The organism is Alkalihalobacillus pseudalcaliphilus (assembly GCF_028610675.1).
Classification (GTDB): domain Bacteria; phylum Bacillota; class Bacilli; order Bacillales; family Bacillaceae_D; genus Alkalihalobacillus; species Alkalihalobacillus pseudalcaliphilus.
This window is the reverse complement of sequence record NZ_JAQQWS010000001.1, coordinates 420424-478094: the sequence shown is the minus strand read 5'-3', so window position 1 is coordinate 478094 and position 57671 is coordinate 420424. Positions and strand designations below refer to the sequence as shown.

The window sequence follows — 57671 nt, the reverse complement described above, 5'->3', positions numbered from 1 at the left end:
AATTTGAATTTAATAGATTATTTGTGTTTTTGAGTAAGAATGAATGTTCTAATGGAGTATTCCTTTTATTATTAAATCGGTGTTTGGTTATGTATTAGAAGAAGATTCTATAATGATGACAGGAAGGGAAATTGCTTAAATCTATATGCCTGCCAACATTTTCAGTGAAGTATAGAGTATTATTTTGAAGAGTTTACATTAAGTCAAATATCGGTAATTACGGGAATTAATATTAATACTTTAAAATCTAGATTAAAAAATGTGAAAAGTATGTTTCATACTAAATCTAAAGGAGTTGATAAAAATGGAAAATAAAGTTCTGAAAAAATTGAAGAAGTCAATGATGAAAGCTGTTTTTATGAACAAAACATTTTCTGAAGGAAATAAAAAAGTAGTATTTACTTTAATTAGTATCCCAATATTGTTTATTATTCTTTTGTCAAATTTACCTTCTGATTATCAAATTTTTAATGGAAATAGTACATCTAAAGCTATTTTGGACAATTCTACCTTAGAAAAAATAAGTTACACTGATAAACAGCAAAATGATATGGTCCTATACTATAAATCTGATAATATGGATAGAATCAACATGAGATTCTTTAATCAAAAAATAATAATTGAAAACATCGACTCCGGCATGATTTCCAGAGGAGATATACTTTACTATAAAGAAAATGATGAATATCAAAGTTTAGGTCGTGTAGTAGGGTTACCCAACGAAACAGTCAAAATGGATAATGGTCAATTATTTATTAATAATAGACCTCTCGACACATTCTATGGAAAAGTTCATATCCTTGGTATGAATATTGAAGAATTCTTATCTTATGCTGATGAAAATGGTTATGAGTATAACTCAAGTAGTATTAAAGAGATATATGAAACAAATTTTGAAGATAAAGTAGTCTCAAATAATGAAGTATATGTAATAAGCGATAATTGGCATAGAGGTAACTCCGGCATAATAGATACTATAACTATCTTAGGAAGAGTAAAAGGAATATTAAAATAATCAAAATATAAAATTGGCTAATTAGCTAAATAGTAAGAGCTTTTTTGTAGAAAAATCCCAAAATAATAAATTGTAATATCAAAATATCGATAGTATAAATTACGTACTGAGGTTCACTTTAAGTTTTAAAAAATAATTAATGGTTTGAAAGTACAATACTATTACTTAATATTATGTGAATAATAGCACAGACTATAATATATAAGAAATTTTGGAGGACTATTTGTTATGGATGTAAATGACAAATATACAATTGTAGAATTAAAACTAAAAGTTTTGAATATCCTGGATTACCTAATTCATGACGAACTTTACACGAAGGTACATGCTGCAAAAGGATTAAAGAAACTAGTTGATTATCTAGATGATATGGATCAAGGTTTGTCAAGTAAACTTTTTGATGAATAAAAGCCTCAATATTATTATTTTCATGTAATAGCAAGAACTTAATAAAAATACACCGAATTATCATATTCAGGTGGTATTTTTTTATGGACACACAAAATACTACCAAATATTACAATAAATGTAATTATTTTTAATTGTGAATATTATTTAGGACGATACTTATTTTTCCTTAATTTTAGATCATAAATATCTGGTTTTATCAAACCGAAATATCATCAAGATTAAACGGGATGGATCCCTAAAACTTTTATAGAGAAGCAGAAAACTAAAATCCATGTTTATAATTACAGTTAAACGGCCTGGTCAATATTGGAGCAGTTTGAGTTGATGAAGTATCTTAATTTAGTTGCAATTCATCTCTCAAAGACAAGATGAAAAGCAACCAGCAACAGAACTTTTAAGTTAGAAGATTCTTATATGAGGAGGTGAAAGTATTATTAAATGTAATGGAATATCTTTAAACGAAAAGAGACAAAAGAGAAGGGAGTACTTAGTAAAATGGGGATGAAAACAACGAGAAAAAATTTTACTGAATGGGAAATAAAGAATTTTAATCAATCATTTTCTTTTGATGATGTTTGGGAGTTAGGAAAAGAAAAATATAGAATTGATACACAAGATTTAATAGGCATATATGTGTTTCAAAACATTGAATCTAATCGTTGTTTTGTAGGTCGCTCTAGTCATATTTTTGGTAGGTTAAAAAACCATGCTTTATCCATGAAATCTGGAAAACATAGTTACTCTGAAATAAACGAAGACTTTAAAAATTATGGAAAAAATAGTTTTGTATTAAAAATATTAACCTATTGTAATAACTCACAATTAATAAGTTTTGAAAAGAGTTGGCTCAAAACTTATAGCGATAAAGAGAAATTGTATAATCAAGATAAGTTAGATAATTGGGATACTGCAAAAGGAAGATGGATCAGAAAAAGATGGTAAAATTCATTCTTTAATTACCATATGTTCTCGTCTCTATTCTAAATTTGTTTGTCTAACGTTAGAAAGGATAAATAGGCCTTGATTGATAATTCTAGACATTATTGGCAAAAAAGCTGAATGCTCATTCAGCAAAAGGAGAAGCAAAAGATTTATTTTAACAAAGAGTTTGAAGTAGAAAAAGGATTAAATTTTCTATCAATCTATATATAAGTTCTACTATTATAAAACATTCCATTCTTTTGAAGAGGGATGTCTAATTTGGTATTTCAATTAATTGGAACTCTAAATATTCATTTTGCCTGTTGGAACAAATAATAATCTAGTGAGATATTTATTTAAGCTGCAATCTTGAATACTTTAACTTTAGTGAAAATGTTTATGGGGACCGTATTATATATTACATAAACAAATTTCTCTAATTGAGAAAAATCAAACGTTAGGTAGCAGCATGCTAAAGTGTTCCTTATTAGTGAACGCTTTTTTATAATTAATTAAGAAATCATTGATGTACATTTGGTTAATCGTATTATTTTTATTTTTTTCATATACAATAGGTTTTAGTTAAAAATTAAAGTAAGGTCTATCATAATGCATGTTTATATTAAAGAACAAGAATCATTGGCATTTTCAGACAAGATCTAAGTGTTTATTTTATAATAGTAATGACACAATATTCCTTTTTAGAATGTTAATACTTATTTAAAAAATAGAGTGCTTTTAAAAAAATGAAGCAAAATAATCTTTCTTCAGTTTAAGAAGATTTCTGGGAAAATGATGATGGAACCATACATAATAGATTTTTTTTTAAAATAAAAGTAACAGAAGATAAAGATGAGTGGGATTACAAACCAACTAGTGGAGGGGATGAAGATGGTCTGATATTCCGTTTCTTTTGGATATCATTAAAATATGAAATTGAATTAATAAGAGGTCATGCAGATTACTTCGATTACTTATTTAATTTATGAATTCTATATAATGCTAACTGAAATCACTACTTAATTTATTCAATATAAGGGCGCTTTAATGGAGCAATGAAAGCCTAATTTCTTCACTTTAAATTGAGAAATTAGGCTTTTTAATATTGAAAATTTCCTTAACGTTGTAAATCCGCATTTTCCTGACGCTACCCCTTTTTGTAGTTATCTAGAATTAGGTATGATATTATTACGTAAAATATGATTTTGACGTAATAATCTTTATTTATTAGGGGGAGCTTTACAATGAGTCAATCCAACAAGAATAACTTTATAAAAATGGATAAAATGTTAGCTGAATTACCTTGGTATGTTGAAGAATATATTGACCATAAGTCCAGGAGGCTTTCTTCAACATCATTATTAAACTACGTACATGACCTTAAAATCTTCTTTACCTGGCTCAATGATGAGCTGCTTCAAGAGCATCCTAAAATAATTGCTTTAGAAAATCTAGAAAAGCTTACAATTAGGCAAGTTGAATCGTATTTAAAATTCTTAGTTCATCAATTAGGTAACAAAGATGTAACTGTAAACCGAAAATTATCTTCCTTGAAATCTTTATTTAATTACCTTCAAAACACTGCTGAGACGGAAGATTTAAAGCCTTATATACAGCGTAATGTGATGGCTAAGATTGAGTTCAATGACTTAAAAAACGATCAAGAAACCATTGCAAACAAAATGGAAGGGAAAATTCTACAAGGGAAAGAATACAGTGAGTTCAGGTTGTTTATAGCACATGATTATGGTGAATTACACAAGGATAATAAGAAAAAATACAATTTCCATGTACAAAACCGGGAAAGAGATACTGCCATAATTTCATTAATTTTAGGGTCAGGTTTAAGGTTATCAGAAATAGCTAATCTGGATATTACTGATATCGATTTTAATAAAAGTACCTTAAGAGTTATTAGAAAAGGAAATAAAGAGCAATACGTTTATTTTAGTACACAGGCGATGAGTGATTTGCAAGCTTATATGGCCTTACGCGAAACTAAATACCATGTAGATAAGAAGAATAAGGCACTCTTTATATCGGCTGCTATGGGGCCAAGAGGGACTAATAGGAGGCTTACGCCTAGGGCAATAGAGAAACTGGTAGAGAAATATGCTATGGGTTTTGGGAAGCCAGCATTATCGGTACACAAACTAAGGCATTCTTTTGCTACTAAGTATCATTTAGAAGTTAATGATGTACCCAAATTAAGAAAGCAATTAGGGCATTCATCCGTACAAACAACCATGATTTATACACATCTTAAAGATACAGACCTAAAAGAAGCTGTCGAAAAAATGGATATCCCAGAAGAATAGCAACAAAAAAGTCACTTTCTTCATATAAAAGTGACTTTTTTGTTGTAAAATAACTCTTTTAAAGCTAATTTATCGAAATTGTTCAAACGGAAAAACGTCATAAGAATGACTTCAATTTGACGTTTTACTCGGAAAAGTGTCATAAGATTGTCTTCAATTTAGCGTTTTGCTCGGAATAACGTCTTAAGAATGTCTTCAATAAGGAATTCTTTAAAAAAATCATAATTTTTATCCTAATTTCCGAGATGTCATAAGATTGTCTTCAAAAAACACTGTATAAATATACAGAATTAGGGGATGTCATAACAATGTCTTCATTTTTGTCATAAGAATGTCTTCAACGGACACAAGTAGGGTATAGGAACTTATTAACGATTTAATTCTGAATTTAAAGTTTACATAATATATATTATCGGAAGTAATTAAAAATAATCTATTTCAGTCTCATTTGATAAGTATACTTAAAGTTTTGAGACGAAATAGATCAAATGTATGAAATAGTGATAATTTCACGCTAAAGCTTGTTTTAGTTTATTTTGAGTTGTTTTGATTTTAAATACGTGTTCTTTTTCAATTTCACCGGTTGATATTTGAATCTCTAGTTCGTTAATTTTATGATCGATTTGCCCGCGGAAATTTTTCACTTCTTTATATAGATCTTGTTGAAATTTCACTGTTTGTACGCCAAATCTTTCTGCTTCTGTATATAATTCTTCTACCATTTCCAAATCATTGGTAACTTGCTGGAAATATTGATCGAAGGTTTCTACAGATTGTTCATGTATGAGTTGTTCCCAAAAATCATCAAATAACGAATTAAAATCAATCACAACTTCCTTTAAAAATTGTTCGTATATCATATAAGTTGAACCTCCATTTTTATGGCTATTATTTTCATATAATGATACATCTATGTATCGGGAATGTCTTTTTTTGAGATTTGTTCATCTCAGTTTGACAATTTTTAGTTGTCTCTCTGTCTGATTAAAAGTGCTTTTCTCCTACGAATCGAATATAATAGATATACATAGTTATATTTAACCATATATTCAAACATACGTAACCGTATTGAAAGAAAGGAGTATTTTATGACACGTAATCATGCATGGATGGCATTACGTGCAGTTCTTTTCATTATTGCTGTAATTGTTATTGCTTGGTTAGTTTTAAAAACATTCTCGATCACCTATCCATTCTGGTTTGCTGCGTTATTTGCTTGGTTTTTACAACCATTTGTTCGTTTTTTGCAAGAGAAGCTTCGTTTTTCTTCAGGTTTTGCTAGTTTATTTGGATTATTAGGTGGCGTCCTTATTATAAGTAGTATTATAACAGGTATTGTATTTCTACTTATTTATAGCTTCAGGAACTTCTTTATGCAATTTCCAGAATGGATTGAAATGGCGGCCGTTAGCTTCCAAAATTTCTTTAACACGGTTATTTTCCCTTTTTGGCAAGAAGCACTTGGTATATTTAACAGCTTCAGCATGGAGGAACAAGAGGCTCTAAAACAGAGTATTTTACAGATGGGTGCACAACTTGGAACAGCATTAGGTCAATTAGGACAAGGTATTGTTGATCGCTTTACACACCTGTTACTCGGCCTACCTACCTTCTTTGTTGCATTCTTATTCTTTCTTTTAAGTATTTATTTTATGGGTAAAAGCTGGAGTCAATATCAACGTTTCTTTAAGAAAACGATTCCTTATAAGATTCGCTTACGAGCAAAGGATTTTAATGCAGCCATTAAAAATCGATTATTTGGCTTCATCCGTGCACAAGTTATTATTATGGCTGTGACTACTGTTATTGTTATGATTGGATTAACGATATTAGGTGTTGATTATGTACTTACATTATCGATCGTTATAGGTATAGCCGAACTCCTCCCTTATTTAGGTACAGGAACCATTTTAATTCCATGGTTTATCTACTTATTTATTGCAGGAGATGTCAGCTTAGGGATTGGTCTCGCCGTTTTATATGCGATTATTGTAATTGTGAGACAGCTACTCGAGCCTAAAGTCTTATCAAGCTCTTTAGATTTAAATCCTGTTGCCGTCTTAATTTCTTTCTTTGCAGGATTACAATTATTTGGTGCGATTGGTTTATTTATCGGACCCGTTATCTTAGTATTAATCATAATTTTGCATGATATTAAGGTTACACATGATATTGGAAGATTTATTAGAGATGGATTTTCAAGTTAAAATAAAAAACGTAGCATGAGAAAAACTCATTGCTACGTTTTTTCAGATACAATCACACCTTTTCAACAATGAATCATTTTCGCTAATTGTAACAGCTCTTTTTTAGAGCGACAATACAATCCATGCTATTGCCCATGATGTAATCGGAAAAATAATATTCCAGGATGATATCGATGAAATAGAAAAAGCTCCATAGTAGATGAAACCCGTCGTTAACTCAATGAAAATATTAACTAATAGGGTTACTATCGGTGCTCAAATGACCTTTTTAACGAGAAGTGATAGTAAAACACCAAATTCAAATACTAACAAATAATTAAGTTTACATAATATAATTATAGGATACCTATTCTCTATCCATTCTTTCATAAGGAAATTCTACATTTGTACCATCCTTTAGAACAACGGTCGGGTGTTTGGCGTTGAATTCTTCAGATATGATGTTGGTTATAATCCTTTCATCTAACACTTCTAGCTCAATTGTTTTATTTGAATCTTTACTTGAGTAGAAAATAATTTTCTCTACCGTTGAGCCATCTACTATCGCAATGATGGCAAGTTCGTCATTTTCTATAGGAACCGCTGACCAATCCATATAAAATTCTTCCGTGTAATTCCTAACCCCACTAACTTGTGTTCTTTTATCCCACAAGAAGCGTTCCTTTACTAAGTGAGGAAATAAATAGTCATCTCCTGGTTCGGAGGCGAACAACTCCCAATTATAGCCTGGTGTTACTTCCTTTGCGTAAACAGGTCCATCTTTTAATGAGTCAATAACGATGATGGCCGATAAAATAAAGCAAAAGGCAATAGTACTATAGACGACTTTTTTCAACTTTATCCCCCCCTCTTTCTTATATATTCTATGATAGGCGATTAATCCCTTCATCAATTATAAAAACCAGTGAGCACCTATACTCACTGGCTTTCATCTGTTATTTATTCTTTTTCCTCTTCATATACCGTTTTAACGGCTCCGTCCTTTGCTATATCTAAAATAAAGGAACCATTACTATAACGATCACTGTTACGGTATGAAGATGCTATGACCTCTTCTGTAATCCCTTTTTCTGTAACAACGGTGAATGGATCCGTAGCATTCATAACACGTTTGCAGCCGATTAAGCGGTGTGGATTTGATTTCAGTTCTCTCAGCATGACTAAGCCACGTTTAGCACGAGAGGATTTATCAAATTCCGAAATTGACATACGTTTTACCGCCCCACGATGCGTAAAGACAATAAATTCAACCTTTTCATCAAGGGTAAATATGGATGCATCGACAACATAATCATCTGCTTTTAAGTTAATTCCTTTTACACCTGATGCTCTTTGTCCTACAAGAGTCACTTCTTCTTCACTGAACCAAAGCCCGTAGCCTTGATGTGTAGCTAGGAATAATTCTCCTGTTCCTTTTGTTCTCATCACCGTTATTAATTCATCATCAGCTTTAAGTTTGAGTGCCATAAGAGGTTTTGAATAACGTTGAGCCTGATAGAGAGCTAGCTGTGTCCGTTTGACCATTCCGTGCTTTGTCACAAATAGTAACGACTCTTCTTCTTGATCAAATGAACGTACACACATCGCTTCAATCACTTCATCATCCCGGTCAATGCTGACGATATTGGCAATATGTTGGCCATTATCCTTCCAGCGTATATCTGGAAGCTGATGAACAGGAATATACAAATAATTCCCTTGTTTTGTGAAAAGTAATAACGTGTCAGTCGTATTCATCTCAAGCTTTGAGAGTAAACGATCGCCCTCTTTCATTCCAGGATTTTCACCATTTGAGGCGGTATATGAACGAATACTCGTACGTTTGACATAGCCTTCTTCTGTTACAGAAACCATCACGTCTTCAGAGGCAATTAATACTTCCATATTAATTTTAAGGTCCTCAATTTTATGCTCAATAACAGTACGACGTGCATCTGAGAACTGCTTTTTGACAGCTAATAACTCTTTTTTAATGACATTTATTAACTTCTTTTCACTTGCTAATATCGCTTCTAACTCATGAATACGACGTTCTAGCTCCGCGGCTTCTTCTTCAAGTGTCGTGATGTCTGTATTTGTTAAACGATAAAGCTGTAAGGTTACGATCGCTTCAGCCTGTGCATCTGTGAATTGGTATTTCTCAATTAGATTCGTTTTGGCATCTTTTTTATCTTTAGAAGCACGGATTGTGGCAATGACATCATCTAAAATAGAGATGGCCCGGATTAAGCCTTGGACAATATGATGTCGTTCTTTTGCTTTAACTAAATCATAAGTAACTCGTTTTGTTAATACGGACTTCTGGTGGTCAATATAAGCTTGAATAAGTGGTTGTAAACCCATTAATTTAGGTGTTTTGTTATGGATGGCCACCATATTAAAGTTATAGGTCACTTGGAGGTCCGTATTTTTTAATAAGAAATGTAAAATCGCGTTCGCATCTGCCTCTTTTTTTAACTCAACAACGATACGAAGACCAGTTCGATCGGTATCATCACGAACTTCTGCGATTCCATCGACTTTTTTATCGAAACGAAGTTCATCCATCTTTTTGACGAGGTTAGCTTTGACGACTTCGTAAGGGATTTCTGTGATAACAATTTGTTGTCGTCCGCCACGAACTTCCTCAACCTCTGATTTAGCACGAACAACGATTTTTCCTTTACCTGTTTGATAAGCTTGTTTAATACCTTCAATGCCTTGTACAGTACCGCCTGTAGGGAAATCAGGTCCTTGTATAACTGTCATTAAGTCCTCTAACGTCGTTTGAGGTTTCTCCATTTGCATAATGACGCCATCAATAATTTCGCCTAGATGATGAGGTGGGATATCTGTTGCGTAACCAGCTGAAATACCGGTAGAACCATTAACTAACAGGTTTGGGAACATGGCCGGTAAAACAACAGGCTCCATTTCCGAATCATCAAAGTTAGGAATATATTCGACGGTCTCTTTATCGATATCCTTTAAGAGCATCGATGCAATTTTAGATAAGCGTGCCTCTGTATATCTCATCGCCGCAGGTGGATCACCGTCAATTGAACCGTTATTACCATGCATATCAACTAATAACTGTCTAACCTTCCAATCCTGACTCATTCGAATCATCGCATCATAGACGGATGAATCTCCATGGGGATGGTAGTTACCGATAACATTACCAACAGTTTTAGCGGATTTACGGAAAGGCTTATCAGCCGTGTTACCATCCTTAAACATCGCGTACAAAATTCTACGTTGTACCGGCTTCAATCCATCTCGTGCATCTGGTAAGGCACGTTCTTGAATAATATATTTACTATAACGACCAAAGCGATCACCAATTACTTCTTCTAAGGGTAGATCTAAGTAACGTTCTGTTTGTGACATCGCTTATTCCCCCTCTTCAACAATCGCTAAATTTTCATTTTCTAAAATGTTTGTTTCCTCTTCAAGACCGAATGCAACATGAGATTCTATCCACTTTCTTCGCGGCTCTACTTTATCTCCCATTAATGTTGTCACTCGTTTTTCAGCACGAGCCGCATCATCAATCTTTACACGAATAAGCGTTCTAGTTTCGGGATCCATCGTCGTTTCCCATAGTTGTGTAGCGTTCATCTCTCCAAGTCCTTTATAACGCTGCAACATATAGCCGCGTCCAACCTTCTTAATCGAATCTTGTAGACCTCTTTCATCCCAAGCATAATCAACGATCTCTTTTTTTCCGGAACCTCGACTTACTTTATATAAAGGCGGTAAGGCAATATAGACTTTCCCTGCTTCAATAAGTGGTTTCATATAGCGATAGAAAAAAGTAAGTAATAGTACTTGAATATGGGCTCCATCTGTATCGGCATCAGTCATAATAACAACTTTATCATAATTGACATCTTCTAAAGTGAAATCTGCACCGACTCCAGCACCAATGGTATGAATGATCGTTCTAATTTCTTCATTTTTCATAATATCATCAATTTTGGCTTTTTCCGTGTTAATTACTTTTCCTCGTAACGGTAAAACCGCTTGAAATTTACGATCTCTTCCTTGTTTGGCAGAGCCTCCTGCTGAATCACCCTCTACAAGATATAATTCATTTCTTTGTGGATTTTTCGATTGTGCCGGAGTCAATTTTCCGCTTAATAACACATCACGACGTTTATTCTTTTTGCCATTGCGTGCATCTTCGCGGGCTTTCCTTGCTGCTTCACGAGCTTGAGCAGCTTTTACTGCTTTCTTTATTAATTGTGAGGCGATATCTGGGTTTTCTTCGAGAAAATACGAAAGCTTCTCTGCGATCAGACTATCTACAGCCGAGCGTGCTTCAGGTGTACCTAATTTACTCTTGGTTTGCCCTTCGAATTGGAGCATGGCTTCTGGTACTCGGATAGAGATAATCGCTGTAAATCCTTCACGAATATCTGAACCATCTAAATTCTTGTCTTTGTCTTTGAGCAGTTTCACTTTCCGTGCATATTCATTGACAATTCTAGTCATCGCCGCCTTAGCACCTAGCTCATGTGTTCCACCGTCTTTTGTACGGACATTATTAACAAACGAAAGGACATTTTCCGTGTAACCGTCATTAAATTGAAAAGCAAACTCTGTTTCAATTTGGTTGTGCTCCCCATTAAAATAAACAACCGGCAATAATGTCTCTTTATCCTCATTAAGATAATCAACAAAAGCTTGAATACCCGTATCATATACAAAGGATTCTGAGGAAGTTTCCCCCCGTAGATCGACAATTTCAATCTTAATACCTTTAAGTAAAAAAGCAGCTTCGCGCAATCGTTCAGTTAGTGTTTCTAAATTATATGTAGTCGTACTAAACATACTTCGGTCCGGTTTGAAATGAACAACGGTTCCTGAGCGACGTGTATTCCCCATTACTTCTAACGTCGTGACAGGTTTACCGCCATTTTCGAAGCGTTGCTTATAGCGCTTACCATCACGCATGATTTCAACCACTAACCATTCAGATAGAGCATTTACAACAGAGGCCCCTACACCGTGTAAACCACCACTTGTTGCATACCCACCTTGTCCGAATTTTCCACCAGCGTGTAATATGGTGAAAATCACCTCAGGAGTTGGCTTGCCAAGCTTATGCATACCAGTTGGCATACCTCTTCCTTCATCCGAAACGGAAATACTGTTATCAGGATGAATGGTAACATTTATGTATGAACCATAACCTGCTAATGCTTCATCAACAGCGTTATCGACGATTTCATAAACTAAATGATGCAGACCCCGTGCATCTGTACTACCTATATACATCCCTGGTCTTTTTCGAACTGCCTCTAAACCTTCTAACACCTGAATGGAATCATCATTATATTCCAATTGCTTCTTATTTGCCACTATGATAGAAACTCCTTTCAACCGGTTACTCCTCATAATATATCCACTGCTATTAGTATTGCACGGTCTCTTTTTATTTTCGTCAAGTCATGCCATTTAGAGTATTCTTCCACATAAATGCTAGAGAAGAATCTGAACAGAATTAGATGAATAAAACACCTCTTCAGTAAAGGAAGAGGTGTGAAGCCATTTCCTATTTGAATTTGGCATGCTCCACTTTAATGCAACGATTCATAATCGTAACAATTCCGTGTTCCTCCAATAATTCTGCTGCCTCTTCATCATAAACATCTAGTTGAGTCCAGAAAACTTTTGGTTTTAAATCGACGGCTTCTTTAGCCAAATCATAAACAAATTCACTTCTTCTGAAGATATTTACTATATCGACATCTTCTTTAATATCTTTTAGTGAAGCATAACATTTTTCACCTAATACCTCGGTCGCCATAGGGTTAACAGGGATAATCGTATAACCAGCAGCTTGCATCGCTTCTGTAACCATATAGGAGGTTCTTTCAGGTTTATCAGATAACCCTACGACTGCAATCGTTTTACTTGTATGTAAAATTTCTTTAATCTTTTGATCAGAAGGGTTTGTAAATGACATGTTAGTGACTCCTTTTTCGATTTGTTTTTTTAGCGTACCGCTTTTTTTCATTTGATGCAACTTTTATATGGAAATGCGAACATAGAGCGTTACTCGTCGCTACCGAAAATCATGGTCCATGTCCTGTGGGGTGGCGCTGAGCTAATCGGCTATGCCGCTGGATCTCAGCTCTACCACTACGTCCCACGGGAGTCTCCGCATGTTTTCGCCCGCTGGGTTACTACAAATTCTCAAGTTCACAAACCAATCTTACATTTTTTACATTGAAAAGAACGAAACCAAATTGAACGAAAAGCCAACAGTTAAAAGCTAAACCATACTTTCATCTTTGTTGGTGGCGAAGTGAATGTGGCTTCGCCTGAGCGTATTATATGGAAGGTAATCTTAATTCCTTATTCGTGATAAGTAGAATAGATCCCTTCTTCTCTCCGTAATAATTAGTAAGGCTTTAGACGCATTGTTAAAATCTTCCCTCATTTATCATAAAGTAAACAGAATAAACGTGCAAGTCACGAACGGAACTTACGTTCGTGTAAGTGTGTTAGATAAGAAAATTTAAAGTGTGTTTTTGTAAATGAATGGGTATAGACGCTTAAAGGAGGAATGTTATGAAGCAACGATATATCATCGTAACAGGTGCCAATACTGGTATGGGATTAGCGACGACGATAGAACTAGCAAAAAGAGGCTACTACTTAATCATGGCATGTCGCAATCTGTCAAAAGGAGAAGAAGCTAAGAGGATAGCGATTCAAGAAAGTGGCTCAAGCTTGATAGAATGTCTCCGTTGTGATTTGAGTTCTCTCTCGAGCATTGAACAATTTGCTCTAGACGTAACAGAGCGTTATCCGTATTTGAATGGATTAATAAATAATGCTGGTGTTGTAACCATTAAGAAAGAAAAAACATCAGAAGGATTCGAAATGATGTTAGGTGTTAATCATCTTGGTCACTATTACTTAACACGTTTACTTCTTCCTCACTTAGAAAAAGCGGATGAAGCCCGAATTATCAACGTGTCATCAGGTGCTTACAAAACAGGAAATCTAGATTTAAATGATCCTTTTTTCGAGAATCGCTCTTTTAATGTTGCAAAAGGATATGCTCAATCTAAATTAGCTAACTTATTGTTCACGAAACAGCTAGTAAAAGAAGTTAACGGAACAAATGTTTGTGTTTTTAGTTTACACCCTGGTGCAGTTTCAACGAGTCTAGGTGTTAACCGTGAAACTGGTTTTGGTCAATTCATTCATCGACTTTTAAAGCCCTTTTTTCTTACACCTGCACAAGGTGCTGAAACCGCGATCTTTTTAGCCACTGAAGGAACTATCCGTGCAGATAATGGCTCCTTTTTTTATAAAAAGAAACAGAAAACATTAAATCACAAACAAATAACAGATGAACGTGCATCTGCCTTGTGGCAATGGAGTGAAAAGCAGGTTCATGTAGAGAATAATAGTTAAAAACAGATGTCCTTGAAGACGTCTGTTTTTTTGCATGAGATGACCCTTTTTATTACGACATTGAAAGTAAATTCAAAATTAACGTTCCATGAAATAACTATTTCACAGAACGTTAATTTTGCGTTAAAATAGAGTTGAGGTGAACAAGATGTCGATATTTGCAAAAATTAATCAAAAAAATTTAGCGTTAATCAACCCGTCTAAAGACGTTAATACATCGTTACAAACGTTTCGAAAAATAGACAACCTTCCCCCTTTTATCCATGAATATTTGCTTAGTAAGTTATCACTCGGATATTCTAAACATACATTGCAGCGTTATATCTATGATTTCCTCGCTTTCTTTCAATTTATTGAGCGAGTTACGGCCGAAGAGAACTTTCAAACTGAGAAAATTACTTTAGCAGACTTCCTAGAGCTAGAAAAGGATGGTATCGAGCATTATATTCGGTATTTATCTTTAGAGCTCGAAAATGAAGCAACAACGGTTAATCGTAAAGTCTCTGCCCTGCAGTCATTGTTCCAATTTTTAGTTCAGCGTGGTGATACGGCTGTTAACCCGGTATTATCTGTACAACGACCGAAAATAGGTAAAACAGAGCCAGTTTACTTAACAAATGTTGAGTTGAAAACGTTGCTCATTTGGTTAAAGCAGCGTCCGAATCATTCAAAAAGAAAAGCTTATTATGAAGATAAGTTAAAAGAGCGCGATTTTATTGTTTTTTACTTACTTATATCAACCGGCTTACGTATTTCTGAACTAGCTCATTTATCCATGAAACAAATTGACTTTCATCAGCAACAACTGAAGATTAAAGGAAAAGGTAATAAAGAAAGGTCCATCCCCCTATCGGGAGCAACTGTTCAGTTTATGCAAACTTATATAAAGTCCTTACCAAGTAAAAACCGCCCTCAAGCAGCCGGTGATTTATTTTTACTCGGTTATGATTTCACGAAAAAAACATATGTCAACGGAGTTTCTATTAGTGCCCTACAAAAAATGCTAAAGAGAACATTAGATGAAGCCAAGCATTCTCTTTCGTTTTTATCTTTTAAACAAATTAGTGCTCATAAACTAAGGCATAGCTTTGCAACTGAATTGGTCGCAAATGGAACAGATGTTCTTACTGTGCAAAGTTTATTAGGTCATGAATCGGTATCAACGACTCAAGTCTATGCCCATGTCCAGCAACAAGCACGCCAAAAAGCAATCGACTCATTGCGTTTTGAAGAGGGGAAAATAATTGATAATGAAATGAATCAGTTGAAGAGCGAATGAAAAGGTTGGCCATATAGTCATTCATTATTATGGGGTTGGTTAGAAAGTTATGAGAGATGTGCTTGGATTGGGAAAATAATCGACCATTTAGTTTTAACGAGCTGGAGGGAAAGATACTTTGTAATGAATCAATCAGTAGAAAACTTGGTTGGACCATAACTACTCTTACTAATTGGATTGACAACTTCCTTCGCTCTCTATACTTTAAGAAAGCGATTACAAATTAGGGCTTCACAAGCTTTTAAATTACTATATAATAGAATCGTGAGGGGTGATTTTATGGAAATAGATGTAGTCATCAACATGCCAATTGAAAACCATGAAGTACCTGATTTAAGAGAAAAAATCGGTTGGGGCCGCCGCGATTCGGATTACCCTGCTCTTTTCGAACGCTGCAACTTTTGGGCAGGAGTCCGTAATGAGGAAGGTCAATTAATTGCGTTTGGATACATATGTGGAATGGGCCTTGAGCATGGTTATTTAGAAGATATTATGGTGTCTCCACACTATCAAAATCGGGGTATTGGCGTTTTGCTTGTTCAAGCACTTATTGAAGAAGCCAAGCAATTTGGCTTACTCATTTTAACCGTTACATTTGGATCTGGTAATGAGAATTTTTATCGCGTCGCTGGTTTTAACGCCAGTAGTGGTGGAGAGCTATACTTATCCTAATATGTTAAACAGACACAGCTATGGAAAGGCTGTGTCTTATTTTATTTTAGTCATAGCTTTTACCTATTATTCTACTGATGTTAATTCACTTTCCGTAACCCATTTGTGATTAGTAATGTCACTTCCATCGGTGGCTGACTTAAAATCAACCATATACACAGTTGTTTGTTGTACAGAATCAATTTCTGCCGACGCACCTTGCATTCCTTCCATATGAGAAGCGACTAAGAGCACTTCATCCCCTATTCCAAAAGGATTCTCAGTAACCGTATCCAATTCTTCATGGATAACCCATTCATGATTTTCTACCCTTTCACTACCATCAGTAGGATTGTAGGAAACGGCATACACCGTCGTATCATAGGCACCTACAATGGTTACCTCGACACCGTTCATCTGAGCCATATGCCCCTCTTCGATAAATGCCTTATCGCCCACTTCATATGTAGGACTTTCAGCATTTTTTAAGGTGTCTGACACTTCACCCGAGCTAGAATGATCCATATGAGAGTGATCCATCTCCGAATGGTCCATGCCCGTATCGCCACTGTGCTCCACTTGGTTTTCGTCATTAGAGCATGCGGTTAATGAAAATATGACTCCTGCTGTCATTAAGCCTATTGCTACCTTTGTTCTGATTGACATATATGTGTATTCCTCCTATGTAAGCTTGCTATCACTTAAATTTGTTGTTAGCTGTACTTTATTAATTTACCATACCCCTGTAGAGTATAACAAGTGTTTTATTTCTCCCTTCCCTTTTATAAGTGATTCAACTGACAGAGTCCTGTTCAAACATCTGCTAAAAAGACAATTACACTTTTTCGTTAATTGTTGCAGGAATTTGTTAATAGTGGTGAGAATCTAGGGAATTATGTGTAACGTTTTTTCGGTTAATACGACTAATAGGTAAATGGACAAAGGAGGCGGATATGTGGATGCATCAAATACAGAAGAACAGTTACTTTCTATTTATCGGGAGCATTACTTAGACGTTTACCGTTTTATTATTTCATTTACTCATACACAAGATGAAGCCGAGGATTTGACCCAAGAAGTGTTTGTTCGAGCAGTCCGCTCTTATAAACAATTTAAAAAGAAATCGCAAATTAAAACGTGGCTATTTAGTATCGCTAAAAATGTGGCCATTGACCATGTAAGAAAAGCATCAAGAAAAAGACAGTTACAACATGTGCTACTTTATTTTTCACAGCAAAAGTCAACGAGAATCGAAGAAGAGATAGAAAAAAAGGAAGAATTTGAATCCATACAAAAAGAACTAATGAAATTAAAAAAGACGTATCGTATGGTTGTAATTCTAAGAGTTATCCATCAATTTTCTGTTAGGGAAACGGCAGAAATTATGAATTGGTCTGAAACAAAAGTGAAGGTTACTTACCATCGAGCTATCCAGAAATTGAAAGAACAGTTACTTTTAAAAACAGAACTGGAGGTGTGGAGCAAATGAACGATTCGGATGATAAGATAATCAAAAAATTATTAGATCAAGAATATGAAGAAATTACACCACGAGCTGAATTCATCAGATCATTAGATCGAACTTTATCTACGCAACTTAAACAACGTAAAAAAACGACACTATATGTGCCTGCCCTTGCATCACTTGGCTCAATCCTAATCATTTTTTTACTTAGTATTTCTTTTATAAATCATAATCAAGCGAATTCAGCAACCAGTAATGAAAGAGTTCTCATTTATACGACTCATTTTACTGAAGCCTATATCCATAGTCATGAAGGTGAGAAAACCGAACATAACACAAGGAATATTTCCTTAGTGGCCAATTACTTATCTGAGCAATTAAACGACTTATCCATTTCTACTATTCATGAAAAAACGAATGCACTACAAATAACTGAGCAGCAAAACGTAGACTTTTCATATGCTTATGAAGTAATGAGGCCGATTCTTAAAGAACTTGTGACTTCGAATAAACATATTGATGTTGTGATTGATTTACATCGTGATTCAGCTGAGCGTATAGCAACGACAACGAGTATTGAAGGAAAAGAAGCTGCCAGGTTAATGTTTATCATTGAAGATTCACATGACGATGCTCAATCAAACTTAAGATTTGCAAAAGAGTTACATGACCGTATTGAAACCATTTATCCTGGACTTTCTAGGGGTGTCATAAGTAAAAAGAGTTTTCAAGGTCATGTAAAACATTATAACCAAGACTTACATGGTCAAGCGATTTTACTTGAGGTTGGTGGGGATGAGAATACGATAGAGGAAGCCAACTATACAATCGATCTATTTGCACCCATTGTTGCTGAGTACCTTAAGGAACAATAGTGACTAGTCAACGTTTCATAGTAAGAGCCTTCGAAAAGAAAGGGGCTCCTCCCCTTTCTTTTCATCCTTCTGGAATACCCTCATATATGAGATATTCTTCATCTTGCTCTACGAATAAAATATCTAGGGTGTCTGATTTGAAGATTTTTGTACCTGGTGGAAGTTTAGTTGCAGAAACGGTATCTATGTGATTCTCAAAATGATAGTCAGATTCTATTTTTGCTATTTCTTCAAGGTCTTTAGGTGTCTCTATAGATTCTGTGCGTGAAAAAACAAAGACAATATCATTATAAAATATAAAATCAGCATCAGTGTTTTCCGCAAGCTGCTCATTGGCAATGATTTGACCAGTTGTTGTCACGACTATATTACTTGAATCATGACGACAACCAATTAATAATCCTATCATTAGAAAAGTGATTAAAATTGATTTTAACATAGCTTCTAGCCTCCTTGTTCCCCATTTGGATAGCAGTTCTTTTATTCTAATATGTAAAAGTTCTATATGTGAATTCATTGTCCTCCCCACATTTATCATTTTTCATAAAAAAACACCACTACGGGAGTGATGTTTTTTAAGTGAGCATAATCATATTATAGTTGATATAGTCTCGTGTATTTTTCCGTTAAATAGTTAACTAATGGCTGTGGATCAATTCCTCCGCCTGTAATATCTTTAATAATCTCTTCTGGCTTTTTCAATCCGCCATATTTATGCACCTTATCAGTTAACCATTCACGAATTTCGGTATGGTTACCATTTAATAATAAATCATCATAGTGTGGAATATCCTTCACGATGACTTCTTTCATCTGAGCGGCATAAATGTAACCTAATGCATAGGAAGGAAAATAACCGAAAGAACCCATGGACCAGTGGACATCTTGTAATACACCCTCTCCATCATGAGATGGTCTGATACCTAAATATTCTTCCATTTTGTTATTCCATGCTTCCGGTAAGTCACGAACTTCTAATTCTCCTGCAATTAGCGCTTTTTCAAGCTCATAACGTAAAATGATGTGTAAGCAATACGTTAGTTCATCCGCTTCAATGCGAATTAACGATGGCTTTGCTTCATTAACTGCAAAATAAAAATCTTCATTTGACACATCATCAAATTGACCGTTTGAGTGCTTTTTAATTAATGGATAGTTTCTTTCCATAAATTTTTCGTTTTGACCGATGAATTTTTCTGTAAATAGAGACTGTGATTCATGAATCCCCATGGAAGTTCCTCCACATAATGGAGTTCCAATTAAGTCCTCGGAAATATTTTGCTCATAAATAGCATGCCCCGCTTCATGGATCGTACCGTATAAAGAAACTCGGAAATCATTTTCATTATATTTCGTTGTGACGCGAACATCTCCAGGGTTTAAGCCCATTGCAAATGGATGAACAGTCTCATCGATACGTCCTGCCTCAAAGTCATAACCTAAGACTTTTAAAATTTCAATACTTAATTCACGTTGATTTGCTTTTGGAAAATGCTCAAAAAGGAAATCGGTTTTTGGCTTATGAGCGGATTCTGTCACACCTTTTACTAATGGAATTAACTTTTCCTTTAACTCGCCAAATACTTGGTCAAGAGTATCAACAAAAACACCAGGCTCATAATCATCTAATAATGTATTATATGGATGCCCTTCAAAGCCACGGTATTGAACAAATTTACGTTGGAATTCTACCGTTTTTTCTAAATAAGGCTGGAATAAAGAGAAATCCCCTTTTTCCTTCGCCTCTTCCCATGCATTTTCTGACTTAGAACGTAAAATTATAAACTCCTTATATTCTTCCGCAGGAATTTTCATATTCTTATCGTAATTTTTCTGCATTTTATCTAAGCTTTTTTGAGTAATTTCAGATAAGCCTTCTAGTACTTCTGGAGATTGTAGTGACTCTAAATAGGCTTTTAATTCGTCTGAGGTAGACATCTGAAATAGCTCCGAAGATAAGGTTCCAATGACCTCGGCACGTTGAATCATACCCTTTTTAGGGGCACCTGTACGAGAATCCCACCCTAATAATGCAACGGCCTGACGGTAATTATTCATTCGCTTTAAAAACTGCAAAAATTCAATTTCTGTTTTTGTTTGTGTTGTTTCCATATGTATCGTTCCTTTCAAACATAATTTATCCCACCTTCATTTATTTCGACACTCGAACTGAATATCCTCTATCTTCATATAATTTTTTTCAAGAAAGTTAAAGCATGTTACAATGAATCTTAGAGTAGGAGGAGAGAAAATGAAACTTACAATTACAGAAGCAGCTGCTCGTTTATATATAAAAGAAATGGATTTACAAAAAGGAGATTGTCTGCGATTTTTTGTTCGTATTGGTGGTGTAGGATCAGGCGGATTTTCGATAGGAGTCATGTTCGATTCACCTACTGAAAGAGCCTATATCATCAAACAAGACGGTGTTATCTTTTTTGTTGAAGAGGACGACTTTTGGTACTTAAATGGCATGGAGATTCATTATGATGAGGATTTAGGTTTTTTACAAATTCAAAGTCCTAGCTTTGAAAATATTGATCATCCAGAAGAGAAAAGCAAGCAAGACGCGAATTAAATCGTGTCTTGCTTGCTTTTTTGAGACTTAGAGAAGTTGCATGGTCGTAATACAAGTTGGGTCATCTTGGTTCGTTGTAATGACTTCTTCAGCACTTTTACCGTCATGGGTTATCGTTACTTTGAATGTCTCGTTTCTAGGAAGCCATAAGTCGATAAAGCCATTCTTCATGGATTCCATCGTCTCATCGACAACCAATTCACCATCCATATTTTCTATTTTGAGTTGAAAAGATTCCTCCACAAGTTCACCTTGACACCCAGTTAAACTATGGTTTCTACATGGATGCGTTTCATTCACGTAAGGGGCGATCGATATGAAAAAGTCTTCGTTTGTAATATCATAAGTAGTTTCACTATCATCTAACTCCGAGATAATCAATAAATCTGAAGTAATAGAAGCTGACTCGGCTTCTGCTGTTTTTAAGCTATAGGATTGTACAACTTGTTTAATATCTATCTCACGATCACTTGTGCTCGTATTGTTTCCACAAGCTACTAAAACGCTTAGTAATAAAATAAAGCAAACGAACGTTCTTAACTTCATAGGTAAGACACTTCCCTCTCTTTTTGCCTTTAGTATACCATACAGTGTATATGTAAATTCATACGTCATGAAACTGTCATTTACTTTTCACATAGGTATATTATGTTGTAAGGCAGTGCAAACAAAGTGAGTGGCTCGATCGCTACTGAAAAAATACTCAGCACGCCACCAACAAAGATAAAAGTAGTGGCGACAGCTTAAACAGTTGGCCCTTCATACAACTCCATCACCATCAGGAGTCCGCACGACCAAAAAGGGAGCAGTATCCTGTTAAGGTCATAATCGCCAGATGGATGACCAGATAACTTCAAGGCACAAACTATCATCCCTAAGTAACTTCCATACAAAAAAGCTCTTACTCCTTTAATCGAAGTAAGAGCTCAGAAGAAGCCTCTATTAATAATCCATTGGTCGTATTTTGGAATCTAGCTGCTTTCATAAATTGCTCATTAGCATAAGTTAAGGCACCATCGAGCGTGTATCTCTGTCTATCATCCAAGTATGAATGGCCCTCTTGGAGCTTTTCTTTGGCCGCTTGAATAGCAAATTGTACTTTTACTAAGTCCTCATTCGTTTGTTCATAAGAAAATCTTGTCTTCATTCTTAGGTCTCCTCCATTAATCTTTGAAAATCAATTGTTATACTAGCATATGCTATTGGAAAGGAGATTATACCTAAAAAGTTTACATAATATAATTATTGTTTCTTAAGGTTCGAATCCTGCTTGACTAATGAATACTTGCTCTTTAGTAAATATCTGAATAAATCTATCATAAACTCGCTCGATAGCATCGGTATCATACCAATCTTTTAATTGAAGCTCGCTGTATTTATTTTCTATACCTAGCCGCTTCGTCCGCTTACCTCCACTACCATCCCCTATAAAATAGTCATCAAGGCAAACTCGAGAAACAAGTGGTTTTAATTGTTTAGCAAATTGCTCTCCACTAGGTAAAACAGGAGCTATTGCAACCTGAGTAGGAATGCCGGCCTCCTTCAAATGCTGTAATGCCTTGATACGTTCCTGAATAGAGTGTTTCCGAATCGTTTCTGAGCCTGTTTCAATGGTTAGACGAACTCGGACCTTAGGATTCTAGTTCTGATTGTAATTCCCAGCTTATCGTTGCCTTTTGCGTTTCTATTTCTGAACATGATAAGAATACAATGAACAGAAAAAGTAGTAGAACTTTTTTTATTGATTCTGCACCCTAGTCTTCATTTTTGATAAGAAGCTCTCTTAAGGCATTCGTCGCTTGTTCGTCTAGTATATAGGCGCTATCGTCATTAGCTAAATCAACGACCAACCCTTCGTCCCCAGATTCCCCTATATTTAAGTGGTATGTGTTGCTCTCTCCATTTGGCTTTTTCATTTTAATAAGTAGTTCAGGACTATAATTAATGATCCCATCTAATCTTTCCGCAGAATCGATCATTACTTTTAAATCTGAAACTGATGCAGCGTCTTGTAACTGGTCTTTGTAGAGATTACTACCTGTGTTGGTTACGTTTTTAATTGAAACTTGAGTTGCAATTTCCTCTTCATCCACGAAGGCATTGCCATCGATCGCATCAACTTTAACCACAAATTCTCCTGTCTCATGTGTATCAAGACTTACTTGCCAACGTTGTTTGTCTTCGTGATAACTTGCTTCCTTCCGAATTGTAATGTAGTCAACCATATCCCTATTTTCAACTCCTAATGAAAGAGCATATTCATAGGCAATTTGAACAGCTTCCTGTTCTGAAATAGTCGCATCTGTTAGTCGTTTTGGTTCAATAATTTTTACACCTTTAGAAAAAGCTTGGTAAGGGTATGATTCCATTAGGGCGTCGATCTTCACTGCAACACGATCGCCTACTTCTACATGTTCATCAAATTGACTTACCGACACTAAACCATTTTTGAAATCACTCAGCATCACGCTGTCTTCATTAACACTCAATATATACCCTTCTAACTCCCAATTCGCTGAATTTGGTAAACTTCCTGCTTGATTACAAGAGATTAAAAATGAAATTAATAATAACCAATAAAGTTGTTTCCACATCGTATACACCCCTTAGTTTACATAATATAATTATGGTTATAATAAAATAAAACCTCTCATGAAAGTGAGAGGTTTCTCTAGGTTCTATTCACTTACTTTTGGTGGTCTTGGACCGAAGAATTGATAGAAATCTGTTTTGATATTACCGTTATAAAGTTTTCTCTTTTTAGAAGCCTTTTTGCCGTAAAGTTGTTCAAAATCCTCATTGGAAGTTAACATATATACGGACCATGTATCGAATTTAGCGAATTGCTCACCCATTTCACGATACATGTGCTCGACCTGCTCTTTCTCACCGAGACGCTCCCCATAAGGTGGATTTCCGACAATCACCCCATAGTCACTTCTATGACTAAAATCCTTTACTTGCATTTGTTTAAACTTAATTAGGTCACCAAATCCAGCTTCAATCGCATTATTGGCTGCTAATTCAACACTACGGTGATCGATATCTGTACCTGTAATGTCAATGGGTTCATCATATTTTGCTAAGTCCTCTACTTCTTCCCTAGCTTGATTCCAAATACTTTTATCGATCCAGCTCCAATTTTCAGCAGCGAAATCACGATTAAATCCTGGTGCAATATTTTGGCCAATCATCGCGGCTTCAATTGGAATGGTGCCAGAACCACAAAATGGGTCAACAAAAGGACGAGATGAATTCCATGTTGTTAACATCACCATAGCTGCTGCCATCGTTTCTTTTAATGGAGCTTGGTTATGCAAAGAGCGATATCCTCTCTTATGTAAGCCAATACCACTTGCATCTAATGTAAGTGTAGCTACATCTTTATGAAGAGCTACCTCAATCCGATATAAAGCCCCTGTTTCCTGAAACCACGTTGTTTTATATGTCTTTTTCATGCTATCAACGACGGCTTTTTTGACAATCGCTTGACAATCAGACACACTAAATAACTTGGATTTAACGGAACGACCAATTACAGGAAATTCAGCATCCACCGGTATATAATCAGACCATGTAATGGCTTTTGTTTTTTCAAAGAGCTCATCAAAGGTAAAAGCTTTAAATTCTCCGACTTTTACTTTGATTCGGTCAGCCGTACGAATCCACAGATTGGCACGGGCGATCGCTGAAACATCAGCTGTAAATAGCACCTTTCCATTCTCAACTTGAACATCTTCATAACCTAAACTTTTCACTTCTCTAGCAACTAAGGCTTCTAATCCCATTGTTGCTGTTGCAATTAATGTCACTTTCTTCATAAAACGCTCCTTCAATCCGAACTTTTAGTCTCGCCTTATTATAAGCGTTATTGAACGTACATACAACCATTCGTATACCGGAGCACTTGTATAACGTTTTCAGTGAAAACATAGTTACAAAAAATAAAAAAAGCCCATAGGGCCTAATCACTCTTTATACAATTTTTCTCGTAAATCGATGCCCAAGTTGAAAATGAGCAATCACTAAAAAGACAATATGAATGCCTAATAATAATAACGTGACAACTACAGCTTGTTTATTGGAGAGAACATCACCATGATAATTATGAAGTAGCGTTAAATGAACGGGAACATAAATGAAAGTAATACTCAGTACAGACCCAGTTAGTATTCTAAAGAGAAATTCTCTTCCAATACCAATATAAAATAAGCCCGGTATAAAAATAATCATTGAAAAAAGGAGATAACCTATCGATAAAAGTCCATTTTCAAATAGGAATTGCCCTGTGATTAAATGACTGAGCAATGCGAATCCATATACGAAAAAGGCACCCCATGCAATTAATAATAGTAGTATCATATTTTTTTCCTTGAACATACCGCTCCCTCTTTTCTAATAAAAGGTTACAGGCTACTAACAAGCCTCTCCCTTATACGTATGAGAGCAGTTCGCTTTTTATTTCTATTTTACAAGTATACACCTTCATAGAGTGTTACTTGAATCGACGGAGCTTCTTGTAATTGATTCATATCATAGGATTCAATCGTCCAACTGTTTGCGTTTCTTTTATAATCATCATTTCTTTTTTTCTACATATAAATCCTTGAGTTTATAGGCAGCGTTCATAATTAAGTCGGGATCCTTTGTCAAATTATACTTTAGTGATGGAGGATGCTTTTCTAAGTAATGGTATAGGCACCACCTTACTGACCAATTGAGATCATCGGCAAGAGATACCCAAAAGGCCAATTCAGCTTCAGTTGCTTCTTGAAGCAGTCCATATAGATAAAGGCCTCTAACGCCATCATCTACCTCACCAAAGGTTCGAATCCAGAATATGTCCCTTTCTTCTTTTGAGATTGGTTTAAATAATTCTGAAACGGCCGTTTTTCTTACGAGTTCGGATGTAACTACAGTAAGTTGCCATAAGTAAATTCTACTACATAAAGCTTGATCTATTAGTGCTGATAAAGCTAAAGCTCTTTCTACTTCACGAGTTGATTTTATGGAATAAGGAGGATTCTTAATCGTAATGCTCTGGGATTTCGTTGTCTTCGTATCGAAATTGTAACCCGCTTTTAAAGCGGTTAACACCGTTAAAACATGAACTCTTGATGCAGGAATCTGAAAGTCTTCAAATTTCTTACCGTTTTCTTTTAGAGCATAATTTAAGCATATCCGGGCTTAAATAAGGAAATCTAGAAAATAAATAAGTGCTTATACCTGTAAGTAAAGTCGCTGATCCACTTGCTCCTCCATAATAAGTAATTGAAACGCTCTTTTCTCTCTAAGAGCCAATCAATTCCCATTTTCAACCGTTCCTGTTCCCCTTCTCGAAAAGCCCCATGATTTAATACGAGAAAAGTAGCTGCAGGAGATATGCCTGTATGAATTCGACCATTAACTTCGATGGGTTGATGTGACAAACTTAGTAGTGTTAACAAACCGTGTTCATTTTCATAATCATCGATCTCTTCAGCTTGCTCATAAGCGGGATACGTAAATTCAATCGTAAAATCGTCATTTACAGTAATATAGAGTAGTTTATCACCTAAATATTTGATAATTTCATCTGATTTTAACGTGTCGATGATGATAACTCCTATCCCCTTACCCGAATGTTCAGGATCTGGCATTTGCGAGAATTCCACCCTTTTCCAAGTTGGGTCTATTCGTTTTCTATTCATATTATTTGCCTCTCAATTTGTATTGTTTTTCCTACATATAAAACGCCCATGCGAAACCCCATTCACATCGTAAACAACAAAGATGAAAGTATGGTTTAGCTTTTAACTGTTGGCTTTCACTTTGTTGTTTTGTGCTTATTCATTTTAATCTTTGTTGTAAGTATGATTATGACCTTGAGAGTGAGCAGTACCCAGCGGAGCATGATTTTTCGGGAGCGGTGAGCAAAGCTCCGCATTAGAGCATCAGCACTAACTTTCATATAAAAATTAGCACGAACCTAACATAGAAAAAAGCCAACCTCTCTAAAAGAAGATTTGGCTTTTAATCCTAATGGTTGATTGAATCGCTAACCTTGTTTATCAAATTGAATCATTTTAAGCTAACACCGCTCGGTCGCTCACTAATTTCTCACCGCGAATTCTCTGGAACTCCTCTAATAGCTTTTCGATCGTTAGTTCCTTTTTTTCCTCAGCATTTACATCTAATATAATCTGACCTTTATCCATCATGATGAGGCGATTACCAAGGTCTAGAGCTTGCTGCATATTATGAGTAACCATTAATGTTGTCAACTGGTATTGCTCGACTATTTTCTTCGTTAAATGAGTAATAAGCTCCGCACGGGCTGGGTCAAGTGCCGCGGTATGTTCATCGAGGAGCAGGATTTTTGGCTCAGTAAAAGTAGCCATTAATAAGGATAAGGCTTGACGCTCACCACCAGAGAGTAGACCGACCTTCGCATTGAGGCGATTTTCTAAGCCGATGTTTAATGTTTCCAACTTTTGCTGAAATAGCTCTTTTCTTTTTTTGTTAACCCCAAACTTAAACGTTCTCTTTTTGTTACGTGAATAAGCTAAGGCTAAGTTCTCTTCAATCGTCATGGAAGGAGCCGTACCTGCCATCGGATCCTGAAAGACCCGTCCTATTAACTGTGAACGTTTATATTCTGGAACAAAGGTGACATTTTTACCGTCGATGGTGACATCACCTACATCAGGTGTTAAGGCACCGGAAATCATATTCATTAATGTCGATTTCCCTGCCCCATTACTGCCAATGACTGTCACAAATTCGCCCGCATTTAAAGAGTGGTTAATTGATTGTAACGCCTTTTTTTCATCAGGAGTCCCTTCGTTAAAGGTTACAGAAAGCTGCTCAATCTTAAGCATGGTGGCTGACCTCCTTACTTTGTTGTAGTCTTTTCTGCTTCAGTCGTTTCTTATTACGTTGCTTTTGGATAATCTTAGGTGTAATTAATGCAGCGATGACAATAAGAGCGGTAATTAAGCGAACATCACCTGCTTCAAGGAAATCTACACGTAAGGCGAAAGTAACGACAATTCGGTAAACGATCGCTCCACCAATAATCGCTAAAGTCGCTCTAAAGATCGTTTTAGTGCCAAATAAGGCTTCACCGATAATAACGGACGCTAATCCAATAATAATGAGACCGACACCCATACCAGCATCAGCAAAGCCACCATGCTGGGCAATCAGAGCACCAGAAAAGGCAACCAACGCATTCGAAATTCCAAGACCTAAGATGATGAGCCAATCCGTATTAGCAGATAAACTACGAATCATTTTTTTGTTATCACCTGTTGCACGTAAAGCAATCCCAATTTCTGTTTTTAAAAATAAATCTAATAAAAACTTAAGGAAGAAGGTAATAAGGATCATAACTAAAATAATGCCCCAGCTTCTATCAAGGCCAAGAAAGCTAAATATCGAGTTGAAAAAGGAATCAATGCCGTAAGTCGCTGTAAACGTCCTTACTTGGTCAAAAAATGATTCCCCAACAGGAACACCTAAATTGGGCCTGCCCATAATTCGTAAATTAATCGAATACAAAGCGATCATCATTAAAATGCCTGACAATAAGGCATTTATTTTTCCTTTTGTATGTAATAATCCAGTACACATGCCCGCGATAAAACCAGCGATTAATGCATAAAAGCTAGCTAGTATCGCCGGAACCCCAGCTGTAATGGATACGACAGCTACCGCAGCTCCTGTAACAAAACTTCCGTCAACGGTAAGATCAGGAAAATCAAGCATACGGAATGTTAGGTACACACCAAGTGCCATGATGGCATAAATAATTCCTGTTTCAAAGGCGCTAAATAAAGCAAATGCCATAAATGTTCCTCCTAGTATGAAGTAATAAAAAAACCGACTTGTCACGATGCAACAGGTCGGTCTCTGTGACTTATTCCGTCTCTAATAATTCCGCTTCATCATCCCAAGCATCATTCCATTCGACGCCTTGAGCTTCTGCTGCATCTTTATTAATGATTAGTTGCATATCTTGGGGATACTCAACAGGAATATCCGCAGTTGTTTTTTCGCCTTGCAGTACTTCTACAGCCATTTCACCAGAACGGTAACCGATGGAGAAATAATCAATACCAAATGTTGCAAAACCACCTTTTGCTAATGAATCTGGTTCCCCTACGAATAATGGGATCTGCTCATTATTGGCAATTTGTACGATTGCCTCTAATGCTGAGACCGCCGTATTGTCTGTCACAATATAAAAGGCGTCTACTTCACCAACTAACGAAGCAGTGGCTTGTTGAACCTCTGCCGAAGTAGCGACCGAGCGTGTAACCATAGTGAGGCTCGTGCCTTCCATCGCTTGCTCGACTAGCTCTATTTGAGCAACCGAGTTGGCCTCGCCAGCATTATAAACCAAACCAACTGTTGAATTAGGGAAGTATTGTTCCATAAAATCAACTGTAAATTTAATAGAGTCTGGATGTAAATCGACCACGCCTGTTATATTATCACCAGGCTCATCCATAGAAGTAACAAGCTCACCAGCAACCGGATCTGTTACTGACGTAAATACAATAGGAATGTCTTTCGTAGCTTGCAAGGCACTTTGGGCACTTGGTGTGGAATTAGCAAAAATTAAATCGACATCTTTGGAAACGAGATTACTAGCAATTGTGGCATTATTACTTTGATCATTTTGTGCGGAATTAAAATCGTATACAACTTGAAGCCCGGCATCCTCTAATGCTTGTTTAAAACCTTCGTAAGCGGCGTCTAAGGAAGGATGTTCGACAATTTGAGTCGCCCCTACCGAATACGTTTCTCCACCGTCACCACCACCTGTGTTAGAAGTCCCGCATGCTGTTAACGCTACACCGAGAATTGCTACAACTGACCACTTTTTCCATAAATGCTTCATTTTCCTACCCCTTTGTTTTAATTTTCTAATAGTTTTAACATTAAGTATTATCTTAAAACAATGATTCAAGAAAGTAAATAAAAAATTTTATTACTTTAAAGCGTTTTGTTGCGAAAATATATTAGATTAGTATAAAAATTCAGATAATAAATGAATTCGATTTCAAAATGATTTCTCCTTTATTTTGAGAGAAAAAAAATAAAAAACCCCTTCTACAAGGAGTTCTCATGTCGATAAATCCATCTTATAAATGTTTGATAAGCCATGTTCTGTTCCTTTGTACTGCAAACGGTGATGAACCTCGTACTCAGGCAGTAATCATCTATCTACGAGTTACCTCGTTTTTCTTTTTCGTTCATTTCCAAAAAAGAAAATGCCCCTACCATATTTTGGGTTTCTCGCTCGAGGGGTTTACCGCGTTCCACTCTGAATGTTTCCATCCAGACTACGTCACTGTGGCACTTTCAAGGACTTCATTCCATATCCGAAGACTTAGGAATTTATCCTGCCGTTAGCTCAGGAAACCTGAACTACCCTAGCTTATGAATTCGCTAGGCACGAACACTACAAGCATCTCAGCTTGTGCGAGCATGGACTTTCCTCTACATGAAAACATGCAGCGATTACCTAAACATTTATAACTCATATACGACCTTGTTTATTATACATAGGTATTTATATAAAATCAATAACCTTTTTGCTCAAGTATCGCTTTCCTCGCTAATCGATCGGCTTGCTTATTTTTCTGACTTGGAATCCAAAGCATAAAAAATAAATCAAATTGCTCGATTAAGGCTAATGCCCTTTTTAAGTAAGGCTGATATTTCTTATTCTTTACAAATTGCTTCTCCAATGCTTGATCGATAAGTTGTGAATCTGTACGAAAGGACACTTCTTTAAAGTCGTGTTCTAGACAATAAGTTAAGGCATATAGTAAGGCTTCATATTCTGCCTCATGATTAGACATCTCTGGAAGAGGAATGGATAATTCTACGGTTTTTCCGTTTCCAATCTTTATCCATACTCCTGCCCCTGAATAACCTGGATTGCCGGCACTCGCACCATCTATATAAACATCTATCAAACTTTCATCCCCTTTGGTTCAATAAAACGAAAGAAAAAGAGATCAATGATCTCTTTTTCTAATCCATTACGATTCGTATAATTTCTTACCAAACACTTCTTTTTCTAAGTTAGATAATCTTTGTAAAATATCGTAATTCGTACTTCCAACAGATGGTGTTGGTTGATGTCTTGTTGGTCGTTCACTTGCAGATTTAACCTGCATTTTTAATTGAGCATTTTCTTTTTCTAGACGCTCAATCGTTGTTTGAAAAGTTTCATAGTCTTGAATAATCGCATCTAAAAACTTGTCAACCTCATCTTGATTGTAACCACGCATGCTTGATTTAAAGTCTTTATTTAAAATTTCATTTGCCGTAAAGCGGATTTCATTATTGCTCAAGTCATTCACCCCTATAATTGCATTCGTACTTTATATTTTTCCAAAAGTTAATCCGATTGTCAAATTGATTTCGCTTTTTCTAGCCAAAATCCTATATTTTTGACGCTATTCGATATATTTTTTATAAAAAAAGAGGTTTCTACTGATCATATTGAGCTTCTTCCACAATAACGTTTAAATCATAGGGCGTAATAATTTCAAGATAGAAGTTCCTTTTTGTTTGCTCCTGTTGTGCAACATGTAAATAAAATTGTGGCGATCCTTCTTTTTCTTCATCAAACAATACGAGTAATCCATCTACTTTTTCAATGATGAATTGATTTTTTTGCTTTAATTGTAACGGGTTTTCATAAGGCCGATTGGTAATACTTTTAACAAAATCAGCTTTTCCAATAATTTCACGATAATATTCTTGGTTTTTTTCATTCCATGTTTTTTCCTGTTCTAAGAAAGGAGTAAGGACGCTGAGCTTAAGCTGAGGGTATATTTCTTTTAAGGCAATAACTTCTTCTGCCACCCATAATTCCACACCTAGTTGCCCACTAATGATGACCCATTCTAATCCGTCTTCAATTAGCGGTATGAGCCTTTGTTTAAAGGCTTGACGAATATAAGTGATACCTATATGTTTCCGATCAAAAATCCCAAGTTCAAATGATTTATAACCTGTCACTGCTAATGTATGTATCAATGAACACTCCTTTCGATTTTATCAAGAGGTGTTTAAAAATAGGTAGGCCTACTTCTGATTCTTCATACTGTTCACGACTAACTAACACCTCTTTTGATGTAAATCATTTTTTTATTTTCTCTTAAAACTGTTGGAATATCAAATGGTACGAAAATAGTGCCTTCGTAAAATAATTGTGTCTACTTACAAGGGTGTTTCTATTAATGATAGCCGTTCTTCGAAAATCAACAAGATGAGCTTTTTATCAAAGGCTTAAATGAGTTTTGAAGAGAAAAACGAAAACAGTCATAAAAAAGAAGTGAGCCTCATGGTTCACTTCTTCTGAATTGTGTTATAACTAACGTTTACAACCACAACCGCTGTGACCGTGACCATGACCATATCCGCCTTGGTTACCCCACATTGGCATTTGAGCTTGAGGAGCGAACCCAGGATTCATCATTTGACCACCCATCATTGGTGGACGAGGTGGTTGAGACATTGCACCTGCCACGGGTACATTGGACATAAATTGTTGGTTTGAGATCGTTTGTTCGTTAGATATTGTATTCGGGAAGCTGTGTACATGTTTGTATACATGATTAGTAACATTTGTCGTGTGTGTTGGATGTACCTCTGGAACGATATATTCACACGTTTTTTCTACAATATTATGCTGAGTAGGGTGTACCACCGCAGGCATTACTTGAGTTGTTGTTGGCTTGTGACATACATTAGCTGGTTTGTGACAGTGAACGGGCTTATGACAATGATTCATCATCGTTTTATTTCCTCCTTTTTTGTTTGAGTCAATAATAAACTATGATTAAAGTCAGCTAATGGTACTAGTTGTTTCGTCTATTTATCGTAATAATTCAATTTTCTTCCCATGAACGAAATTTTCTCTTCAAATAAATGACATAACACCAGTCTATTTGACAGAGTTAGACAACAAACCACTTACAGTCATGTAGTTTTTTGTTGACATTGAGAAAATCTTGCGCTTGCTCGGGAAATAATGAATGGAGATTTTCATTATTTTTGGGACAACCTCTCTTTCCTTTTTAACAAGCTCGTCATCTGTTTTTCAGATTTGTTGTTTTTTTCGTTGCTTAAAAGCAAATGGTCAATCGCTAATGCTGTTAATCGCAATGCTTCCGCCTTATTCTTTTTAACTCTTTCGTATATTTTTGCAGCTTCCTCCATACTTTCTACAGCGTACTTTGGATGCTTAGCTAATTTTAGAAAACCAATTAAAGCTTCATCAAATTTCTTCTCTTTTTTGTTTAGATAGGCAAGTTCGTAGATGGTATCAGCCATTACTTTCTGATTATCAGCTTGTTGTAACACTCGGTTTAACTTGCTTTTTGCGATTTCTAATTGATTCGTATAAATGAACCATCGGGCAATCTGATAGTTCTCTTCGGCACTCGCTAATGATGGACCATTCAGGATTAAATGGCTAATATGGGTATAGAGTGTAATTAAACTTAAAACATCCCATTCATGATGTTGAATGATTCCACTTAAAAGCTCAGGCTCTTGTTCATTTAAATAATCAAAGTAAAGCATAGGCGCTAAATAACCAGGAGTATCTGATACTCGGTTAAATTGAAGGACTTCTTGTTCAACTACCGAAAGCTTACATGATGGCAAAATATCTTTCCATAATCGTCTTGCTGCATGCAATAAATCAAAATGACCGACCTTTGGTAAACGCGGTACTTCATTTCTGACAAATGTGTGCCTTGTTTTTACTTTTGGCCAATCAAAAGCCTTTCCATTATACGTAACGAGCTTTTTATCGTGACCTAAATCTTGAAGAAAATAATGATAAAACGCAACCTCTGCTTCTGGACCTGGTAAAATATATTGCTTGACCTTCACTTCGTCGCCAATCACCTGGCTATATCCTAATAAAAATATAGAATGCCCGGCTCCACTGCTTAAGCCTGTCGTTTCTGTATCAAAAAACAATAGATTCTCTAAAAGGATTTGTCGGCTAGATAAAGGATGCATCACATCAAAATTCTGCCATTGCTTATTTACTTTTAGAAGCTCAGAAAAGCTGTATAAGCCATGCTGTGATTCAATGGGGTAGCTTTTTTCAATAACAAATATAAATTGATCTTCGAACCAGTATGGTTGTGCTCCTAGTTCTGACCATTTTTCAAATAAGTGATCATGTTCTGATGTATCTGTCTGGCTTTCTTTTTCAGGAGAAGGAGCCGTAGTCGTTGGTAGAGACATGTGAGACCGCATTCGTTGAAGCTTACTTTTCATTTGAACCCCCCTCCCTTAAACATGAATCGCTTTAAGTAATGATAAAACGATGGTCTTGGCATGAGCTTGGTTTGTAGACGAACCTACACAAGCCGGGCAACCGCTGTCACATGGACATTGTTTAATGAGTGCTCTAACCTGCTCAACAATGAGATCAATGTTTTTATAAACTTGTTTCGCTAACCCAATTCCACCTGGATAACGATCATAAACAAAAATCGTCGGTTGCTCGGAATGATCGGCTTTTATTTGTGGTACGACATGTAAATCAGATTGATCGCACATCACAAAAACTGGAGCCACATGCCTGATAACTTGTGACAAACCAAGTAAACCTTCCTCTAATACCTCTTCTTTATAATCTTGTAGTAATTCTTTCGAGAAACTTAACCACATCGCACTCGTATGAAGCTCTTCCTCTGGTAAATGAATCGGCCCCGAACCAATATTTTCAAAGGTTGATAGTTTTATCTTTTTAAATATAGTAGCTTTGGCATTTACCATCACATCACCAAAAGATATGGTTGTATGAGTGGATGCCTTCGATTCATCCTCTTCTAATACTTTTAGTTGTACAGCTAAATTAGCATCGGTAAAATATTCAACCGCAACTTGACGGACAAAAGCCTTCTTCTCTTCCCAATCTAAAAGCTCAACTTGGTACTGAATTCCTTGATGTAAATAAATGGCTTCATCATGAAGAAGTGTCATCGCACTAAACCGATCCATCTCACCAATAACGATTTCTTGGCCCTGGTCCGATTGATCGATAATAATCACATTTTCCTGGGAAGCCGAACGCAAACTAATACCATGTGCAGGAAATGCATCGGTCATCCAATACCATTTATCTAATTTATGATGAAGGATTTGTTCATCCGTTAAAAATTCTAGGACCTCCTCAACATCCACACCGTCGAATGTTTCACCTTTCTTAAATGGAAGCTCATAGGCTGCACATTTAATATGATCGACAAGAATAATTAAATTATCTGGGTTTAAGCGTGCCGATTCAGGCGAACGTTCAAAAAAGTAATGGGGATGATTCATCACATATTGGTCAAGCGGTGTTGAATTGGCAACCATGATAATCACAGACTCGGTATGCCTTCTACCAGCCCGACCAGCTTGCTGCCAAGCACTTGCTATCGAACCTGGGTATCCATTCATAATACAAACTTGTAGTTGGCCGATGTCGACACCTAATTCCAAGGCATTGGTACTAACAACTCCAAGAATTTCTCCTTTTCTTAACCCTTGTTCAATTTCACGACGTTGTTTCGGTAAATAACCACCACGATAACCTCTTATTGATTTTGACCCTAACTCTTTCCTTGTTAGATTTTGTAAATGACTTAAAATCACTTCAACACGAACGCGTGATCGTGCAAAAATAATGGTTTGAACTCGATTTTTTAAGAAGTGTTCTGCAAGTGCGTGTACTTCAAAGGTTGAGCTTTTACGAATATTTAACGCTTGATTAACAATCGGTGGATTATAAAACAGAAAGTGCTTTTTCCCTCGTGGAGCACCGTTATTATCAACGAGTCGAACTGGTTCACCTATTAATGTTTCTCCAAGTTCCTTTGGATTAGCAATCGTTGCTGATGTCATGATAAAAACAGGTGAGCTCCCGTAATAAGCGGCAATTCGTTTTAGGCGTCTGATTACATTGGCTACATGACTCCCGAACACCCCCCGATATGTATGAAGCTCATCAATAATGACATACTTCAAGTTTTCAAAAAATGAAACCCATTTCGTATGATGAGGTAAAATCGCTGAATGAAGCATGTCTGGATTGGTCATGACGACATGTCCTGCTTTACGAACAGCTTGTCTAATCGTTGGTGCAGTATCTCCGTCGTACGTAAAACACTTTACCTCTCCTCCTATTTCTTCAATTAATTCATTAAGCTCACTTTTTTGATCTTGAGCTAAAGCTTTGGTAGGAAATAAATATAACGCTCTACTATTAGGGTCTTTTAAAACTTGTTGCAGTACGGGTAAATTGTAACAAAGTGTTTTACCAGATGCAGTTGGTGTTACCGCTACAAAGTTTTCTTGCTTTTGTGCATATTCAATAGCGGAATGTTGGTGCGTATATAATTCATGAATTCCTCTTGTTCTGAGTGCCTTTTGAATATGATCATGGATGAAGGCTGGAAATGGTTTGGTTTTTGCTTCGACACCTTCAAGTTCATGCCAATGGACAATTTGCTCTTTGAACGTTTCCTCAGTTTGTAATTCATTGATTAGCTCTCGAAGCTCTTTTTTAAACATTGATTCACCTACTTGTTTATTATGAATAACTAAATTTATATATTGTAGTCGTTTGTTTTTTTGATTCACACTCATTGTAGCGAATGTTTGTTTGTTTTTCTAGTGTTGTTGTGTTTTATATAGGTGAAAGTTAAGACTCATACTTATGTGTGGAGCTCTGAGCACCGCTACTGAAAATCATGCAACACGTCTAGTGGGGTGGCTGTTGTGCAGTGTCTAACTATCTTTTTTTGAAATGGGTTTGAATTTTTCGCATAAATAAAATTATTTGAATGATTTCCATGTCTATTTGACTAAATTTTGTTATTATAAAAAGGAACATAAGTTCTGATCTTTAAAGGGGAGAATAGATTATGTGGAAAAGAATAGAATGTGTTGCAATTTTTACTGAGGATATGGAAAAGTCGGTAAGATTTTATCAATCATTAGGATTAATCAAATCTTGGGAAACTTCTCAAGATGAAGAAAAACAATGGACACTAATTGGGATGAAATTTCCTAATGATAATTCAGAGTTAGTATTAAAGAATAACCCTAATTTGAACTTTTCTGAAACTGAGATTGTTGTTGAAGACGTTCGAGAAACATACGAAGTATTAAAATCTAACTCTGAAGTCCAGTGGATTCGTACTCCTTTCCCGAACTCTTTAGGTGGATATGTAGCTGTCATGCAAGCACCTGACGAAAATGTATTTGTTTTAGTAGGTAAATAAGTATGTAATTTCAAAAAATAAAAAGAGTTCGTTTGTGTTAGTTGGTTATAGTGTGATAGGAAAATGGAGTGGCAATATTGTTTATCCAATCCCAGAATTATGGGGGAAATCCTATATATGGGGTACCGTCAGGAAAATGCGGATTTACAACGCTAAGCCCATTTTCCCGACTATTCCCCCAGTTTTAACAACGTTAAGAAAGTTTCAAGGGTCTTAAAGAATCTAACGAGACCATTTTCTCCGAATTAAAATGGTATTCTCCAAGTAAATTAATATGTTCCCAACCTAGAGGTGACATATGGTGCAATAATTCTTCATTAAAACTACCTGACCGTTTTTGATATTCAACTGCCTTTGTCAGATGTAAAGTATTCCAGATACTGATGGCATTAATGATTATATTTAAGGCACTGGCCCTTTGCAATTGATGCTGTATGGTTCGTTCCCTAAGCTCACCTTGTTTTCCAAAGAAGATAGCCCTTGCCAATCCATTCATGGCTTCTCCTTTATTCAATCCTCGTTGTATTTTTCTTCTTAATGATTCATCCGATATATAATTCAAAATAAAGATCGTTTTTTCTATTCGGCCCATCTCACGTAAGGCGGTAGCTAAGCTGTTTTGTCTTGAATAGGAACCTAGTTTCCCCATAATAAGGGATGCTGAAACTGTTCCTTCCCTTATAGAATGAGCTAATCGCAAAACATCTTCATAATTTTCTTTAATGACCTTTGTATTTATTTGTCCACGTAAAATGGCTTCTAATTTTGGATATTCGCTTGCTTTATCTATTGTAAATAATTTTGAATCTGATAAATCTCTTATTCTTGGAGCAAATTTAAATCCTAATAAATGAGTCAATCCGAAAATTTGGTCTGTGTAACCGGCTGTATCTGTATAATGCTCTTCTATGTTTAAATCCGTCTCATGGTGCAACAAACCATCCAAAACATGAATCGCATCCCTTGAATTAGTATGAATGATCTTTGTGTAGTAAGAAGAAAATTGATCACTAGTAAAACGGTAGATGGTGGCTCCTTTCCCCGTTCCATAATGTGGATTTGCATCTGCATGTAGTGATGAAACTCCTAGCTGCATTCTCATACCATCTGACGAGGATGTTGTGCCGTCTCCCCAAAAAGAAGACAATTGTAGCTTGTGATGAAAATTTACTAATACAGCTTGGGCTTTATTCATTGCGTCTTCATACATGCGCCATTGAGACACATTGGCTAGTTGCTTATATGTAAGCCCGGGTGTTGCTTCAGCCATTTTGCTCAAGCCAATATTCATTCCCATTCCTAAAAGAGCAGCCATAATAATGATTGTTTCTTCTTTATCTGGTTTTCGTTTGTTAGAAGCATGTGTAAATTGCTCATGAAATCCTGTTATATGGGCAACATCCATAAGTAAATCGGTTAATTTTATTCTTGGTAGCATCTGATACAGGCTTGCACTAAATTTCTTTGCTTCTTGTGGAACATCTTTTTCTAATCGTGAAATCGACAGCTTTCCTTTTTCAAGAGAAACTCCATCTAACTTGTTGGAATTACCAGCTAACCAATGTAACCTCCCATTAAGGCTGCTAGTTCTCTCTGTAATATAATCCTTGAATGATAAACTAACCGATAATCTTGTATTCTCCTTCGTTTGATTCCATGTATCTTCGGAAAACAAATATTCCTCAAAATCTCTATATTGTCTACTGCCCACAATAGAAACATCACCAGCCCGAATATGCTCCCGAAGTTCTGTTAAAACAGCCATTTCATAGTAATGCCGATTGATTGTTGTACCATCATCCTCGTATAAATGCTTTTTCCACCGTTTTGAAATAAAATCCAAAGGTGAGTTATCAGGTACTTTTCGCTTCCCAGATTCGTTCATTCCTCGTATAATCTCTACAGCTTGTAAAAGTGGCTCATTCGCCTTTGTGGAATGAAATTCCAATACCCTTAATAGGGTTGGCGTATATTTTCTAAGAGAATAAAATCGTTTTTGCAGTAAGTCTAAATAGTCATAGTCGGCAGGACGTGCAAGCTCTTGAGCTTCTTCCACTGAAGAAACAAAAGAATTCCATTCAATAACCGATTCTAAAACCTCAAAAACGTCTAGTTTTTCCCGTTTTGCTTTGATTAAAGCTTGTCCGATGTTCGTATAGTGTATAACCTTCTCATTCAGCTTTTTCCCGTTTTGTTTCTGAATTTCTTCTTGAGCCTTACGGCCTTTTGATAACAGACTGAGTATTTGTCTGTCATGAATTTCAAAGGCTTTATCCGTTAAATCCTGAGTAAGGTGTAATAAATAGACGGTTAAAATCGAGTATCGTTTATTTTCTTGAAAGTCACGGAACGCATAAGGCTCATATCTTGAACCTAAGCGAGATAGCTGTAACAAGCGATTGCGATGCAAATGATTAATTTGTACCGTTTCTAATTCCATACCTCGTATGTATTCGAGTCGTTCTATTACTTTTAGAAATGTTTCGGATGAAGGATGACCCGGTGGTTCCTTTAACCAACCCAATATCGTTTTATTGGAATCGGATGAATGTTGCGAAGTAATGATTTCTTCAAGCTTTTCTTTTTGCTCACTTGTTAGAGATTGACTAACTGTATTAAACAGCTTCTTTTCAGCCATTTCTCTCGCCTCCCACACTATTCTTTCAAGTGTAGTGATAGCAGGCAGTATGATTTTGTTTTTTCTTAGAAAATCTATGCATTCATGCAGTAGATGAATGGCATCACCATTTCCCAAAGCTAATTGATGAAGGTGCTTAAATGTCATTCGATATTCACTCAAGGTAAAAGTTACAAAGTCGTATTCACTTCGAATTTCTTTCAAATGATCCCAAAGTGTATTTTCCCTTTGAGGATAATAGCTAAGCGAGGATGGACTAGCACTGATTTGTTTCGATATATATTGTATAACCGAATCTGGGATGCTTTTAATATGAGTGTATGGCCAACCGGGATACCGAAGAATAGCTAATTGAACGGAAAACCCTAAACGGTTTTCTTCCCTCCTTCTCTTATTAATGATTTCTAAATCACGTTTGGAAAAGGTGAAGTAGGTCCCCAATATCCATTCATCTTCAGGAATTTGCATAAAAGCCTGTCTCTGTTCCGGTGTAAGCAATTCTCTACCTCTAGCAATTTTCATTCAGTATCAGCCCATTTCTGTATTTTTCAATTTATTAGCTCAATTATATATCAATAGAGTGTACTCTATTGATACAAGTATAGTAGACTGATAAAATCATAGTTAAGAGTGTCTCATAAGACTTGTCTCAAAAACGAGGTGAAATTTTGCAGAAAATCGGTTATGTACGCGTCAGTTTGACTAGCCAAAATCCTTCAAGACAATTTCGGCAATTGAACGAAATTGGAATGGATATTATTTATGAAGAAAAAACTTCAGGAGCCACAAAAGATCGTGAACAACTTCAAAAAATGTTAGAGGATTTACAGGAAGGTGCCATTATTTATGTTACAGATTTAACTCGGATCACTCGAAGTACGCAAGATTTATTTGAATTGATTGATTTAATACGAAATAAAAAGGCAAGCTTAAAATCACTTAAGGATACATGGCTAGATTTATCAGAAGATAATCCATATAGCCAATTCTTAATTACGGTAATGGCTGGTGTTAACCAATTAGAGCGAGACCTTATTCGTATGCGTCAGCGTGAAGGAATTGAGCTCGCAAAGAAAGAAGGGAAGTTTAAAGGACGGTTAAAGAAATATCATAAAAATCACGCAGGAATGAATTATGCAGTAAAGCTATTTAAAGAAGGAAATATGACTGTAAATCAAATTTGTGAAATTACAAATGTATCTAGAGCTTCTTTATATAGAAAGCTATCGGAAGGAAAAAAATAAGCATTCATTACTTATATTAAAAATTTCCGGGGATTGTGAAACAACGTACCTAACCAAGCAGGCTATTTCTATAAGGAAGTATCAATATTTGTTTATCTAACTAGGCACGATCATCAAAGGGTTCCGAGTACATTTTAACGGAGATATACGCTAAACTCAGATTTAAAGCAAGGCTGTATTTTCCGAGAACACTTTATAAAAAACAACCTTAGTCAATCACAAACGAAGGTTGTTTTTATAAAGTCATGGTCTAATTAAAACAATTGCTGTCCCAAGAGCATACTTGAGACTGAAAAGGCACCAGCAGGTGGTAAAACATTAGTATATATGGGAGGTCCCAAACGGGGTGTAAAGGTTGTAGCAATCCAATTTCCATATTCACCAGCCAGCAAAGAGGGAGGTTTCATTATAAACCGTCCACTTAAAACGAAATGCCGAATGCTTATAGCGGTCTCATCAAATATTGTCAAGTTGCCAAAAAAGGAGGCATATGGTGAATCGAAACTTATTTGTTTAGCGCTTTCGTCCCAATACCCATTAATCGGAATAGGTATACCACGAAAATTAACTGTACCTACTACTTTGTTGTCTACAATGGAATCAATGGTAAGTATACCTCTAATAATGGATCTCCCCGCAATAGAAGCATCAATCCCCCATACGGATGGAAAGGGGATACTAACTTTGGCTGTCTTTGGAATTTTCAAAATTAACCTCTCCTCGATTATTTTATGTATGGATTGAGTTGTATTTAATCATAATCCTGTAGTAATGATACAGTATATGCACAGAGAATCACTTAGGTGTTTTGTTAAGAAAGAAGCATCAATAATCAATCAGCCTACTGTCTAGATGAACAAGAGTTTGCCTGACCCACGAAAAATATGGAACATTAATTCCTGCTGCTCATACATATGGTCTCGCATTTGGAAAATTTCTTAGCTTTAAAATAAATCATCTGATTCAATGAAATGTAATGCCTATCATCACCTATTTTTATATGTACCTCAGACGAATTCCTATACCTCCGTTACTCTTCGATCATATTGTATTTGTACGAGGTGGTGTAAAATGTTTAAATTATATTTAGATCCTGGTCACGGGGGAGTGGACCCAGGAGCTATTGGCAATGGGATGCAGGAAAAATAAATTACCTTAAATATTTCCCATAGCATCCGAAATCTCTTGGAAAACCATTATGAAGGCCTGCAAATTAAAATGAGTAGAACAGCAGATATTACGCGCAGCTTGAAAGAACGTACAGATGATACGAATGCTTGGGGTGCAGATTATTTTCTATCCATCCACGTTAATGCATTTAACGGTTCAGCTCATGGGTATGAAGATTATATTCATAACAGTTTGTCTGATTCATCGAGAACAGCGTTAATTCGGGACATTATGCATGAAGAAATTGTCAAAGTAAATAACTTGCATAACCGTGGTAAAAAAAAGGCCGATTTCCATGTACTGCGAGAAACCAGAATGCCCGCTTTATTAACGGAGAACGGATTTATTGATCATGCAAGCGATGCCCAAAAATTAAGAGACCCGAATTGGCGGCAAGCGGTTGCCCAAGGGCATGTTAATGGGTTAGCACGCGCGTTTAATTTGAAGAGAAAATCGACTAATCTGAAAAGCAATATGGCTATTAAACGTGTAATTGTTGACGGTGTGCAAGTAGGTGCTTACGCAGAAGAAGAAAATGTGTTGAGATCTGTAAAACGCAACCTGAGAACAGCACAAAGGATTATTATTGAAAATGTGTAGTTTCGTTGGGAAAACGGTTGCTTGACTGCGAGCACGTTAAAGTTTTATCAAAATGGATAACTAGGCTGGATGAACAAAATATACGCTAAGTCTTTGATGTGACGGGCTTAGCATTTTTTTCTTGCTCTAAGTTAGTCCGGCCGATATAAGCCAGGACTAGCTTAATATCAGATGAATAGAACGAAGTTGTTGAGGGAATTATAGCTCATGATGTTTCTATTTCCAATTGTTGGATTTGAGGTGAGTTTTTGCCTAAGATTACTCCTATTCAGTCATACATGATTATTATGCTTTCGAACGGATATTTTTGAAGGCAAACTGCTTTTGTATACTCCGACCCTACGTTCCTTGTTCTCCCTCGATATCTCAAAAAAACCCGCGCGAAATCCGGAAGAATCCAGTATTGAGGTCTCGGTACGGGGGCCAAAGGATGGATTTGTGGAGGAACTGGGAGTCAATGTGGCGTTAATTCGGAAACGAATCAAATCAACCAGCATGGTTTATGAAACGAAAAAAGTAGGCGTTCGCACGAAAACAACCGTTGCGATTCTATACATGCGTGACATTGTTGATCCTAAGATTGTTCAAGATATAAAGCATAAATTAGATGATCTTCACATTGACGGAGCGTTTAGCGCCACTCAGCTAGAAGAATTAATGGAACCGACAAAAGCATTATTTCCTTTGATGGGGTATACAGGAAGACCAGACTTTACCGTTAACTGTATGCTAAATGGCCGTGTAGCGTTGATTGTGGATGGTACACCGGCTGCGTTGATTGCGCCTGCCAATTTATTTTTGCTTGTGAAAGCACCCGAAGATATCCACTTTACTGCTTTGTCAACTACATTTGGTCAAACGCTTCGTTTACTTGGTTTGTCCGTATCGCTACTGCTTCCTGCATTTTTTGTTGCCATTCTTTCCTATCATCAAGATCAGCTGCCCTATTATCTGCTTGCCACTTTGGGGATTAACCGGTTGGGAATCCCTTTTGATGTGGCAGTTGAAATGTTTATTGCACTTCTCTTCTTAGAAATATTGCGGGAAGCTGGTATCCGATTGCCTTCTGCGGTCGGGTCCACGGTAACAGTTGTAGGAGGACTTATCCTGGGGGATGCAGCCATTCGTGCTGGATTCTTATCCCCAGGTATCGTTGTCATCGGAGCAATTACACAAATCTTTGGTTCAACTTTATCGAGCTTATCATTGGCTGGAACAATTAGTATCTTACGCTTTTTTCTTTTCATTCTGTCTGCCATGCTTGGCATTTATGGCTTCTTTCTTGGAATATTTATTGTGCTCAGCCATTTAGCCTCTTTGCGTTCATGCAGCTTGCCTTACTTGGCCCCAATATCACCTCCTTTTAAAGACTTGGCCAACGCTTTGTTCCGATTACCTTGGCCATGGCGAAACACTCGACCGGACATGTTGAAGACACGAGATTCTACATGACAAGGGGATAAGCAAAAATGAGGAGATATAAAAGTATGGTTGCACTTTTCCTTCTCCTTACCCTAACCGGTTGCTGGAGCAGATATGAAGTGCAAAACATGAACTATGCTACGGCTGTTGGAATAGACTATGTCGATGGCCAATACACCTTATATGTGCAATTGCTTGATTTCTCGACAGTGGCCAAGCTGGAGGGACAGCAAAAAGCGGAGCAGCCCCCGGTTTGGGTGGCCAAAGGCGAAGGTTCCTCGTTTACAGAGGCGGCAAATGATTTGTACAGTACATCACAACAGCGCTTAAACTGGGGACAAATCTCTGCCATCTTGTTCAGCGAGAGATTGATGAAGGAAAACAAAGTCGGAGAAGTGCTGGAATTGATCAACCGTTATCGTGAAATAAGATACTTGGCCTGGCTGTTTAGTACAAGAGAGCCTCTTGAAGAAATCTTGCTGGCAACTCCATTTTTTAGATTATCGCCAAAGGCATCCATTCTTCACAATCCCGAGCAAAGTTTCAGACAGTTCTCTATCCTTGCTCCGGTCCGCCTGCAACAATTTGTACTGGACTCAAACGAAAAGGCTAGAACCAGTTATATACCGGAATTATCGCTTCGCAAAGGTCAATGGCAGGAAAGTAATAAACCAAAAGAGCTGCTTAGATATTCAGGCGTACAAGTATATGATCTAAACAATTATTATGGACGAATGGATCTTAAGGATTTGTCGGGAATGCCCTGGCTAAGTACTCACACGATCCGAGTACCTCTTGATTTGTTTACCGAAGAGAAGCTTGCGGCTGTTCTTATCGCAGAAAAACCCAAATATGAAGTGACTCCTATTGTGAAATTGAACAATGCGTATTTCGATATTTCAGTAAAAGTGAAGGCGGGGATCAATGAATTGCATACGGACCTTACCGAAAAGGAACTCACACAAATGGCTCAGGAAAAAATAGAGGAGCAAATCCGCAAAACGTATCAAACTGCTTTTAAAGAGGGTATAGATATTTACAATTTGGGCGAATCTTTGTATCGCAAACATCCACATCAATGGAAGAGCATTGCCACAGGAAAACAGCAACTCGTTTTAAACCAAGATTCCCTGCGCCATGTAAAGGTTGAGGTGAATATTGTTTACCCTGGAAGATATAAATTACATGAACATGGTGAATCCACCTCGTGATTCTGGCAAGTGAAATTATTAACTCACCTTGCTTCTTCTGCTTAGCGTTGGGGAAGCAAGGTTTTTGTTTCCCAAAAAATAGTTTAACGTTGTAAATCCGCATTTTCCTGACGGAACCCCATTATCGGTATATTTAATCCAGAAATAATCATTTTTGTAAAACCTTAAAGAATCTAGGAAACAAGTAGCTCTGTACACCTTTTTATTAATGTTTTCAGGCTTGACGATGTTTGGTATTACATTAAATGGAGAGATAAATATAACATTCTTATTTGTTTCTCTAAATTTTTTAATCCAATCCCTCTTTATCGTCGGGATGTTCAAACCAGATAAGATTATTTTTTGGAAAAAGGGAAAGATGAATGTTACCAAGACTTATAGAACTTTAAAATTTAGCAAACGGGTGTGTTAACGGGAGTAACTAAAGCCTAATTTCTCACTTATACTACCGAGAAATTAGGCTTTTTTAATATCTGGATTTCCTTATCGTTGTTAATCCGCATTATCCTGACGCTACCCCTATATGTATTAGTGAACACAATGTAGATGACATTAGTAGGAGTATCTCGTCTGCGTGCTCATCAATGTCGATGAGCATTTTTCGTAAGTGTTGTGGCATTACACAATCTTCTAAACGTATATAATTGTAGACGACCGGCCATGATTGGTAACGCAAATACGTATTCTTCATGAATTCTGCATGGCTCAGGTTTAGGCTCCTGAGTACAGCGGGTTGCTCCAAATACAGTTTGCCTTGATAGCGTTCTAACTCTAGTGCAGCCTGTTCATACATGTCACAGGTCAAATCTAAAACAGTTACGCCATCGATATATCCAGCCACAGCTGGCATTCATTCTTATCGTTATTAATCTCGGCGTGATAACACGCCAGCGAAAGGTATCAGAGAATGTCGTACCCATGTCGGACGTATATAGATCATATTCCCTTCTCCATGAAGTTGGATCTCCGTATCGCTACCATTTTTTCTGGATTTTTAGCACGATACGGTATGGCATCTTTTCACCATCCGCGGTTCCATCACTCCCTGTTACTAGATATACGTTTCCTACCGTTCCGCCATGTATTTCCGTGGTTTGGAAGTCTGCATAGTTGATATCCTTCTTGAACTGTTGACTTAAGGCATAGTTAATACTCTCCTGTTTAATTGAAGCATACAAGCTAACCCTCAAGATGAAAACTATTATGGATCAGCAATAGATTTTCGTTGTACGACTAACCGGCATTTCTTTGTCGTGCTTCCGTTTTTATCTTGTCTTATTGGATTTTTTTAATAAATTTTTAATAATATTATGGTACGTGAAATTTTATTTTTTATTCCATGGTTTTAACACTTTGGCGAAGAATGAGTTCTGTACCAACAAATATCATCTTTGATACTTTACGTCCATCAAACCTCTCCATTATGTATCCACAGCCGTTTCACCGATAATCTCGGTATATACTTTAATAGAGCTCAACGCTGGAAATACATACTTAGAAACCGACATATCATTGAGACCAATAATACTTACGCGCTCTGGTACGTCAATATTCGCTTCGTGTAATGCTCGTAGGCAGCCAATGGCCATGACATCACTGCTTGCAAAAAAAGCGGTTGGTAGATTTTCTTCGAGCGTTTCTATCGCCTTTTTCATAAGCTGATAACCGTCTTCAACTGAAAACTGACCAATAAAAACATGTTGCTGCTTGTAGTCGCCTACTTCTTGTATATAACGGATAAACGTTGTCTCACGTAAATCGATCATTTCATTTTCTGCACCCTTTAACCATTCACGGCCACAAATAAAACCAATCTCTTGGTTTACGATATATTTTTTTGATTAATCATTACGGTACGCGAAATTATAATTGAATCATTTCTTCTTATTATTTAATATAATCGCACAGACTAAAAAGGCTTAGTAGATTCTCTGCTACTAAGCCCCTTACCTTCATATTATCGTTCTATTATGCTGCTAGTGACTTTCTAATTGAAACAATTTCTACACATACGCAGAAAATCTCAATAGCCAATTCTAATTCGTCTAGGCTTGGGAATGTTGGAGCGATTCGAATATTACGATCGTATGGGTCTTGACCGTAAGGATAGGTTGCTCCTGCACCCGTTAGTGTAACACCAGCTTCTTTTGCTAATAAAACTACCTCTTTTGCACATCCATCCAAAGTATCTAAACTAATAAAGTAACCACCTGAAGGTTGAAGCCATTTGGCAATCTCTTTTCCACCCAAAAACTTTTCAAATAACTCAATCGTTTTATCAAATTTTGGACGAATAATTTCCGCATGCTTTTTCATGTGCTCTTGTAACGAACCTTCTTCCTCAAAAAATCTTACATGACGAAGCTGGTTGATTTTATCCGATCCAATGGTTTGAATGCCTAATTGATTTTTAGTTCGGGTTGCATTTTCTGGGCTTGCTGCCATTGCTGCAACTCCTGCACCAGGAAACGTCACTTTAGAGGTTGAAGCAAATATAAAAACACGGTTTTCGTTACCGGCATTTTCGCATGCATCATAAATATTGACTAGCTCATCATGTTGCTCCGTTAAATGATGAATCGCATACGCATTATCCCAAAAAATACGAAAATCCTTTGCACTTGTTTCCATCTCAGCTAAACGCCTTACTACTTCGGCTGAGTAAGTGTTGCCAATTGGATTACTATATTTAGGTACGCACCAAATACCTTTAATTGTTGGGTCTTCTTTCACTAAATTTTCAATCGTATCCATATCTGGACCGTCTTCAAAAATATCCACTGTAATCATTTCAATACCAAATAATTCACAGATAGCAAAATGGCGATCATAACCAGGACTTGGACAAATGAACTTAATTTTTTCATATTGACTCCATGGCTTAGGACTATTCACAACACCAAAAAGCATCGCTCTGGCAATCGTGTCGTGCATCATCGTCAGACTAGAATTTCCTCCGACAATTACTTCTGCAGGTTTTACCCCTAAAATCGGAGCAAATAATTCTTTCGCTTCTGCTAACCCGTCTAATACGCCATAATTTCGAATATCAACACCTGAGTTCGTTTTGTAAACGTCATCAGATGTAACAAGATCTAACATCTTTTTAGTTAAATCTAGTTGTTCAGGACAAGGTTTTCCTCTAGACATATCGAGTGCTAGTCCCTTTTCTTTAAATTGATCATATTTCTTTTCAAGTTGTTGTAATTGTTCTTCTAGTTCTTGTTGACTGAGGTCACTTAATACCGTCAATTCCATCTTCTCCTTCTCAAATACCTTGAAATGAGTCTCTCGTTACTTATTCTAAAATAAATTGATGAAAGATGCTAGGATGAACATGTATTATTTTTATATTGATTAGAATAATGGTGTCTGAAGAGTATGCTCTCCTGCCTTTTGCTTCGCTTGTAGTATACCTTATGTGTAATGGTACGAGTTGGTCATTGCGGTTTATGATTTTCACGTCCAATTTTAATTTCACGGGCTGTATAATGCCGACAAATAAGAAAAACCTATGGCATCCAGTTTCAATGTCACAGGTTTTGGTTAAAAGTATCAAATCAAATTTAATTAACTTTAGAGACAGTTACACGTCTATACAATTAAGAATTACTTGTTCGTTTTCATTTAAGTAATACTGTCTTCTAATTCCTCTACTAGTTCTTTTAATGTTGCTTTGATATTAAACACATAAACGGAATCCGATTGATTGAGATACCATTGCAACCGTTCAAGCTCCAAATCTATTTCTGCTTCGACTACTTGCCGCTCGCGTTTTATTTTTTTCTTTAATGCATGTTTGGCTACGTCTTTTGTAGTCTTTTTTAAGGCTTTTTCTACTGTTGTGCTTTTGACATCTACATCAATTAATTCCATCGAACCTGTTCGTTTAATAAAAGTTAATTTATTATTAACTTCTTTATTATAAATATTTAAAATCATTTTACCTTCATTAAAACCCCAAAAAATACGATAGTTATCACTCATTACTTCATATACCATTTGGTTTAGCTGTTCTTTTGACATGTGTACCGAGAAATCATTGTAGTTCGTTTCCATCGTTTACACATCCTTTTTTATCTTAGTAATATCTTTTATTATAATGTAAGCCCTTACATATTGCTATGAATTTTTCTTAATTTTCATTCTAATTATAAGGATTTCACGAAAAAATTTATCGGTACAATCTGACAAAGTTAACGCAAAAAAAGTCGTATATCCTTATAAAAGGCTACACGACTTTTGTATGAAGGTGGACTTAGGGGCGATAGGTTATGCCTTGAAGTTAGCTAGTCATCCATCTTGCGATACGACCTTAACAGGACAATGATCCCTTTTTGGTCGTACGGACTCCTCATGGTGATGGAGTTGTAAACGGGCCCACTGTTTAAATAGTCGCCACTACTTTCATCTTTGTTGGTGGCGAAGTGAACCGGGCTTCGCCATGTGCGTTTTGTATCAAAGTTATCTAAAGCTGATGTGCGAAGCGTTACTTACCACTACCAAAATCATGCTCCTCTGTGTATGTGCTACTCTTAAGTATAAGTATCGCTCTTGAACAATAACTAAAATGAATTGAATGAATGGCAATCAATTAAAAGGTTCAAACCACACTTTTATATTTGTTTGTGATGAGTTGTTAGCAGCACCATTTAAGTTTTGTATAAATGTTAGGCACTCATGGCGCTGCTGGCCGTTTCGTTATCTTTTTTTATTTTTTGCATCGAGTAATCTCTTCATTCTATCTTCTATTGGCTTTTCTTCTGCTTGTTTCGTTTTATTTTTAGGTTGTTTAGTTTTCTCTACATCTTCTTGTTGCTTATTTGTCGTCGTTTTCTGTTCTTTATCGTTTATGGATGTGCCGGTTTTCTTTGTTGAATGTTCACGCTTTTGTTTGATTTTATTTTGAAGTGCCGTCAGATTTTCATTGGTGCTCTCTTTAAGATTTTTTGATAGTGTCATTTTTTTATTCCAACTCAGTAGACCAAATCGACGGATTACAATTTCTATAAAAAATAATAATAAAGCAAGTAAAACAAGCCAATGATTAATCGTCTGTCTTTCTACCTTTGGATAAACGAGTTCTCTAAATACCTCATTAGCAGATTCGATATGCTCTCCATTGGTAGAAGAACTTAATTGTTGCAGCCACTCTTGATTGGCTTCTTGTGGTTTGTATTCATCTGAATAAGGAACCGAAATACTCGTTTGATAAAGGGGAGTCTCATCCCGTTGATCGATAAGTTGTAAATAATGGACACCGACATAACCTTCAAACGTTAATTCATATTGATTTGGACTTATCCTTCTAAATTGGTGCCGAACATCTTCCCCGACATCGTTAACTAATTCAGCCCCTAATAAATAGGAGGCGTCATCTTCAGACTGAATCGTTACGGTTGTTTGCGAGCCATGATGGTTCGTATGAATAAAAAAGCTCTCATCATTGGTTGATGGTAGGACCCATGTAACTAGTTGATTTAAAAAGGTTGACCACTCAGACCAAGCAGACCAACTACCAGACCACTTTCCTTCAATATCAGATGTCCAAGCTATCGTCCGACCTAACCCATACTGCCATCGGGCAAGAATTGGATCTTCTTTTTCACTTTCTAAAATAACCTCTGCCCTTTGTTTTGGTGTTGTTGCAATATAGGCATTCATTTCTGCTATTCCATTTTCCCACAAAGGGGTCCATTCAGAATCGCGAACAAGTTGAGGATAGAATGGCTCATCTTCAATATAAGTCCTTGTCATCATAATTGTCTCACGGGAAAGGATACTAGGTATTGTACTTTCATCAAAAACAGAATAATAACGTCCATTTCCATATTTAGCTAACTCTTCTAGTAAGCCATGGTTCGCATCAGAACCAACTGCAATTGTTGATAAAGTAACCCCATTTTCTAAACCACTTTCGATCAAACTTTGGTAGTCTCCACCTCCATAAGAATCACCGTCTGTTAATAAAATCATATGTTTCCTTTGTAATGACTCATTCACCAACTGAGGATATGAAAAATCTAAAGCACGGTATATTTCTGTTCCACCATCAGCTTGAATGGAAGTAATTTGTTCAACAACATCATCAATATTATTTACGGGACCTGTCTCGACCACTTGCCATGGCTCACTATCAAAGGCAACAACTCCAACAGTATCATCTGTTCGTAGTAGTTCTACAGAACGGGCAGCTGCTTCCTTCGCTAGTTCCATCCGATAACCAATCATCGACCCAGATTTATCAATCACAAACATAATTCCGAGTGAAGGTAATTCTTCTTCCCCTTTTAGCTCCATTTCAACTGGTAGAATTTCTTCGATAGGTGTTTTAAAATAACCACCTAACCCGAAACTTTCTTCCCCTCCAGTCATCATAAAGCCTACACCAAATTGTCGAACTGCTGTTTCAATCAAATCCATCTTTGCTTCAGATACGGCAACACCCGAAACATTGGCAAAAACGATTGCTTGATAATTTAATAGATAATTTAAGTTATTAGGTATTTGATCAGGGCTAATACGTTCAAATCCAAAATTAGTAGCTGAAAGGGCCGTGGCTAATTGTTGTCCAGCGTTCTCTTTTCCTTCTACCAGTAATATTTTTGGTTCTCCGATTACTTGAAATGTCGCTGTGAGCTGGTTATTTTCAGGGATTTGATCAAGCTCAGCATTTATTTCTACATCGACGACTTGTAGACCCGGCTCAGTTGCCTCGTATTGATATTGATAAGTACGCAACCCTTCAATCACTTGTATATTCTCTTCAATCACAACCTCTCGATTCACACGAATCCGTATAAGTGCTTCGGTAGTTTGTGTGCTTTCTAATTGAAAAGAAATAGTAGCTTGTTCTCCCAAATATACGTGCTCACTAACTTGTAGTTCGCTCATCGCAATATCTTGTTGCATATCCTTTTCGACTAAAACCGTATCAATCGTTACACCTTGCTGCTCGGCCAGTCTTGATATAAGCTGGGCATCACCTTTCGTCTCCAAGCCATCACTCATTAAAACAATTCGACCATTTCCTTCTGGTAATAAACTGAGTGCCAGCTGTAAACCAGACTCCATATGTGTATGGCTACCCGCTTGACGTTCATTCAGAGTAAATGTATTCTGTTCACCTAAAAGTCTTTCGACATGAGCTTCTTCTCCAAATGAAACGACTGCAAACGCATCTTCATCCTTTTTAGTTTGGACCGCATCATAAATAAATTGCTCGGTTTCATTTTCTTTTCCTTTTAACGAATCTGAACGATCGACAACAAAAACAGTTTGGACAGCCTTTGAAGTAAGAACAAGGGTAGGATCAGCTAGCGCGAAGATGAGTAAAGCCAAGACGATCGAGCGAATACTGACAATCCAGCGTAACTCTTTTTTATTTTGTTTATTTTTCATCGTTCTTACAAAGAAAAATACAGATAAGAAAGCGAGAACCAGAAATAGGAACATCCATGGATGATTAAATTCGATATTCACGACGATACACCTCCCATTCAACAAACAGTATGATGAAAGCTAGGAGCACAAACCAAAATAATAAGTCATTTTGAAACGATTGCTCTTTTGCTTGTTCAGACAACGTTTCACCGCCCTCAAATGAAGGAAATGCCTGAACGGTTCTTTCATCTGTTGGTAATGTCACATACAAAGGTAAACGAATGGTATCGTCTTGTTCATGGACGAGCTCATAATAACCCGGTTCTTTTGGGGCCTGGAATTCTCGCTGATCAGACGAAAGCGTCGTTACAACCTTACCAGATTCATGAATGAGGTCATATTGGCCAACGTCTGGATAACGAATTTCCCTGTGCTCAGAAGGTTCAAAATAACCTAGCATCGCTTCATTATTTGCGAGTTCTTCTATCGCTTGGTAAAAGAAGATCGGGAAACCATAGTGAAGCGGCCAGTCTGAGTCATGAATGTCAAAATTTATGGAAATAAACGGTACTTGTCCCAACTGTCCTTTTTCAATAAGTGGAATTTCATCACTTTTAACTAACACTTCTGTATCCAACTCGTTTTCTATCTGTCTAGCCTCTGATATATAGACTTCACTGATATTTTGAAAATTAAATAAAGTTGATTCAAATGATTGTTCTGGTTTTAGTGATAAAACTTCTTTTTTAGAATATTGAAGTGGGCCGGCTTGATGGGTAGCAATGAATATAATAGGCCTATTAATCTCTTCAAGTAAGATATCGGAATCTGTGACAATCACGGCATTTGGGTCAGGATCAAGTATATCTGTCCATTTATCGGCTGATACTACATCAGCATGGAGAATATTTAAAGTTTGTAAAACAAAAGGACTCAAGTCACCAATCGCATAAATAGTCGGTTCAGCTGAAGGATAACGAAAACTAATAAATGTATTGTCTAACGAAAATTGATCTTCACGAAGTAATGATAATTCATACTTCTCTCCACTAGGCACGCTCTCTAACTCGAGATAACTAGCTCCCGGTTCAACGGTATACATTTGTTCATCTAATAATTCTCCATCAACTCTTAATTGAATGGGCACCTCAAAAGACTTGTTGTTTTCGTTATATACTTCTATATAAGCCTTTTCTTCTGAATCCATTAAAACGAAGTTCACTAAACCAATATTGTCGACCTCTTCCTCACCAAAATTAGACACATAATAAGGATATGTTCGCTCATCTTCAGCCTCGATCGTAAATCGATCAGAGTAAATATGTACAGATATATCTTGTTCTTTGGCCACTGCCTCAACAAATGAAAAAGCATAATCAAAGTTAGCCGTTTCATAGTTCGGTGTTAGTTCTTCTACACTCTGCCTCATCATTCGGCTATTTTCACCTTGTAAGACAATAGGCTCTGCGGTATTCCCGACTAATAAGACGCTCACAAATTGGTCTTTATGAACCTGTTCCAAAAGATTCATCACTTCATCTTTTGCTTCATCGAACCTAGTATTTCCTTGCTCGGTATAAGCTAACATGGAGGCAGAACCATCCAGCAAGATAAAGATATGTTCTCCTTCAATGTGCTCTGTATTTTCGAAATACGGTCTCGAAAGTCCAATTACAAGTAAGAGGATTATAAGAAATTGCAAATAAAATAACAGGTGTCGCTGCAATCGATGCCACCATTTTGTTGCTTGCCATTCATTTAATGCTTCTCGCCAAAACAAATCAGAAGAAACGATGTGATCTTCATATTGCTTTTTAAACATATATATAGCTATTAAACCAACAAGGAAAATACTAGTTGTCAAAAACCATGGTGCGATAACTCCCATCTCCCTCACCCCCTTTACTTTATCTATCTCTAAATGCTAGCGATGTTTACATAATAATTTGTTCCTGCTTTAATTGAACAAAAAGGCTCTCCAATGGTGCATCGACATCCATTTGAACAATTGAAATTCCTCGCTTTTGACAAAAATAACGTAACCTCTCTATATGCTCATTTAATCGGTCTACATAACTATTTATTGTCTTTTTTTGAATCGTTACGTTCACATGGGAATCTGTTTCACTATCAATGACTTTCTTATCACCACGAATCGTTGGCTCTATTTCATCCTTTGTCATCACTTGTAAAATGATAAGTCGGTCCTTTGATTGAAACTGTTGAATCGATTCAATGATATCATCCGTTTCCTCAAATGTGTCTGTAAGGAAAACATGCAAAGAAGCACGATGTTGTTTGACTTTTATAAGGTTCTTAAAAAAAGCTTCATGATTAAAATCCATTAAAGTATGTAAGTAATGATTTAATACAGGGTAATACCCAGCTCCCTTCTTTTGTAAGAATGGACTGGTTTTCGCTTGAATGGGCAAGACACTCATTCGGTCACCGTTCGCAAAACCAATTAATGCTAGAAAACTCGTCACTTGTTGTACTTTTAGCCATTTCAAAGGATCTAAACGCATGGATTTTGAACAATCTATATAAATAGCAACCTGCATTTCTTTTTCATCTAAAAATCTTTTAATATAGTGCTTGTTCGTTCTCGCATAGACATTCCAATCAATTTGTCTTAAATCATCACCATAATGATACGAACGATAATCAGAGAAATCTAAGGAGCGACCGAATCCTGTCGCACGCCGATTTCCTTGCTGTCCTGATACTAATCTAGTTCGTGTCACAAATTGTGTTTTTTTTAGCCTTGCTTCAAGTTGAGGAGTGAGAAAGCTGTTCATATAGAACGACTCACTTCGCTGTTCTCTCCCAGTATTTGTGCCAAAATCGTATCGGACGAAAATCCTTGTGCCTCTCCTTCAAATGTTAAAAAGAGACGATGCCTCAATACAGGGATAAAAACTTCTTTAATGTCACCAATCGAAACATGTAATCGACCTTCTGTTAATGCTCTTGCTTTAGCGAGCCTTATTAAGCTTTGTAAGCCACGAGGTCCAGCACCATAGCGAACAAATCGCTTTACCTGCTCAGAAGCAGCCGCAGAGGTTGGTTGCGTTTTTTCTATTAACTCAATCGCATAATCTAGTACTTCATCAGATAGGAGAATCTGCTGGACAAGCTGTTGTAGATTTTGTAACGTTTCTTGATCAAGCACTTCCTGTAATGTAACTTCTGTTTGGTTAACCGTTCGTTCAATAATCGTTTTAAGCTCTTCTTTTGTCGGATATTCCATCGTCACTTTACATAAAAATCGGTCCGTTTGTGCTTCTGGTAACGGATACGTTCCTTCTAGCTCAACAGGATTTTGAGTTGCTAATACAAAAAATGGCTTGGGAAGACTTTTTGTTTCTCCCATAACCGTAACCGTCTTTTCTGCCATTGCTTCTAGAAGAGCACTTTGGGTTTTGGGTGTAGCACGATTAATTTCATCAGCTAATACGATTTGTGAAAAAATAGGGCCTTCATGAAACTGGAAGCGTTGTTCTTTGTCATGTTGATTAATCATCATCGTGCCCGTAATATCTGAAGGCATTAAGTCTGGTGTGAATTGAATCCTTGAAAATGTTAAGGATAGGACATCAGCGAATGTACGAATGAGCATCGTTTTACCAACACCTGGTAGACCTTCTAATAATACATGTCCCCCTGCTAACATCGACCAAAATACTTGTTTTTTTGCTTGTTCTTGTCCAACAATAAAAGATGAAACCTCACGATATACATCGTTGACTTTTTTATTGGCTTCTTCATAATGTTGCATTGAAATATCCATCGAAATGCCTCCTGTTTTGTATGAAAGTGGACTAAGGGCGATGTGCTCTTCTTCGAAAATCGCTACGGGAATAGGGGGCACGCTTTCCGCAGGCGGGCGCTGAGCTAACTTGCTAACGCAAGTGGATCTCAGCCTGCCCTTTCCTCCTGCAAGAGTCGGCCTCCCCATTCCCTCCGCTTAGGTTAGTGCAGCCTTATTGGTTGGCGAGTTTCTCATACAAAATATAAATGTATTAAATGAAAAAACACCAGGTAAAGAAGTAAAAATGCAATTAAACAAAATTCTATCAGCCAAAGAGCAAAAGCCTACTTTGAATTTTGTCGGTGGCGAAGGGAATAGGGCTTCGCCATGTGCATTTTGTATGAAAGTTACTGCGAACACGGACCGTTGCTCGTTGTTACTCTTAGACAATCGAGTGGCACTGAGCTGATCGTCTACGCCACTGGATCTCAAGCTTTCGCCACTACGTCCCACGCGAGTCTCCGTATAACAGGCCGCTAGGTTACTTTAAATTCTTATGTTCAAAAACAGTCTTACATCATTTATTAAAATGAACCAGCACAAAGAGGAAAGTTAATGTTTTTTACTGCCCCTAATGGCCCGATTGGCTCAACTAGAAGCTGGTTTGACTATTTACTTCCAGCTTAAGTTTCACCTGACCCCGCCATAATGGGCAGTAGGCTTTTTTTAATGCCTTTATTTTACTGCCCCTAATGGCCCGATTGGCTCAACTAGAAGCTGGTTTGACTATTTACTTCCAGCTTAAGTTTCACCTG

50 protein-coding genes, 1 other RNA gene and 1 pseudogene are annotated in these 57671 nt (G+C 36.6%); 16 read left to right on the top strand and 36 right to left on the bottom strand.

Going from position 1 to position 57671, the window contains the following annotated elements; all coding sequences use genetic code 11:
* Window positions 1–304: 304 nt before the first annotated feature.
* The 4 genes from PQ479_RS02300 (at window position 305) to xerS (ending at window position 4665) form a co-directional block, all read left to right on the top strand.
* A complete protein-coding gene (locus tag PQ479_RS02300; RefSeq protein ID WP_047989207.1) occupies window positions 305–1015 on the top strand; it encodes a S26 family signal peptidase in 711 nt (236 codons plus the stop codon).
* A 228-nt stretch (window positions 1016–1243) separates the two neighbouring features.
* Complete coding sequence (locus PQ479_RS02295; RefSeq protein WP_047989208.1) at window positions 1244–1423, top strand: hypothetical protein; 180 nt, start codon at window positions 1244–1246, stop codon at window positions 1421–1423.
* A 498-nt stretch (window positions 1424–1921) separates the two neighbouring features.
* Window positions 1922–2368, top strand: a complete 447-nt coding sequence (locus PQ479_RS02290; protein ID WP_047989209.1) for a GIY-YIG nuclease family protein — start codon at window positions 1922–1924, stop codon at window positions 2366–2368.
* A gap of 1223 nt (window positions 2369–3591) precedes the next feature.
* Window positions 3592–4665 (top strand): tyrosine recombinase XerS, encoded by a 1074-nt coding sequence (gene xerS / locus PQ479_RS02285; protein ID WP_047989210.1) that lies wholly within the window; start codon window positions 3592–3594, stop codon window positions 4663–4665.
* A gap of 509 nt (window positions 4666–5174) precedes the next feature.
* Here xerS and PQ479_RS02280 read toward each other — a convergent pair.
* Window positions 5175–5525, bottom strand: a complete 351-nt coding sequence (locus PQ479_RS02280) for a hypothetical protein (protein ID WP_047989211.1) — start codon at window positions 5523–5525, stop codon at window positions 5175–5177.
* 228 nt (window positions 5526–5753) lie between these two features.
* Between PQ479_RS02280 and ytvI the strand changes: the two genes are divergently transcribed.
* Complete coding sequence (gene ytvI / locus PQ479_RS02275) at window positions 5754–6872, top strand: sporulation integral membrane protein YtvI (RefSeq protein ID WP_047989212.1); 1119 nt, start codon at window positions 5754–5756, stop codon at window positions 6870–6872.
* Window positions 6873–7218: 346 nt separating this feature from the next.
* On the opposite strand, the gene PQ479_RS02270 is transcribed toward ytvI, so the two are convergent.
* The 4 genes from PQ479_RS02270 to PQ479_RS02255 form a co-directional block, all read right to left on the bottom strand.
* Window positions 7219–7707 carry a hypothetical protein gene (locus tag PQ479_RS02270; RefSeq protein ID WP_047989213.1) on the bottom strand — a complete coding sequence of 163 codons (489 nt, stop codon included), beginning with the start codon at window positions 7705–7707 and terminating at the stop codon, window positions 7219–7221.
* A gap of 104 nt (window positions 7708–7811) precedes the next feature.
* Window positions 7812–10241 (bottom strand): DNA topoisomerase IV subunit A, encoded by a 2430-nt coding sequence (parC, locus tag PQ479_RS02265; protein ID WP_047989214.1) that lies wholly within the window; start codon window positions 10239–10241, stop codon window positions 7812–7814.
* 3 nt (window positions 10242–10244) lie between these two features.
* A complete protein-coding gene (parE, locus tag PQ479_RS02260; RefSeq protein WP_273716738.1) occupies window positions 10245–12218 on the bottom strand; it encodes a DNA topoisomerase IV subunit B in 1974 nt (657 codons plus the stop codon).
* A gap of 193 nt (window positions 12219–12411) precedes the next feature.
* Window positions 12412–12825 carry a CoA-binding protein gene (locus PQ479_RS02255; RefSeq protein WP_047989216.1) on the bottom strand — a complete coding sequence of 138 codons (414 nt, stop codon included), beginning with the start codon at window positions 12823–12825 and terminating at the stop codon, window positions 12412–12414.
* 608 nt (window positions 12826–13433) lie between these two features.
* On the opposite strand from PQ479_RS02255, the gene PQ479_RS02250 reads away from it, so the two are divergent.
* The 3 genes from PQ479_RS02250 (at window position 13434) to PQ479_RS02240 (ending at window position 16239) form a co-directional block, all read left to right on the top strand.
* A complete protein-coding gene (locus PQ479_RS02250) occupies window positions 13434–14288 on the top strand; it encodes an SDR family oxidoreductase (RefSeq protein ID WP_047989217.1) in 855 nt (284 codons plus the stop codon).
* 148 nt (window positions 14289–14436) lie between these two features.
* Window positions 14437–15567 (top strand): tyrosine-type recombinase/integrase, encoded by a 1131-nt coding sequence (locus PQ479_RS02245; RefSeq protein WP_047989218.1) that lies wholly within the window; start codon window positions 14437–14439, stop codon window positions 15565–15567.
* 279 nt (window positions 15568–15846) lie between these two features.
* The gene (locus PQ479_RS02240) at window positions 15847–16239 is read left to right on the top strand and encodes a GNAT family N-acetyltransferase (RefSeq protein WP_047989219.1); all 393 of its coding nucleotides are present in this window, start codon (window positions 15847–15849) and stop codon (window positions 16237–16239) included.
* Between the two features lie 66 nt (window positions 16240–16305).
* Here PQ479_RS02240 and PQ479_RS02235 read toward each other — a convergent pair whose 3' ends face one another.
* Window positions 16306–16884, bottom strand: coding sequence for a YdhK family protein (locus PQ479_RS02235; protein WP_053070422.1), 579 nt, complete (start codon window positions 16882–16884; stop codon window positions 16306–16308).
* Window positions 16885–17173: 289 nt separating this feature from the next.
* Between PQ479_RS02235 and PQ479_RS02230 the strand changes: the two genes are divergently transcribed.
* Together PQ479_RS02230 and spoIIP are read left to right on the top strand one after the other, a co-directional pair.
* On the top strand, window positions 17174–17707 hold the full coding sequence (locus PQ479_RS02230) for an RNA polymerase sigma factor (protein ID WP_053070423.1): 534 nt from the start codon (window positions 17174–17176) through the stop codon (window positions 17705–17707).
* Window positions 17704–18558 (top strand): stage II sporulation protein P, encoded by an 855-nt coding sequence (spoIIP, locus tag PQ479_RS02225; protein WP_053070424.1) that lies wholly within the window; start codon window positions 17704–17706, stop codon window positions 18556–18558. The genes PQ479_RS02230 and spoIIP overlap by 4 nt, the downstream gene beginning before the upstream one ends.
* 61 nt (window positions 18559–18619) lie before the next feature.
* On the opposite strand, the gene PQ479_RS02220 is transcribed toward spoIIP, so the two are convergent.
* Window positions 18620–18997 carry a hypothetical protein gene (locus PQ479_RS02220; protein WP_047989221.1) on the bottom strand — a complete coding sequence of 126 codons (378 nt, stop codon included), beginning with the start codon at window positions 18995–18997 and terminating at the stop codon, window positions 18620–18622.
* Window positions 18998–19152: 155 nt separating this feature from the next.
* Window positions 19153–20670, bottom strand: coding sequence for a carboxypeptidase M32 (locus PQ479_RS02215; RefSeq protein WP_047989604.1), 1518 nt, complete (start codon window positions 20668–20670; stop codon window positions 19153–19155).
* 139 nt (window positions 20671–20809) lie between these two features.
* Between PQ479_RS02215 and PQ479_RS02210 the strand changes: the two genes are divergently transcribed.
* Entirely contained in the window at window positions 20810–21136 is a 327-nt protein-coding gene (locus PQ479_RS02210) for a HesB/YadR/YfhF family protein (protein WP_047989222.1), read from the top strand.
* Window positions 21137–21163: 27 nt separating this feature from the next.
* Here PQ479_RS02210 and PQ479_RS02205 read toward each other — a convergent pair whose 3' ends face one another.
* From PQ479_RS02205 to PQ479_RS02120, 18 genes are all read right to left on the bottom strand, one after another.
* On the bottom strand, window positions 21164–21682 hold the full coding sequence (locus PQ479_RS02205) for a CueP family metal-binding protein (RefSeq protein ID WP_047989223.1): 519 nt from the start codon (window positions 21680–21682) through the stop codon (window positions 21164–21166).
* A 355-nt stretch (window positions 21683–22037) separates the two neighbouring features.
* Entirely contained in the window at window positions 22038–22283 is a 246-nt protein-coding gene (locus tag PQ479_RS02200; protein ID WP_047989224.1) for a hypothetical protein, read from the bottom strand.
* A 105-nt stretch (window positions 22284–22388) separates the two neighbouring features.
* Complete coding sequence (locus PQ479_RS02195; protein ID WP_053070425.1) at window positions 22389–22682, bottom strand: hypothetical protein; 294 nt, start codon at window positions 22680–22682, stop codon at window positions 22389–22391.
* Window positions 22683–22890: 208 nt separating this feature from the next.
* Entirely contained in the window at window positions 22891–23730 is an 840-nt protein-coding gene (locus PQ479_RS02190; RefSeq protein WP_047989225.1) for a YhfM domain-containing protein, read from the bottom strand.
* A gap of 84 nt (window positions 23731–23814) precedes the next feature.
* Complete coding sequence (locus PQ479_RS02185) at window positions 23815–24957, bottom strand: THUMP domain-containing class I SAM-dependent RNA methyltransferase (RefSeq protein ID WP_047989226.1); 1143 nt, start codon at window positions 24955–24957, stop codon at window positions 23815–23817.
* Between the two features lie 154 nt (window positions 24958–25111).
* Complete coding sequence (locus PQ479_RS02180; RefSeq protein ID WP_047989227.1) at window positions 25112–25516, bottom strand: hypothetical protein; 405 nt, start codon at window positions 25514–25516, stop codon at window positions 25112–25114.
* Window positions 25517–25714: 198 nt separating this feature from the next.
* Window positions 25715–26233 carry a hypothetical protein gene (locus tag PQ479_RS02175; protein WP_047989228.1) on the bottom strand — a complete coding sequence of 173 codons (519 nt, stop codon included), beginning with the start codon at window positions 26231–26233 and terminating at the stop codon, window positions 25715–25717.
* A 104-nt stretch (window positions 26234–26337) separates the two neighbouring features.
* Window positions 26338–26826 (bottom strand): hypothetical protein, encoded by a 489-nt coding sequence (locus PQ479_RS02170; protein WP_273716736.1) that lies wholly within the window; start codon window positions 26824–26826, stop codon window positions 26338–26340.
* A 375-nt stretch (window positions 26827–27201) separates the two neighbouring features.
* Window positions 27202–27996, bottom strand: coding sequence for an ABC transporter ATP-binding protein (locus PQ479_RS02165; RefSeq protein ID WP_047989230.1), 795 nt, complete (start codon window positions 27994–27996; stop codon window positions 27202–27204).
* Window positions 27989–28966, bottom strand: a complete 978-nt coding sequence (locus PQ479_RS02160; protein ID WP_047989231.1) for an ABC transporter permease — start codon at window positions 28964–28966, stop codon at window positions 27989–27991. Before PQ479_RS02160 ends, PQ479_RS02165 begins: the two co-directional genes overlap by 8 nt.
* 70 nt (window positions 28967–29036) lie before the next feature.
* Entirely contained in the window at window positions 29037–30023 is a 987-nt protein-coding gene (locus tag PQ479_RS02155; RefSeq protein ID WP_047989232.1) for an ABC transporter substrate-binding protein, read from the bottom strand.
* A gap of 253 nt (window positions 30024–30276) precedes the next feature.
* An RNA gene (rnpB, locus tag PQ479_RS02150) (RNase P RNA component class B) lies at window positions 30277–30658 on the bottom strand.
* A gap of 50 nt (window positions 30659–30708) precedes the next feature.
* On the bottom strand, window positions 30709–31107 hold the full coding sequence (locus PQ479_RS02145; protein ID WP_047989233.1) for a reverse transcriptase-like protein: 399 nt from the start codon (window positions 31105–31107) through the stop codon (window positions 30709–30711).
* Between the two features lie 66 nt (window positions 31108–31173).
* Window positions 31174–31488: a cell division regulator GpsB gene (gene gpsB / locus PQ479_RS02140; RefSeq protein ID WP_047989234.1), complete on the bottom strand. Its 315-nt coding sequence runs from the start codon at window positions 31486–31488 to the stop codon at window positions 31174–31176.
* Window positions 31489–31627: 139 nt separating this feature from the next.
* Entirely contained in the window at window positions 31628–32176 is a 549-nt protein-coding gene (locus tag PQ479_RS02135; RefSeq protein WP_047989606.1) for an SLOG family protein, read from the bottom strand.
* Between the two features lie 340 nt (window positions 32177–32516).
* On the bottom strand, window positions 32517–32939 hold the full coding sequence (locus PQ479_RS02130; RefSeq protein ID WP_047989235.1) for a spore coat protein: 423 nt from the start codon (window positions 32937–32939) through the stop codon (window positions 32517–32519).
* A 254-nt stretch (window positions 32940–33193) separates the two neighbouring features.
* Entirely contained in the window at window positions 33194–34441 is a 1248-nt protein-coding gene (locus PQ479_RS02125; protein ID WP_047989236.1) for a ribonuclease H-like domain-containing protein, read from the bottom strand.
* A 15-nt stretch (window positions 34442–34456) separates the two neighbouring features.
* Window positions 34457–36724, bottom strand: a complete 2268-nt coding sequence (locus tag PQ479_RS02120) for a DEAD/DEAH box helicase (RefSeq protein WP_047989237.1) — start codon at window positions 36722–36724, stop codon at window positions 34457–34459.
* A gap of 353 nt (window positions 36725–37077) precedes the next feature.
* Between PQ479_RS02120 and PQ479_RS02115 the strand changes: the two genes are divergently transcribed.
* Window positions 37078–37437 (top strand): VOC family protein, encoded by a 360-nt coding sequence (locus PQ479_RS02115; RefSeq protein WP_047989238.1) that lies wholly within the window; start codon window positions 37078–37080, stop codon window positions 37435–37437.
* 193 nt (window positions 37438–37630) lie between these two features.
* Here the strand turns inward: PQ479_RS02115 and PQ479_RS02110 are convergent, their stop codons facing one another.
* Window positions 37631–40597, bottom strand: a complete 2967-nt coding sequence (locus PQ479_RS02110; protein ID WP_047989239.1) for a Tn3 family transposase — start codon at window positions 40595–40597, stop codon at window positions 37631–37633.
* Between the two features lie 146 nt (window positions 40598–40743).
* Between PQ479_RS02110 and PQ479_RS02105 the strand changes: the two genes are divergently transcribed.
* The gene (locus PQ479_RS02105; protein WP_047989240.1) at window positions 40744–41319 is read left to right on the top strand and encodes a recombinase family protein; all 576 of its coding nucleotides are present in this window, start codon (window positions 40744–40746) and stop codon (window positions 41317–41319) included.
* 254 nt (window positions 41320–41573) lie between these two features.
* Here the strand turns inward: PQ479_RS02105 and PQ479_RS02100 are convergent, their stop codons facing one another.
* Window positions 41574–42026, bottom strand: a complete 453-nt coding sequence (locus PQ479_RS02100) for a hypothetical protein (RefSeq protein WP_000701227.1) — start codon at window positions 42024–42026, stop codon at window positions 41574–41576.
* A gap of 364 nt (window positions 42027–42390) precedes the next feature.
* Here PQ479_RS02100 and PQ479_RS02095 point away from each other — a divergent pair.
* From PQ479_RS02095 to PQ479_RS02085, 3 genes and pseudogenes are all read left to right on the top strand, one after another.
* Window positions 42391–43089: pseudogene (locus tag PQ479_RS02095) on the top strand (N-acetylmuramoyl-L-alanine amidase family protein).
* Window positions 43090–43392: 303 nt separating this feature from the next.
* Window positions 43393–44541 (top strand): spore germination protein, encoded by a 1149-nt coding sequence (locus PQ479_RS02090; protein ID WP_083991266.1) that lies wholly within the window; start codon window positions 43393–43395, stop codon window positions 44539–44541.
* A gap of 35 nt (window positions 44542–44576) precedes the next feature.
* Complete coding sequence (locus PQ479_RS02085) at window positions 44577–45722, top strand: Ger(x)C family spore germination protein (RefSeq protein WP_047989241.1); 1146 nt, start codon at window positions 44577–44579, stop codon at window positions 45720–45722.
* A gap of 974 nt (window positions 45723–46696) precedes the next feature.
* On the opposite strand, the gene PQ479_RS21845 is transcribed toward PQ479_RS02085, so the two are convergent.
* From PQ479_RS21845 to PQ479_RS02045, 8 genes are all read right to left on the bottom strand, one after another.
* A complete protein-coding gene (locus tag PQ479_RS21845) occupies window positions 46697–46900 on the bottom strand; it encodes a hypothetical protein (RefSeq protein WP_420535510.1) in 204 nt (67 codons plus the stop codon).
* Window positions 46901–47143: 243 nt separating this feature from the next.
* Window positions 47144–47527: a substrate-binding domain-containing protein gene (locus tag PQ479_RS02075; protein ID WP_273716842.1), complete on the bottom strand. Its 384-nt coding sequence runs from the start codon at window positions 47525–47527 to the stop codon at window positions 47144–47146.
* Between the two features lie 163 nt (window positions 47528–47690).
* The gene (locus PQ479_RS02070; RefSeq protein WP_047989242.1) at window positions 47691–48974 is read right to left on the bottom strand and encodes an aspartate aminotransferase type Ic; all 1284 of its coding nucleotides are present in this window, start codon (window positions 48972–48974) and stop codon (window positions 47691–47693) included.
* Between the two features lie 375 nt (window positions 48975–49349).
* Window positions 49350–49781 carry a hypothetical protein gene (locus tag PQ479_RS02065; RefSeq protein WP_273716732.1) on the bottom strand — a complete coding sequence of 144 codons (432 nt, stop codon included), beginning with the start codon at window positions 49779–49781 and terminating at the stop codon, window positions 49350–49352.
* A 642-nt stretch (window positions 49782–50423) separates the two neighbouring features.
* Window positions 50424–53204, bottom strand: coding sequence for a VWA domain-containing protein (locus tag PQ479_RS02060; RefSeq protein ID WP_047989244.1), 2781 nt, complete (start codon window positions 53202–53204; stop codon window positions 50424–50426).
* A complete protein-coding gene (locus PQ479_RS02055; RefSeq protein WP_047989245.1) occupies window positions 53188–54993 on the bottom strand; it encodes a vWA domain-containing protein in 1806 nt (601 codons plus the stop codon). The genes PQ479_RS02060 and PQ479_RS02055 overlap by 17 nt, the downstream gene beginning before the upstream one ends.
* Window positions 54994–55039: 46 nt before the next feature.
* The gene (locus PQ479_RS02050) at window positions 55040–55903 is read right to left on the bottom strand and encodes a DUF58 domain-containing protein (protein WP_053070428.1); all 864 of its coding nucleotides are present in this window, start codon (window positions 55901–55903) and stop codon (window positions 55040–55042) included.
* Complete coding sequence (locus PQ479_RS02045; RefSeq protein WP_047989246.1) at window positions 55900–56895, bottom strand: AAA family ATPase; 996 nt, start codon at window positions 56893–56895, stop codon at window positions 55900–55902. Before PQ479_RS02045 ends, PQ479_RS02050 begins: the two co-directional genes overlap by 4 nt.
* Between the last annotated feature and the right edge of the window lie 776 nt (window positions 56896–57671).

Coding starts and splice junctions, on each gene's coding strand:
- PQ479_RS02180 (WP_047989227.1), bottom strand. CDS start 25,516: ATGTTCAAGGAAAAAAATATGATACTACTATTATTAATTGCATGGGGT.
- PQ479_RS02215 (WP_047989604.1), bottom strand. CDS start 20,670: ATGGAAACAACACAAACAAAAACAGAAATTGAATTTTTGCAGTTTTTA.
- PQ479_RS02165 (WP_047989230.1), bottom strand. CDS start 27,996: ATGCTTAAGATTGAGCAGCTTTCTGTAACCTTTAACGAAGGGACTCCT.
- PQ479_RS02250 (WP_047989217.1), top strand. CDS start 13,434: ATGAAGCAACGATATATCATCGTAACAGGTGCCAATACTGGTATGGGA.
- PQ479_RS02050 (WP_053070428.1), bottom strand. CDS start 55,903: ATGAACAGCTTTCTCACTCCTCAACTTGAAGCAAGGCTAAAAAAAACA.
- xerS (WP_047989210.1), top strand. CDS start 3,592: ATGAGTCAATCCAACAAGAATAACTTTATAAAAATGGATAAAATGTTA.
- PQ479_RS02210 (WP_047989222.1), top strand. CDS start 20,810: ATGAAACTTACAATTACAGAAGCAGCTGCTCGTTTATATATAAAAGAA.
- PQ479_RS02190 (WP_047989225.1), bottom strand. CDS start 23,730: ATGTGGAAACAACTTTATTGGTTATTATTAATTTCATTTTTAATCTCT.
- PQ479_RS02155 (WP_047989232.1), bottom strand. CDS start 30,023: ATGAAGCATTTATGGAAAAAGTGGTCAGTTGTAGCAATTCTCGGTGTA.
- PQ479_RS02300 (WP_047989207.1), top strand. CDS start 305: ATGGAAAATAAAGTTCTGAAAAAATTGAAGAAGTCAATGATGAAAGCT.
- PQ479_RS02055 (WP_047989245.1), bottom strand. CDS start 54,993: ATGGGAGTTATCGCACCATGGTTTTTGACAACTAGTATTTTCCTTGTT.
- PQ479_RS02205 (WP_047989223.1), bottom strand. CDS start 21,682: ATGAAGTTAAGAACGTTCGTTTGCTTTATTTTATTACTAAGCGTTTTA.
- PQ479_RS02220 (WP_047989221.1), bottom strand. CDS start 18,997: ATGTTAAAATCAATTTTAATCACTTTTCTAATGATAGGATTATTAATT.
- PQ479_RS02295 (WP_047989208.1), top strand. CDS start 1,244: ATGGATGTAAATGACAAATATACAATTGTAGAATTAAAACTAAAAGTT.
- spoIIP (WP_053070424.1), top strand. CDS start 17,704: ATGAACGATTCGGATGATAAGATAATCAAAAAATTATTAGATCAAGAA.
- PQ479_RS02045 (WP_047989246.1), bottom strand. CDS start 56,895: ATGGATATTTCAATGCAACATTATGAAGAAGCCAATAAAAAAGTCAAC.
- PQ479_RS02200 (WP_047989224.1), bottom strand. CDS start 22,283: ATGAAGACAAGATTTTCTTATGAACAAACGAATGAGGACTTAGTAAAA.
- PQ479_RS02065 (WP_273716732.1), bottom strand. CDS start 49,781: ATGGAAACGAACTACAATGATTTCTCGGTACACATGTCAAAAGAACAG.
- ytvI (WP_047989212.1), top strand. CDS start 5,754: ATGACACGTAATCATGCATGGATGGCATTACGTGCAGTTCTTTTCATT.
- PQ479_RS02290 (WP_047989209.1), top strand. CDS start 1,922: ATGGGGATGAAAACAACGAGAAAAAATTTTACTGAATGGGAAATAAAG.
- PQ479_RS02170 (WP_273716736.1), bottom strand. CDS start 26,826: ATGAATAGAAAACGAATAGACCCAACTTGGAAAAGGGTGGAATTCTCG.
- PQ479_RS02125 (WP_047989236.1), bottom strand. CDS start 34,441: ATGAAAAGTAAGCTTCAACGAATGCGGTCTCACATGTCTCTACCAACG.
- PQ479_RS02120 (WP_047989237.1), bottom strand. CDS start 36,724: ATGTTTAAAAAAGAGCTTCGAGAGCTAATCAATGAATTACAAACTGAG.
- PQ479_RS02110 (WP_047989239.1), bottom strand. CDS start 40,597: ATGAAAATTGCTAGAGGTAGAGAATTGCTTACACCGGAACAGAGACAG.
- PQ479_RS02160 (WP_047989231.1), bottom strand. CDS start 28,966: ATGGCATTTGCTTTATTTAGCGCCTTTGAAACAGGAATTATTTATGCC.
- PQ479_RS02085 (WP_047989241.1), top strand. CDS start 44,577: ATGGTTGCACTTTTCCTTCTCCTTACCCTAACCGGTTGCTGGAGCAGA.
- PQ479_RS02115 (WP_047989238.1), top strand. CDS start 37,078: ATGTGGAAAAGAATAGAATGTGTTGCAATTTTTACTGAGGATATGGAA.
- PQ479_RS02255 (WP_047989216.1), bottom strand. CDS start 12,825: ATGTCATTTACAAACCCTTCTGATCAAAAGATTAAAGAAATTTTACAT.
- PQ479_RS02280 (WP_047989211.1), bottom strand. CDS start 5,525: ATGATATACGAACAATTTTTAAAGGAAGTTGTGATTGATTTTAATTCG.
- PQ479_RS02185 (WP_047989226.1), bottom strand. CDS start 24,957: ATGAAGAAAGTGACATTAATTGCAACAGCAACAATGGGATTAGAAGCC.
- PQ479_RS02130 (WP_047989235.1), bottom strand. CDS start 32,939: ATGATGAATCATTGTCATAAGCCCGTTCACTGTCACAAACCAGCTAAT.
- parC (WP_047989214.1), bottom strand. CDS start 10,241: ATGTCACAAACAGAACGTTACTTAGATCTACCCTTAGAAGAAGTAATT.
- PQ479_RS02245 (WP_047989218.1), top strand. CDS start 14,437: ATGTCGATATTTGCAAAAATTAATCAAAAAAATTTAGCGTTAATCAAC.
- PQ479_RS02240 (WP_047989219.1), top strand. CDS start 15,847: ATGGAAATAGATGTAGTCATCAACATGCCAATTGAAAACCATGAAGTA.
- PQ479_RS02235 (WP_053070422.1), bottom strand. CDS start 16,884: ATGTCAATCAGAACAAAGGTAGCAATAGGCTTAATGACAGCAGGAGTC.